The 57671-nt window shown below is 44.6% G+C and carries 54 protein-coding genes and 7 tRNA genes (2 of these 61 running past the window's edge); 45 read left to right on the forward strand and 16 right to left on the reverse strand.

The window, feature by feature from the left end; all coding sequences use genetic code 11:
- Positions 1-300: the 3' portion of an OmpP1/FadL family transporter gene (locus tag Nant_RS03300; RefSeq protein ID WP_054340218.1), read on the forward strand. It extends 153 nt beyond the left edge of the window; 300 of the gene's 453 nt are visible here — the last part of the coding sequence; the start codon falls outside the window, past its left edge; its stop codon occupies positions 298-300.
- 20 nt (positions 301-320) lie between these two features.
- On the opposite strand, the gene Nant_RS03305 is transcribed toward Nant_RS03300, so the two are convergent.
- Positions 321-1451, reverse strand: coding sequence for a hypothetical protein (locus Nant_RS03305; RefSeq protein ID WP_054340219.1), 1131 nt, complete (start codon positions 1449-1451; stop codon positions 321-323).
- A 14-nt stretch (positions 1452-1465) separates the two neighbouring features.
- Positions 1466-3076 carry a diguanylate cyclase domain-containing protein gene (locus tag Nant_RS03310; protein WP_054340220.1) on the reverse strand — a complete coding sequence of 537 codons (1611 nt, stop codon included), beginning with the start codon at positions 3074-3076 and terminating at the stop codon, positions 1466-1468.
- A 537-nt stretch (positions 3077-3613) separates the two neighbouring features.
- Between Nant_RS03310 and atpD the strand changes: the two genes are divergently transcribed.
- The 9 genes from atpD to Nant_RS03355 are packed head-to-tail and all read left to right on the forward strand — an operon-like array spanning position 3614 to position 10627.
- A complete protein-coding gene (gene atpD, locus Nant_RS03315; protein ID WP_054340221.1) occupies positions 3614-5065 on the forward strand; it encodes a F0F1 ATP synthase subunit beta in 1452 nt (483 codons plus the stop codon).
- A complete protein-coding gene (locus Nant_RS03320) occupies positions 5040-5444 on the forward strand; it encodes a F0F1 ATP synthase subunit epsilon (protein WP_054340222.1) in 405 nt (134 codons plus the stop codon). Before atpD ends, Nant_RS03320 begins: the two co-directional genes overlap by 26 nt.
- Positions 5445-5486: 42 nt before the next feature.
- A complete protein-coding gene (locus Nant_RS03325) occupies positions 5487-5834 on the forward strand; it encodes an AtpZ/AtpI family protein (protein ID WP_054340223.1) in 348 nt (115 codons plus the stop codon).
- A gap of 31 nt (positions 5835-5865) precedes the next feature.
- A complete protein-coding gene (locus Nant_RS21870; protein ID WP_420798923.1) occupies positions 5866-6216 on the forward strand; it encodes an N-ATPase subunit AtpR in 351 nt (116 codons plus the stop codon).
- Complete coding sequence (locus Nant_RS03335) at positions 6207-6899, forward strand: F0F1 ATP synthase subunit A (protein WP_054340224.1); 693 nt, start codon at positions 6207-6209, stop codon at positions 6897-6899. Before Nant_RS21870 ends, Nant_RS03335 begins: the two co-directional genes overlap by 10 nt.
- Before the next feature lie 14 nt (positions 6900-6913).
- Positions 6914-7195: a F0F1 ATP synthase subunit C gene (locus tag Nant_RS03340; protein ID WP_054340225.1), complete on the forward strand. Its 282-nt coding sequence runs from the start codon at positions 6914-6916 to the stop codon at positions 7193-7195.
- A gap of 1 nt (position 7196) precedes the next feature.
- Positions 7197-8114, forward strand: coding sequence for a F0F1 ATP synthase subunit B family protein (locus Nant_RS03345; RefSeq protein ID WP_076496033.1), 918 nt, complete (start codon positions 7197-7199; stop codon positions 8112-8114).
- Positions 8111-9712 (forward strand): alternate F1F0 ATPase, F1 subunit alpha, encoded by a 1602-nt coding sequence (locus Nant_RS03350; RefSeq protein WP_054340226.1) that lies wholly within the window; start codon positions 8111-8113, stop codon positions 9710-9712. Before Nant_RS03345 ends, Nant_RS03350 begins: the two co-directional genes overlap by 4 nt.
- A 12-nt stretch (positions 9713-9724) precedes the next feature.
- Entirely contained in the window at positions 9725-10627 is a 903-nt protein-coding gene (locus Nant_RS03355; RefSeq protein ID WP_054340227.1) for a F0F1 ATP synthase subunit gamma, read from the forward strand.
- A 31-nt stretch (positions 10628-10658) separates the two neighbouring features.
- Here the strand turns inward: Nant_RS03355 and Nant_RS03360 are convergent, their stop codons facing one another.
- The 3 genes from Nant_RS03360 to speD form a co-directional block, all read right to left on the reverse strand.
- On the reverse strand, positions 10659-12827 hold the full coding sequence (locus Nant_RS03360) for a 4Fe-4S binding protein (protein WP_082400042.1): 2169 nt from the start codon (positions 12825-12827) through the stop codon (positions 10659-10661).
- Positions 12828-13007: 180 nt separating this feature from the next.
- On the reverse strand, positions 13008-14717 hold the full coding sequence (locus Nant_RS03365; RefSeq protein ID WP_054340228.1) for a SulP family inorganic anion transporter: 1710 nt from the start codon (positions 14715-14717) through the stop codon (positions 13008-13010).
- 262 nt (positions 14718-14979) lie between these two features.
- Positions 14980-15795, reverse strand: coding sequence for an adenosylmethionine decarboxylase (gene speD / locus Nant_RS03370; protein WP_054340229.1), 816 nt, complete (start codon positions 15793-15795; stop codon positions 14980-14982).
- Positions 15796-16270: 475 nt separating this feature from the next.
- Here speD and Nant_RS03375 point away from each other — a divergent pair, with 475 nt between their 5' ends.
- From Nant_RS03375 to Nant_RS03430, 12 genes are all read left to right on the forward strand, one after another.
- Positions 16271-17263 carry a permease gene (locus tag Nant_RS03375; RefSeq protein ID WP_054340230.1) on the forward strand — a complete coding sequence of 331 codons (993 nt, stop codon included), beginning with the start codon at positions 16271-16273 and terminating at the stop codon, positions 17261-17263.
- Positions 17264-17296: 33 nt separating this feature from the next.
- Positions 17297-17536, forward strand: coding sequence for a thioredoxin family protein (locus Nant_RS03380; protein WP_054340231.1), 240 nt, complete (start codon positions 17297-17299; stop codon positions 17534-17536).
- 46 nt (positions 17537-17582) lie between these two features.
- On the forward strand, positions 17583-18593 hold the full coding sequence (locus Nant_RS03385; protein ID WP_054340232.1) for an ArsJ-associated glyceraldehyde-3-phosphate dehydrogenase: 1011 nt from the start codon (positions 17583-17585) through the stop codon (positions 18591-18593).
- Entirely contained in the window at positions 18580-19872 is a 1293-nt protein-coding gene (arsJ, locus tag Nant_RS03390; RefSeq protein WP_238377060.1) for an organoarsenical effux MFS transporter ArsJ, read from the forward strand. Before Nant_RS03385 ends, arsJ begins: the two co-directional genes overlap by 14 nt.
- Positions 19873-20146: 274 nt before the next feature.
- On the forward strand, positions 20147-21109 hold the full coding sequence (gene arsS, locus Nant_RS03395; protein WP_054340233.1) for an arsenosugar biosynthesis radical SAM (seleno)protein ArsS: 963 nt from the start codon (positions 20147-20149) through the stop codon (positions 21107-21109).
- A 112-nt stretch (positions 21110-21221) separates the two neighbouring features.
- Positions 21222-23366: an FAD-dependent oxidoreductase gene (locus Nant_RS03400; protein ID WP_054340234.1), complete on the forward strand. Its 2145-nt coding sequence runs from the start codon at positions 21222-21224 to the stop codon at positions 23364-23366.
- Between the two features lie 282 nt (positions 23367-23648).
- Positions 23649-24389 (forward strand): TIGR04283 family arsenosugar biosynthesis glycosyltransferase, encoded by a 741-nt coding sequence (locus Nant_RS03405; RefSeq protein ID WP_054340235.1) that lies wholly within the window; start codon positions 23649-23651, stop codon positions 24387-24389.
- Between the two features lie 10 nt (positions 24390-24399).
- On the forward strand, positions 24400-25044 hold the full coding sequence (locus Nant_RS03410; protein WP_054340345.1) for a TIGR04282 family arsenosugar biosynthesis glycosyltransferase: 645 nt from the start codon (positions 24400-24402) through the stop codon (positions 25042-25044).
- A 275-nt stretch (positions 25045-25319) separates the two neighbouring features.
- Positions 25320-26405, forward strand: a complete 1086-nt coding sequence (locus Nant_RS03415) for an autoinducer 2-binding periplasmic protein LuxP (RefSeq protein ID WP_054340236.1) — start codon at positions 25320-25322, stop codon at positions 26403-26405.
- Positions 26402-28111, forward strand: coding sequence for an ATP-binding protein (locus Nant_RS03420; protein ID WP_054340237.1), 1710 nt, complete (start codon positions 26402-26404; stop codon positions 28109-28111). Before Nant_RS03415 ends, Nant_RS03420 begins: the two co-directional genes overlap by 4 nt.
- Before the next feature lie 177 nt (positions 28112-28288).
- Entirely contained in the window at positions 28289-29365 is a 1077-nt protein-coding gene (locus tag Nant_RS03425; protein ID WP_054340238.1) for a YeeE/YedE family protein, read from the forward strand.
- A gap of 81 nt (positions 29366-29446) precedes the next feature.
- A complete protein-coding gene (locus tag Nant_RS03430; protein WP_054340239.1) occupies positions 29447-29719 on the forward strand; it encodes a hypothetical protein in 273 nt (90 codons plus the stop codon).
- Positions 29720-29728: 9 nt separating this feature from the next.
- Here the strand turns inward: Nant_RS03430 and Nant_RS03435 are convergent, their stop codons facing one another.
- The gene (locus Nant_RS03435) at positions 29729-30382 is read right to left on the reverse strand and encodes a glutathione S-transferase family protein (RefSeq protein WP_054340240.1); all 654 of its coding nucleotides are present in this window, start codon (positions 30380-30382) and stop codon (positions 29729-29731) included.
- A 427-nt stretch (positions 30383-30809) separates the two neighbouring features.
- Between Nant_RS03435 and Nant_RS03440 the strand changes: the two genes are divergently transcribed.
- From Nant_RS03440 to Nant_RS03475, 8 genes are all read left to right on the forward strand, one after another.
- Positions 30810-30885 (forward strand) — tRNA-Glu (locus Nant_RS03440).
- A 53-nt stretch (positions 30886-30938) separates the two neighbouring features.
- Positions 30939-31014, forward strand: a tRNA-Gly gene (locus tag Nant_RS03445).
- A 52-nt stretch (positions 31015-31066) separates the two neighbouring features.
- Positions 31067-31142, forward strand: a tRNA-Glu gene (locus Nant_RS03450).
- A gap of 23 nt (positions 31143-31165) precedes the next feature.
- Positions 31166-31241: transfer RNA gene (locus tag Nant_RS03455), tRNA-Gly, on the forward strand.
- A 106-nt stretch (positions 31242-31347) separates the two neighbouring features.
- Positions 31348-35262 (forward strand): DUF6701 domain-containing protein, encoded by a 3915-nt coding sequence (locus tag Nant_RS03460; RefSeq protein WP_054340241.1) that lies wholly within the window; start codon positions 31348-31350, stop codon positions 35260-35262.
- Between the two features lie 98 nt (positions 35263-35360).
- A tRNA-Glu gene (locus Nant_RS03465) sits at positions 35361-35436 on the forward strand.
- 53 nt (positions 35437-35489) lie between these two features.
- Positions 35490-35565: transfer RNA gene (locus Nant_RS03470), tRNA-Gly, on the forward strand.
- A gap of 52 nt (positions 35566-35617) precedes the next feature.
- Positions 35618-35693, forward strand: a tRNA-Glu gene (locus Nant_RS03475).
- 333 nt (positions 35694-36026) lie between these two features.
- Here Nant_RS03475 and Nant_RS03480 read toward each other — a convergent pair.
- Positions 36027-36428: a PA2817 family protein gene (locus Nant_RS03480; RefSeq protein WP_054340242.1), complete on the reverse strand. Its 402-nt coding sequence runs from the start codon at positions 36426-36428 to the stop codon at positions 36027-36029.
- A gap of 134 nt (positions 36429-36562) precedes the next feature.
- Between Nant_RS03480 and Nant_RS03485 the strand changes: the two genes are divergently transcribed.
- From Nant_RS03485 to Nant_RS03505, 5 genes are read left to right on the forward strand one after another with little or no spacing between them, the layout of a single operon-like run.
- On the forward strand, positions 36563-37495 hold the full coding sequence (locus Nant_RS03485) for an ABC transporter ATP-binding protein (protein ID WP_054340243.1): 933 nt from the start codon (positions 36563-36565) through the stop codon (positions 37493-37495).
- Entirely contained in the window at positions 37492-38265 is a 774-nt protein-coding gene (locus Nant_RS03490; RefSeq protein ID WP_054340244.1) for an ABC transporter permease, read from the forward strand. The genes Nant_RS03485 and Nant_RS03490 overlap by 4 nt, the downstream gene beginning before the upstream one ends.
- Complete coding sequence (queF, locus tag Nant_RS03495) at positions 38265-39089, forward strand: NADPH-dependent 7-cyano-7-deazaguanine reductase QueF (RefSeq protein ID WP_054340245.1); 825 nt, start codon at positions 38265-38267, stop codon at positions 39087-39089. The genes Nant_RS03490 and queF overlap by 1 nt, the downstream gene beginning before the upstream one ends.
- 12 nt (positions 39090-39101) lie before the next feature.
- Positions 39102-39713 carry a nitroreductase family protein gene (locus Nant_RS03500; protein ID WP_054340246.1) on the forward strand — a complete coding sequence of 204 codons (612 nt, stop codon included), beginning with the start codon at positions 39102-39104 and terminating at the stop codon, positions 39711-39713.
- A 4-nt stretch (positions 39714-39717) separates the two neighbouring features.
- Entirely contained in the window at positions 39718-40185 is a 468-nt protein-coding gene (locus Nant_RS03505) for a YiiD C-terminal domain-containing protein (RefSeq protein ID WP_054340247.1), read from the forward strand.
- A 64-nt stretch (positions 40186-40249) separates the two neighbouring features.
- Here the strand turns inward: Nant_RS03505 and Nant_RS03510 are convergent, their stop codons facing one another.
- On the reverse strand, positions 40250-40810 hold the full coding sequence (locus Nant_RS03510) for a peptidylprolyl isomerase (protein ID WP_054340248.1): 561 nt from the start codon (positions 40808-40810) through the stop codon (positions 40250-40252).
- Between the two features lie 375 nt (positions 40811-41185).
- Between Nant_RS03510 and Nant_RS03515 the strand changes: the two genes are divergently transcribed.
- The 4 genes from Nant_RS03515 to Nant_RS03530 all read left to right on the forward strand — a co-directional run bounded on the left by Nant_RS03515 (position 41186) and on the right by Nant_RS03530 (position 45469).
- Positions 41186-42877: a methyl-accepting chemotaxis protein gene (locus tag Nant_RS03515; RefSeq protein WP_054340249.1), complete on the forward strand. Its 1692-nt coding sequence runs from the start codon at positions 41186-41188 to the stop codon at positions 42875-42877.
- A 120-nt stretch (positions 42878-42997) separates the two neighbouring features.
- Complete coding sequence (locus Nant_RS03520; RefSeq protein WP_054340250.1) at positions 42998-44329, forward strand: deoxyguanosinetriphosphate triphosphohydrolase; 1332 nt, start codon at positions 42998-43000, stop codon at positions 44327-44329.
- A 10-nt stretch (positions 44330-44339) separates the two neighbouring features.
- Positions 44340-44714 (forward strand): translation initiation factor Sui1, encoded by a 375-nt coding sequence (locus Nant_RS03525; protein WP_054340251.1) that lies wholly within the window; start codon positions 44340-44342, stop codon positions 44712-44714.
- Positions 44715-44719: 5 nt separating this feature from the next.
- A complete protein-coding gene (locus Nant_RS03530; protein WP_054340252.1) occupies positions 44720-45469 on the forward strand; it encodes a retropepsin-like aspartic protease in 750 nt (249 codons plus the stop codon).
- A gap of 34 nt (positions 45470-45503) precedes the next feature.
- Here Nant_RS03530 and Nant_RS03535 read toward each other — a convergent pair whose 3' ends face one another.
- The gene (locus Nant_RS03535; RefSeq protein ID WP_054340253.1) at positions 45504-46469 is read right to left on the reverse strand and encodes a methylenetetrahydrofolate reductase; all 966 of its coding nucleotides are present in this window, start codon (positions 46467-46469) and stop codon (positions 45504-45506) included.
- A gap of 171 nt (positions 46470-46640) precedes the next feature.
- On the opposite strand from Nant_RS03535, the gene Nant_RS03540 reads away from it, so the two are divergent.
- Complete coding sequence (locus Nant_RS03540) at positions 46641-47216, forward strand: DUF1285 domain-containing protein (RefSeq protein ID WP_054340254.1); 576 nt, start codon at positions 46641-46643, stop codon at positions 47214-47216.
- Between the two features lie 67 nt (positions 47217-47283).
- Here Nant_RS03540 and Nant_RS03545 read toward each other — a convergent pair whose 3' ends face one another.
- From Nant_RS03545 to Nant_RS03555, 3 genes are read right to left on the reverse strand one after another with little or no spacing between them, the layout of a single operon-like run.
- Positions 47284-47757 carry a YaiI/YqxD family protein gene (locus Nant_RS03545; protein WP_054340255.1) on the reverse strand — a complete coding sequence of 158 codons (474 nt, stop codon included), beginning with the start codon at positions 47755-47757 and terminating at the stop codon, positions 47284-47286.
- Positions 47758-47811: 54 nt separating this feature from the next.
- Positions 47812-48429 (reverse strand): glutathione S-transferase N-terminal domain-containing protein, encoded by a 618-nt coding sequence (locus Nant_RS03550; protein ID WP_054340256.1) that lies wholly within the window; start codon positions 48427-48429, stop codon positions 47812-47814.
- Positions 48426-49277, reverse strand: a complete 852-nt coding sequence (locus Nant_RS03555; protein WP_054340257.1) for a hypothetical protein — start codon at positions 49275-49277, stop codon at positions 48426-48428. Before Nant_RS03555 ends, Nant_RS03550 begins: the two co-directional genes overlap by 4 nt.
- A gap of 196 nt (positions 49278-49473) precedes the next feature.
- Here Nant_RS03555 and Nant_RS03560 point away from each other — a divergent pair, with 196 nt between their 5' ends.
- The 3 genes from Nant_RS03560 to Nant_RS03570 all read left to right on the forward strand — a co-directional run bounded on the left by Nant_RS03560 (position 49474) and on the right by Nant_RS03570 (position 53199).
- Complete coding sequence (locus Nant_RS03560) at positions 49474-50079, forward strand: DUF924 family protein (protein WP_054340258.1); 606 nt, start codon at positions 49474-49476, stop codon at positions 50077-50079.
- 154 nt (positions 50080-50233) lie between these two features.
- On the forward strand, positions 50234-50938 hold the full coding sequence (locus Nant_RS03565) for a GGDEF domain-containing protein (RefSeq protein ID WP_054340259.1): 705 nt from the start codon (positions 50234-50236) through the stop codon (positions 50936-50938).
- Positions 50939-50943: 5 nt separating this feature from the next.
- Positions 50944-53199: a tRNA(Met) cytidine acetyltransferase TmcA gene (locus Nant_RS03570; RefSeq protein WP_143773541.1), complete on the forward strand. Its 2256-nt coding sequence runs from the start codon at positions 50944-50946 to the stop codon at positions 53197-53199.
- 17 nt (positions 53200-53216) lie between these two features.
- On the opposite strand, the gene Nant_RS03575 is transcribed toward Nant_RS03570, so the two are convergent.
- On the reverse strand, positions 53217-54620 hold the full coding sequence (locus Nant_RS03575; protein WP_143773542.1) for a methyltransferase: 1404 nt from the start codon (positions 54618-54620) through the stop codon (positions 53217-53219).
- 71 nt (positions 54621-54691) lie between these two features.
- On the opposite strand from Nant_RS03575, the gene Nant_RS03580 reads away from it, so the two are divergent.
- Together Nant_RS03580 and ybaK are read left to right on the forward strand one after the other, a co-directional pair.
- Positions 54692-54967: a DUF3820 family protein gene (locus tag Nant_RS03580; protein WP_054340262.1), complete on the forward strand. Its 276-nt coding sequence runs from the start codon at positions 54692-54694 to the stop codon at positions 54965-54967.
- Positions 54964-55437, forward strand: coding sequence for a Cys-tRNA(Pro) deacylase (ybaK, locus tag Nant_RS03585; protein WP_054340263.1), 474 nt, complete (start codon positions 54964-54966; stop codon positions 55435-55437). Before Nant_RS03580 ends, ybaK begins: the two co-directional genes overlap by 4 nt.
- A 2-nt stretch (positions 55438-55439) precedes the next feature.
- On the opposite strand, the gene Nant_RS03590 is transcribed toward ybaK, so the two are convergent.
- The 3 genes in view from Nant_RS03590 to Nant_RS03600 are tightly spaced (at most 46 nt apart) and all read right to left on the reverse strand, a layout consistent with a single transcriptional unit that may run on beyond the window.
- Positions 55440-56822: a sigma 54-interacting transcriptional regulator gene (locus Nant_RS03590; protein ID WP_054340264.1), complete on the reverse strand. Its 1383-nt coding sequence runs from the start codon at positions 56820-56822 to the stop codon at positions 55440-55442.
- 3 nt (positions 56823-56825) lie between these two features.
- Positions 56826-57329, reverse strand: coding sequence for a hypothetical protein (locus Nant_RS03595; protein ID WP_143773543.1), 504 nt, complete (start codon positions 57327-57329; stop codon positions 56826-56828).
- 46 nt (positions 57330-57375) lie between these two features.
- Positions 57376-57671: the end of a sensor histidine kinase gene (locus tag Nant_RS03600; protein WP_054340266.1), read on the reverse strand. Its footprint extends 1096 nt past the window's final position; only the last 296 of its 1392 coding nucleotides appear in the window; its start codon lies off the right edge, out of view; its stop codon occupies positions 57376-57378.

The raw sequence follows: 57671 nt of genomic DNA on the forward strand, positions 1-57671 counted from the left end.
CTCGCTACGGGCATAGCCTACAGCTATTCAGATAAGACCACGATTTATGCTGGTTACAATTATGGTAAAAACCCAATACCTGCCCAGAATAATAATCCTACTCTTGCCGGTATCTTTGAGCATCAACTCACTTTTGGTGCTGGCTATCAATTTAGTCCACTATGGACCGTGTTCGCAGGTATTGAATATGACGTTCGTAAGAAAGTCGATTACACCAATTATGAATTACCTTTTGGTGAAAATTCCCAGCTACGAAATGAGGCAATCTGGTTACATATGATGGTGAGCCGACAGTGGTAGGTTTACCATATCTATAGCTTTTATTTACTCAAAAGGTGAGTATCAAATTTAAATACCTTGCCTGCCCAGATAAATATCACCCAAGCAAGTATGCCAAATGGCATATAGCCCATATAGCCAAGTAATGGCATCTCGGAAAAAAGGTGAATCACGTTGATGTAGGGGATATCGTAAACCCAGTAATTAGGGTTCGTAACTGGCGTTACAGGATGAGCACTGCCATAGTTCCAAAACTCCCAAAAGAATCCATTTACCATGGCAGATAACGCCATGAGTAAAGCAGGTGACCAGTTGCCTTGAGCTATTTCACTGAAGGGTGACCAGATAGATAAACGAATTAATATTCCAGCGAACACCAGCAATGGACCAATCCATAATACCCAAAATAAGGGGTAAGGCCAGAACACCATGAGGGTGATCAATATCAAGCCAAGTGCAATTAATAGATTACCACTCAAAAAGATCTTAATGCCTTGAGCGTAACGACTTACCAAGCTTTGGCAGGTATTAAGTAATGAATACCATTCGAAAATAGCTGGCCAGACAGTGGTGTAAGCCAGTAAGAAAATGATCACAATGGTTTCGTGAGACAGCTCGGGCATAGTGCTATTTGGGTAATACCAATTACCTAAAGCAAAATAGTTAAAATATTCAAACAGATACCAGCCAGCAAGAGATACTAAGGCAGTGATAATAAAGGTTTTGCGTTTAGTAGCGAATAAAGATTGCTTATGTGAGTAGCGATAGACTAAACCATCCAGTACAAAGATAAATCCCCACCACATGGGCGTAAAAGCATAATAGACTAAATTGCCAAATGGCGTTTCTCGTGTCCACATTAGCCACCAAAAAAATAAGGTAACCACAAGACCTATCCAGAACCAGATAGGTAAAGCGACAGGGATGGATGTCGGTTCTGGCGTGACTTTTTTAAAGCCGAACTTGTCTGGGAACAGATATATAGCCGCGATGAGTAGTTCAGCAAAGGCAATAATACAAAAAATGATTAGATTAAAGCCGGGGGCATCTGCGACATATACGGGTGGGAAGGCGCCAAATTCAGGAGGAAGATGTGTTAGCGGATAGGCAAACCAGCTAGTAATAAGCGGCAATATTAAAGCAAGTAATACTGGGAATATAAGTTTTGACATAACTCCATGAGCCGTTAGTGAATATGTTCACGTCGTTTGTGTTGATACATTCTGTTATCGGCAAGTGAAAGTAGTTCATCAGCATCGCGAGCCTCATTCATAAAAGATAAGCCAAAACTTATCCCTGCTTTTTCAAACCCATTCAGTTGCATGTGCTGCATTGTTTCTGAAATTGATTTTTTTATGTTATCGGCAAAGTTAGCGTCTGCACTTGTTACAACAAATTCATCCCCCCCCATTCGGTGTAACACGCCATAATCACCCAGTTTTTTAGACATGACTTTGGCAAACATTTGTAGCAATTCATCACCCTTTTGGTGACCGAATAAGTCGTTACACATTTTTAAGTTATCCATATCCAAGAGCATCAGCATGGCATTCTTATCGAGTTTTGTGAGTGCAAGATCCAAGGCGTAACGGTTAGGTAAGCCTGTGAGTGAGTCGTGGTGAGCAATTTGTAAACTATGCTCAATCATACGCAGGTTATGCTCTTTTTCACGGTAAATTTGAGCAAATTGATAACCTAATACCAAACCGATTAACAATACTTCAGTTGTTACCGCCAATAAGCCAATATGCTCGACATATATCGTATAGATACCATCTAGATCACTGCTCGATATGGCAATCGATCCGATGATAAAAAAAGCAAAGACGGCAATTAGGTAGAAATAGGCGATTTTGTAGCCTTCATAAGCTCTGTATAGGGCGGCAATTAATCCGTAGCTCATCATCAATCCAACCCCCAACCTAGCACATTCTAAAATCCAATTCTTGTTCAATAAGGCAATCAGTAACAACACGCCAAGTGCTATCAGAATGAGCAGTGCCAAACGATCTAATTTGGGATGCGTATGCTGACGTATTTGTAATAAACTTTTAGCAAATAACACGTAAGCCATATTACTAAGTAACAATGGTGCGCCAGCCAAGTAAAACCAGTGTAAGCCGAATAGGTCTGGCGTAATCAACATGCTTGTACAACTGAAAATAACATTCATCCAGATAAAAGTGGTGTACATGATTTCCGCGGTACGTTTTCTAACATATGCCAAAATGGCATAGTAAACACCTAAGCTTAACAATATGCCAATGCTGACGAGCCCGATGAAATTACCCCATTTAATCGCTTGTCGATAATGACTTAAGGTGTCCCAGTAAGGTTGTGGCTCAGCAATAAAATAGGGTGAGCTTAATAACGTAGTTAGCTGATAATTACCTGGAGGCAATGTAAATTCACGACCATGGCGCATAAAAAAGAGGGACACAGTTTTTGATTGAATTCCGCCATCAAACTCAGCAACAAGCTTGCCTGAACTGTCTGTAATATAGTGATGAAAATAACCAAGAACACTGGCATTTTTGAAATCAATTACCCGTGCTTGATTAGCGTCTAAAACATCAAAACTGGCTTGAAAAACAAAATTCCCGCCAGTGAGAACGGGAGTCTCAATTTGATGTGTAACAGCTTCAGAAAAACCCCATGAGGCATTGACTTGATACCATTCACCTTCAAATTGTTGCTGAGAAAAAGCAGTTAAAGGTAGTAATAGAAGGCAAAGACAGAACAAGATATATTTTAGGTGATGTCTTTTTCCAGCAGGTATTGATGTTAATAAACGCATGATCAGCGCCACATTACATGAGGATATAATGACATTATATTAGGATGACCTTGCTATTAGTGTAATAATTTAAACAAAAAATACCATAATTCCCGGCTATGTTCCCGCTAAATGTTGAAAACGTTCTGCCATCATAAAATCCGCCATAAAATCATAAGGTTGATTGTTTTTTGATAGATAATGATCGAACCATCGAAACCAGCCAAGATAGTGAGGTAGATAATTGGTGGAAACACCGTGAAAACGTTGGATCCAGTCCTTAAGTCGTTGGTGGTATCTTGAATCCATTATTGGTAAAGAGTCGCCTCCCATAAAAACCGTCTTGTTCAGGCCGCCTCTTGTTGCCTCATATTACCCCGCGGCAATGCTCACGCTAAAGTGTTTAAGTGAAAGCACTCAAGATGATTAAAAAATTTTGATGTTTTTTAAGCTATTTATGAGTGATGCGGCGCGTTGCCGATCATGTTTTGTTTTGCTGACTATGTAATAGTAAATAAACAGAATAATCATTAAGTTGAGCGTAGATTAGTAAGGCATATGGACATTCCGGCAGGCGTAATGAATACAGGCAGGATTATTGCCGTTCGCGGTAGTGTTGTGGATATTCGTTTTGACAAAAAGTTACCCCCCATTCATTCATTATTACGTGCCGGAGATCAGCATCAGATCGTTATCGAGGTGTTGGATCAGCACGATGTGAATAGTGTAAGGGGTATAGCATTAACTCCAACACAAGGACTTGCCAGAGGAATGCTGGTGCAGGATACCGGTGGGCCATTGCAAGCGCCGGTAGGTAAAGGGATTCGATCACGGATGTTCGACGTGTTCGGTAACACGATTGATAACCAAGGTGCGCTTAATAATGTGCAGTGGCGCTCTGTTAATCAGGCTCCTCCGTCCTTGGCAATACGCTCGACCCAGTCCGAGATATTTGAAACGGGTATTAAAATTATTGATGTGCTTATGCCGCTTGAGCGAGGTGGAAAGTCCGGGCTCTTCGGAGGGGCCGGTGTCGGTAAAACAGTGTTGCTGACTGAAATGATTCACAACATGATAGGGCACCACGAAGGTGTGAGTATATTTTGCGGTATTGGCGAGCGCTCCCGTGAAGGAGAGGAGCTATACCGTGAAATGAAGGCCGCCGGTGTGCTACCTAATATGGTCATGGTTTTTGGCCAGATGAATGAACCGCCCGGTAGTCGTTTTCGTGTAGGCCATGTTGCGTTGACCATGGCTGAGTATTTTCGTGACGATGAGCATCGTGATGTATTGTTGCTCATCGATAATATATTCCGGTTTATTCAGGCCGGATCAGAAATATCGGGATTAATGGGGCAAATGCCCTCGCGCATGGGTTATCAACCGACCATGGGAACCGAGTTATCTGAATTAGAAGAGCGCATCGCTAATACCGACACGGGGGCAATCACCTCGATTCAGGCAGTATATGTTCCTGCCGATGATTTTACTGACCCCGCTGCGGTACACACGTTTTCTCATCTCTCTGCCTCTATTGTTCTGTCGCGTCAGCGTGCCAGTGAGGGGTTTTATCCCGCTATCGATCCGCTGCAATCGAGTTCGCGTATGACAACACCCGGTATTGTGGGCGAGCGCCATTATGCGTTGGCACAAGAGATAAGACGCACGCTCGCTCAATATGCAGAGCTTAAAGATATTATTGCGATGCTTGGCTTGGAGCAGTTATCGCTGCTAGATCGTAACCTGGTAGCGCGGGCCCGCCGTCTGGAGCGCTTTATGACACAACCTTTTTTTACTACTGAGCAATTTAGTGGCAACAAAGGAAAGCTGGTCACACTTAAAGACTCGTTGGACGGCTGTGAACGGATTTTGCGGGATGAATTTAAAGATTATCCAGAGAGTGCGCTGTATATGATAGGTTCGATTAATGAAGCTAAAAAACCGGTTCAACATGCGACTATGATGCAGTCATCGGAGGCCGAACATGGCAGTAGCAAGCATCAATCTTAAGGTACTTCTTCCCTCTCAGCTTTTTATAGAGCAAACCGGCATATTGCACATGGTTGTTGAGACCTGCGACGGTGCCTTTGGATTCTTGCCGCATCGTCTCGACTGCGTGGCGGCGCTTGTACCTGGCATTCTGAGTTATGAAACAGCCGCGGGTGGAGAAGTATTTATCGCGGTGGATGAGGGTGTGTTGGTCAAAACTGGATTTGATGTGATTGTCTCTGTGCATCGTGCGGTGATCGGAAAAGAGTTAAGCGCATTGCATGATCTGATACAGCAGGAGTTTTTGACGTTAGATGAAGAGGAGAAAAGTCTACGCTCGACGATGGTAAAACTGGAAACGGGTTTTTTACGTCGCGTCGCGGGTGTTGACCATGAATAGGCCGCACTTAAAACGTCTGTTGCTGAATAGCCTGTTAAAGATATGAATGATGATTCCGGCAAGCGTGAAAAAAACAGTGAGGAGTTTGCCAGACGAGTAGGTGTAAAGGCCGCACGTAAAGTAAAAGCACGGCGTAACGCAAGGGCTGGGGTATGGTTTGGTTTAGGTATGTTTGGGCTGATTGGTTGGTCGATAGTGATACCGACGTTACTGGGAACAGGGCTGGGTCTGTGGTTAGACAGCCATCAGGTGGGTAAGCATTCCTGGACGTTGGCACTTCTGATGGCTGGATTAACGCTCGGCTGTTTCAACGCATGGCACTGGATTTCCAAAGAAGATCAGGCGATGCGGGATGACTCGGAGGTAGATGATGAACACCATAATGAATGAAATAGTTAACATGTCGATCTCCCAGGTAATTATGTTTTTTGTGGTTCTGTTAATGGGAGGTTTACTCGGTAGTATTTTTTTTGGAGGCTTATGGTGGACTGTACATAAGGGCGTTATATCTAAGCACCCTGTATGGTGGTTTTTGGGTAGCCTTATACTGAGGATGGGTATTGTGCTACCAGGTATTTATTGGGTGGCAAATGCTGATTTGCTGCGGTTATTCATATGCCTGCTGGGTTTTATCATGGCGCGCTTTATGGTGATAAGACTGACGCGTCTTTCCTCACATGCATCCTCACATGCATCCTCACACTCATCCTCGCAAGCACCATCACAATCATTGTCACAAGAATCGTCAGAAGGCTCCCCTCCATGCATATGAGCCCTGATGAAATTATTTTTTGGCAGCTTGGCTTTATAAAGCTGAATGCTACGATTGTATATACTTGGGGATTGATGCTGCTACTCAGTGTCAGCTCAATATGGATCACTCGAAAACTGTCAGGCGAAATTGAGCGTTCACGTTGGCAAAATCTTTTGGAGATCATTGTTACAGCCATTACGCAGCAAATCGAAGACGTAGGTTTGCATCATCCTAAGAAATATATCGGCTTTTTGGGAACACTTTTTCTTTTTGTTGCGATAGCGAGTTTATGTACGATTTTGCCCGGTTATGAAGCGCCGACAGGCTCGTTATCAACAACCGCTGCTCTGGCGTTATGTGTGTTTGTCGCTGTTCCTTTATTTGGCATTCAGGAGCAAGGTCTTGCTGGCTATCTGAAATCCTATTTGTCTCCGACCATTATTATGTTGCCGTTTAATCTTATTAGTGAAGTATCAAGAACCCTGGCATTGGCGGTTCGATTATTCGGCAACATGATGAGTGGCGCAATGATTATGGGTATCTTGTTGGCGATTACTCCCTTCGTGTTTCCGGTTGTTATGACGGCTCTGGGGTTACTAACCGGAATGGTGCAAGCGTATATATTTTTTATTCTGGCTACTGTTTATATCGCGGCAGCTACCCGTACAGGGAAGGCTCAGCCCCTTCAATCACAGCATTAAGATAAGGAAATACGATGGACAGCATGACTTATATAGCAATGATCTCCATTATCATTGCGGGCATTACCACCGGCTTCGGCACTATGGCCCCCGCTTTGGCAGAAGGGCGATCTGTTTCTGCTGCATTGGCTGCGTTGGCGCAGCAGCCGGACGCCTCTGCCACTATCACCCGGACACTGTTTGTTGGCTTGGCGATGATCGAATCAACCGCTATTTATTGTTTTGTGGTCTCTATGATTCTGTTGTTTGCCAACCCTTTCTGGAACTACTATCTGGCGCAAGCCGCAGGACAGTAATATGCTGGTTGACTGGTTTACTGTCGGTGCGCAAACGCTGAATTTTCTGATTCTGGTGTGGTTGCTTAAACGTTTTCTCTATCGCCCCATCCTCGATGCTATTGATTCCAGAGAGAAGAAAATTGCAGCAACACTCGCCGGTGCCGATATGAAAAAGGCGGAAGCGCTTGAAGAACGCGACGATTATGTTCGGAAAAATGCGGAATTTGAACAGCAGCGCGCCGTATTGATGCAAGACTCTATTGAGGAGGCAAAGAAGCAAGGTCAGACGCTTATGGATGAGGCCCGGAAGCTAGCAGATGCGCTGTCTGAAAAACGGCGTAGCGCGTTGCAACAAGAGCAACAGGCTATTCGTGCTGATATTAGCCGTATGACGCGCGAAGAGGTGTTCGCTATCTCACGAAAAGTATTGAGTGATTTGGCGGGAATAGAGCTGGAAGCGCGCATGGTTGAGGTATTTACGAAAAAATTAGCATCCTTGGATGAGCCTCTTAAAACATTTACCGATGCGTTTACTCATAACCATACCCTGAAAATCTCGCACGATAGCGTTCTTGTACGCAGCACCTTTGAGCTTACGGCGGAGCAGAAAGGCGCAATACAGGAAATTCTGCATAAACTAGTATCTGATGCAAATAAGCCAAGTGACTTTTCCATCCGTTTTGAAACAACGCAGGCGCTGATAAGTGGCATTGAAATGATCGCTAACGGACGAAAAATTGTCTGGAGTATCAATGATTATGTCGACACTTTGGAAAAGAGTGTGAGTGCTCTATGGACTGATGCGCCAGATGCAAAGATGAGTACTCACACGATGGACGCCGTTTCAGGCTCTCAAGTACCAGGCTCTCAATTATCAGGTTCTCAAATATCAGAGAAGTCCGTAGCTGATAACCCTATAGCTGGAAAATCAGAATGAGCACGCCGCCTGACACGTTGCATGATGCTTTTGAAAACGCCTTTGTGCGGATAGGGCAAGGGTGCGCACAGGTTGACGCTCAACTGATCTTGCAGGAAATCGGTACCATTATTAGCGTATCAACAGGGATAGCCATGGTCTCTGGATTACCGGGTGTGGGTGCTGATGAATTGTTGGAATTCAAGGATGGAGTTTATGGTATCGCCTTCAATGTGGATGAGGATGATATCGGCGTGGTATTGCTGGGAGAATACTGGCGGCTACACGCGGGCGATGACGTTATGCGCACAGGGCGGGTAATGGATGTAGCGGTTGGCGAGGCGTTACTGGGTCGGGTTATTGATCCGTTGGGCCGTCCTCTTGATGACAAAGGCGCTATTCTGGCCAGCCAGCGGTTACCCATTGAGCGTCGCGCTGCGCCCATTATGGACCGTGCGCCCGTCACAGTACCCTTACAAACAGGTATCAAAGTTATTGATGCACTGATTCCTATCGGGCGAGGTCAGCGTGAGCTTATTTTGGGCGATAGGCAAACCGGTAAAACAGCCATCGCTATCGATACCATCCTTAATCAACGCGGGCAGGGTGTTATCTGCATTTACTGTGCAATAGGTCAGCGTGCTTCCTCAGTCGCAAAAACCTTAGCTGTTTTGAAACAAAAGGGTGCGATGGAATACACGCTTGTGATGGTGGCTGAGGGTAATGATCCCCCAGGGTTGGCTTACATAGCGCCTTACGCAGCGACCAGTATTGGTGAATATTTTATGCAAGCGGGGCGTGATGTGCTGATCGTATACGACGATCTCACCCATCATGCCCGTGCTTATCGAGAGCTCTCCTTATTGTTACGCAGACCTCCTGGTCGTGAAGCGTTTCCGGGTGATATTTTTTATATTCATTCACGCCTGCTGGAACGTGCTACGCATCTGAATAAACACCAGGGTGGCGGTTCACTAACGGCTTTGCCGATTATCGAGACAGAGGCGCAGAATATATCGGCTTATATTCCGACTAACCTGATCTCAATTACGGATGGGCAGATTTACTTGTCGCCATCTTTGTTTGAATTAGGAGTGCTTCCGGCCGTTGATGTTGGGAAATCTGTGTCACGTGTGGGTGGTAAGGCACAACGTTCTGCTTATCGTATTGTGGCTGGCGACCTTAAGCTCGCGTACGTGCAATTTGAAGAGTTAGAGACGTTTGCCCGATTTGGCGCCCGATTGGATGATAGCTCGCGTAAGGTTATCGAGCATGGCCAGCGTATTCGTGCCTGTTTAAAGCAAGCCGCGTTTTCACCTGTTTCGGTAGCGGCGCAAATATCAGTGTTAATAGCATTAGCGGAAAAGTTATTTGATAGCGTTCCGCTTAACCAAATGCAGGCGGCTGAACAGGCCGTTCGGGATGCCGCAATGGATATACCTGAGCAGGTATGTGCTCGCTTTGATACGACCGAACAGTTAAGTGATGACGATAGAGAGGTGATTATGCTGATTGCACAGCATGCACTCGCCGCTTTTCAGTCTGAATCATCATTTGAATCCGAACCTGCCAGTGCCAATGACAGTTCCCGGGACGACGTGTCAGATGAGCAATCCTAATGAGTAATGCTCATGAGTAATACGATAGCCAGTCTGAATCGTAAGCTAAATAATGCCGCCGACCTTAAGGCCGTAGTACGAACAATGAAGGCAATGGCGGCATCTAACATTAACCAGTATGAACAGGCAGTGAGTGCCTCCGATAACTATTTCAGAACGGTGCAGTTAGGCTTGGCGGCGTGCTTTCATCAGCGCGAATTTATTTCCGTTTCAGCTCAGCCTCAACACAAAGGTAGCGGGGTGATTGCTGCTGTTGTATTTGGCTCAGATCAGGGGTTAGTGGGCCAATTTAATGATGTAATAGCTGAGTTTGCTATCAATACTCTGGAGGCATTGCCCGGGCGGAAAATTATTTGGCCAGTAGGGGAGCGTATTCAATCACGCGTAACAGGGAGCGATGTAGAGGAAGGATCACGATTTTTGTTACCCAATTCAACGGGGGCTATTACTCCTTTGATTGGGCGAATCCTGGTGGAGATAGAAACGCAGCGTGAGAAAGGTAACATTTCACAGGTGTATCTGTTTTATAACTGCCCTAAAACGAACGCCAATTATACGCCAATGTACCAACGACTATTGCCGCTCGACGCTAGCTGGCAGGAGAGTCTGGCGGCTATTCCCTGGCCAACACACAGCCTGCCAGAAATTTTGAATCATACAGAAGAGATGTTAAGTGCATTAGTTCGCGAGTATCTATTCGTGTCTCTTTTCAGAGCCTGTACCGAATCATTAGCCAGCGAAAACGCCAGTCGTTTAACGGCGATGCAGCGTGCGGAGAAAAACATTGAAGAGTTACTGCAAAGCCTGAATCAGTCCTACCATCGTTTACGTCAGAGCAGCATTGATGAAGAGTTATTCGACGTCGTGTCCGGCTTTGAAGCGCTTGGCGGTGTTTCTCACGGCAAGCCTTTCTAGGTATTTATTCTAGGTACTCAATGTCGGCACCTTAGGTATTTAATGCAGCTATCTTATTGTCTTTTTTACGTTTTAATAATGTATCAGCGCATTGGTCTTCGCTGTTTAAAATCACGATACATTCCAAGCATTGAACGCACTCATTATAGTCGATATCACCATCGCGTTTTATCGCTTTGATTTCACAGCGGTGATGGCAGGTTTGGCAGGGAGAGCCACAAAAAGGGATGCGTTTGAGCCACTCGAAACGTCGTAAAGCGCCAATAATGGCGAGCCCTGCACCTAAAGGGCACGCATAACGGCAGTAAAATTTGTGAATAAACATACCGCCCGCTAATAATGCGATGGCATACAATACAAACGGCCAGTGCCTATCGAAGACCAGTGTAATACTGGTTTTAAACGGTTCGACTTCTGCCAGCCTTTCCGCCAGCGTCAGTTCGTAAAAAGAAACGCCGATCAGTCCCAGGAGTAGTGGATATTTTAGATAAATGAGTTTTCGATGCAGCGGATCAGGAATACGCACTTGTTTTATTCCAAGCTTTTTACCACACCATGAAGCCATCTCCTGAAGAGCCCCAAAGGGACATAACCAGCCGCAGAATAAGCCTCTTCCCCAGATGAACAGGCTGACAAAGGTGAAGACCCAAAGAATGAAAATAACGGGGTCGAGTAAGAAAATACTGATATTAAAGCCATCACGTATCGAATGCAGTAGCGTGAAAATATTAACGACGGACAGCTGCCCCTGAGCGTAATAGCCGGTAAACAGCAGCGTGAACCAAAGGTAGCCCCAGCGGAACTGATGGAACCGTACCGCATATCGGCTGAACTCTTCTTGCTTGATGAAAACGACCGTCAGAATAACCAGAGATGTCAGTAATATAAGAATCTGAGGAATGCGATCTTGCCAGATTCTGATCCAAAGCGGCGTGTTGGCCTGTTGTTCTACGATCACAGCAATCCATTCAGAATCGGGTAGCTGGTAGTGATCCGTTAGCGATAACGAGTCAGTCGAGAGGTGGTTACGTGGCAGGTTGATATTCAGCCCTATGTCGACAACACCGCCTAAGTTGAAATTTGATATCCCTTTGATACGAAAAATAGAACTCTCGGCAATGGCTGGTGCGTTGGCGATTGTTAATGTTTTTTCGTCGTCGGAGGCATTGGTGTCTTTGATTTCTGTATTGAGCCCTCCCTGATGCAATGATATGCGGCTGGGTACTGTGCCTGGCATGAAATCATCTGGAATATGCGGATAAAGTCCATTTGAGCCAATCCATAGAAGATGATCGCCAGGGGGAAGATTGGCCATCAGTTTTTTATAGGTTTCCTCACCCAGTAAATTCTGGCCGATATCCGGGGCGTTTAAATACGCGTAATACAGGTCTATAAAGGTGTCTTTGTTGTCGGCTAAATTGCCGTCTGAATTGAATAAGTGACTATAGTCAGCGTACTTACGCCCGAGTTTAGTGAAAACCACCTCACTGGAAACGTGCCATTTGTGAACCAGTCCGGTGGATAACAGCGTTGACCAGTCCATGGTTTCAGTACTTTTATTGCGCAATGCTGATTGCGCCGGCAGAGTGAATCCATCCAGTTTGTCGCGTGCTACCTGAAGGGCTGTAGCGAGTACTACATCATTGACAATCATGACGGAGATGGTCGCTTTAGTTACGCCATCAAAGAAAACAGCGCCTGCCGAATTGGTGGACGATTTACTCTTTTGCGCGCTGGATATAATGACCTGTTCTGTAATCGAGTGCCCTGTATATTGATCGACAAACTGGTCCAGTGCTTCGTTACCAAGGCCATGTAAAAAGACAGGTTCATGATGTTCAATGACAATAACCTTGCTAAAAACTCCATCGGCTTTCAGTCCAATCAACAGCGAAATAGGGCGGCCCGAAAAACCCGGCAGATTATTTATCTCATTAGAGAGCCAGGCGTAGCCGAGAAGTTGATCTAGTTGATAGACAGGGTAAACAGGCAGGCCATTTTGTTTGTTATCGATGCGTGTGGCTTTTGGAAACAAGGTTTTAATCGGCAGTGTAGTTTTATCGTATATCGTTGTCGCATGAGCAACGTGAGCCGTAAACAGCAGCTGAGTACAGAGTATTACCTGCGCCACTAGTATGCACAGTGCTGTTAGTGAAATGGGTAAATTGCAATAGGTTTGCAGTTGCTTGAAAAACCTCATTCGTCTCTTATTCCGTCACTTATTCCACGTGCTAATGATTCTCGATATCTACAGAATAATTTGAACTGGAATGGCGTCTGGAACAATGACCCGAAGGATGGGATTTTATACGTCTAAAGGTCTGGTTTTATCAGGTGTAGTTTATATGAGGTAGCTTATAAGATATGGGGTTATGAGTCTTTATGGTGCCTTACGTAATGCCTCCCACGCCGCGTATTGACTGAGAAACACCTCGCCTGTCAGATCGGTCAGCAGATGACTGCGTTTTAGTTTATCCATAACAGGGCCTTTTACCTCTGAAAGGTGGAAAGTGACACCGCTGTCTTTGAGTCGGGCGTTGATCGCCTCGAGACTTTCTAGTGCGGAGGCGTCAATAAGGTTGACGGCGGGGCACATTAATATCAGGTGCTTAACATCAGAATTATGCGAAATAAGCGCGTAAATCCTATCTTCCAGATAACGTGCGTTGGCAAAATAGAGACTTTCATCGATACGTAGCGTGAGGATATGTTTTTCTGTATTGACTGAGTGGCGATCAATATTACGGAAGTGTTCGGTACCGGGTACCAAGCCAACCAATGCACTGTGAGGTGTGCTGGTGCGGTGCAGGTGGAGAACAATCGAGAGGCTGATACCGGCAATAATACCCAGTTCTACGCCTTGTACCAAGGTCACGATAATGGTTGTCAGCATGGCGGCAAAATCGTTACGCGAGTATATCCATGTACGTTTTAGGGCCCCCAAATCGACAAGTGATAATACAGCGACAATAATGGTCGCGGCGAGGGTTGCTTTCGGCAGAAAATATATCAGCGGCGTTAACAATAGTGTTGCCATTGCGATGCCTACCGCCGTGAATGCGCCAGCAGCTGGCGTTTCGGCCCCCGCATCGAAATTGACAACAGAGCGTGAAAAGCCACCCGTTACGGGAAAGCCTCCGGAAACAGCGGCGGCAATATTTGAAGCGCCTAATCCCACTAATTCCTGATCGGGAGAGATTCTCTGGCGTCGTTTGGCGGCCAGTGTTTGGGCAACGGATACGGATTCAACAAAACCGACAAGGCTAATTAACAGAGCGGACACGAACAGCTGCTGCCAGAGATCTGTATCGAAGGCAGGCATTGCCAGTGAGGGTAACCCTTGCGGAATATCACCGATAATTTTCACGCCCAGGCTTTGTAATTCACCAGACCAGGTTGCCAATGTGGTAATAACGACAACGAATACCGGCCCTGTTTTTGCTAATAGGTCTGCCAGGCGCTGATTAATCCCTATGCTTAGTAGCAGCGTTTTCAGATGTTTACGTGACCAGTAAAGAAACACAATGGCACTGATGCCTATTACCAGTGTGGGATAATTAACCTCACTTATTTGATGTTCAATAGAGATAAGAATGTCGAGTAAATTGTGGCCGCTGGCATCGATGCCGAGTATATGTTTAAGCTGGCTGGCGGCGATAATGATACCGGAAGCGGTAATGAAGCCTGATATGACGGGGTGGCTTAAAAAATTTGCCAGCAAGCCTAGCCGGAAAATTCCCATCAGGATCAATATCACACCAGAGATAAATGCCAACGCAATGGCTGCAGTTAAGTAAGCCTCTGTGCCCTGTATAGCCAGGTTGCCGACGGCAGCGGCGGTCATCAGTGAGACAACAGCGACCGGCCCTACTGCTAAGGTGCGGCTGGTGCCGAATATTGTATAGGCGACTAAAGGCAGAATACTGGCGTAAAGCCCCACCTCTGCAGGCAGGCCTGCCAGCAGAGCATAAGCGAGAGATTGCGGGATCAGCATAATGGTAACGATAATCGCTGCTATAAGATCGCCGCTCAGCATCTGGCGATTATAGTTTTTTGACCATTGCAGGATGGGAAAATAATGTTTAAACATCCATTCAAATCCTCCAATCTGTTCCGTTTAGCGACGACGTTTTCTTGCTTTTCAGGTTTGGATTTTATGCTTCATTCTGATTTTAGATATTAAGTTATAATAATATAATAAAAAAGAATATGTCAGCATTTAATGAAGAGAATTTTTGAATAAATAGCTGAATAAAACAAATAAGGCCAGTCAGAGTAGCTGACTGGCCTTATTTTTAGAGCGGTAATAAAAGATGCTGACATCGTATCAAACGAAAACACATCACCGTTTATTAATGGTTTTGCATATCCGGCATGTTACGTCCGTAGAAAATTTCGTTCATCTCTTTGAAAAGACGTTCAGAAATTTCTTCAGCGTCATCACTATCTAAGTCCGCAATATCGGTTCCGAATAAATACTGGTTCAAATCGCAATCAGCCAGCATCATTTTAGTATGGAAAATATTTTCCTGTAAAACGTTTACATCCAGCATCCTGTATTGGTCCCGGATATCATGACTGATAAAATTCTGAATCGAATTTATATCGTGATCAATGTAGTGCTTCACACCTTTAATGTCGCGGGTGAAACCACGTACTCGATAGTCGATAGTGACGATATCTGATTCAAGTTTGTGAATCAGATAATTCAGTGCTTTCAGCGGGGATATGATACCGCAAGTAGACACTTCAATATCAGCACGAAAAGTACAGATACCATCATCTGGATGGCTTTCCGGATACGTATGCACGCAGATATGGCTTTTATCCAAATGTGCGACAACCGAATCAGGTAAAGGACCAGGCTGTTCAGTCTGGTCGACATCTTCTGCATCTTTAACGGGCTCTTCGGATACCAGAATCGTAACGCTGGCGCCTTGAGGTTCATAATCCTGACGGGCAATGTTGAGAATATTTGCACCAATAATATCGCAGACTTCAGAAAGAATTTCTGTTAGACGGTCAGCATTATATTGCTCGTCAATATACTCAATGTATTCTGCTTTTTGCTTTGCGGTTTGTGCATAGCAAACATCATAAATACAGAAGCTCAGGCTTTTTGTAAGGTTGTTAAAACCTTGTAATTTAATTCTACCGTTCGATGACAACGTCGTAATTCTCCAACCGTTGCAGACCGCGTAAATAACGCACTTAATAAAGTTCAACCTGGTTTAGGTTGAACGCGATCTGTATTTTATTCGAGCGTAGCACAAAGACAAAGAACAATTTTGTTAAAACTAATATCTTGCTGATAAATGAGAAATAAAAAATAGTTTTTATATTATGATTTATTTGTTAAGTTGTTGTATTTTATGATAAAAATAATATTATTTTTGATGAGCCCTAAGTTTTTAATAAAATAAAGACTAATAATTTTAGTCCGTTGTCACTCACATCAATGTGTGATTAAAAAAATAGCGATAATATTAAAAAGCAAGTAATTCTTACAGAAGAAGTTGATACTAATTATCTGAAGTTCTGGTTTTCCATTGATAGAATAATAGAAGTATTAACAAGGTTTAGCAGAGAGCTATGACGATGTTATTACAAAAAAATTACAGTCGTGTTGCAGGGAGGTGTTGAATGCTGGAAATTTTCACGTTATTCGCTGATTGGTTGGTTTATGATCTGCTGGGGTTGAGTGCGGCCACTAAACTTGGCGATGCATTACATTTTTTTGTGGAAGACACGACCAAGATCTTTGCTCTGCTGGTGGTCATGATTTACCTGATAGCACTGCTGCGGGCTTCGATGAACATTGAATCGGTACGTGCTTGGCTTGTGGGTAAGAATCGAATTCTGGGTTATTTTATGGGTGCTGGATTTGGCGCGGTAACGCCGTTTTGTTCCTGCTCGAGCATTCCTCTGTTTCTTGGCTTTACATCCGCCGGTATTCCAGTGGGCATTACGATGTCATTTTTACTGACATCTCCCTTGATTAACGAAGTTGCCATTGTCTTGTTAGGTAGCTTATTAGGCTGGAAATTCACGCTTATTTATGTGGGTGTAGGGATCGGCGTTGGTGTTCTTGGTGGTCTGTTTCTGGATCTTATTCGTGCTGAAAAAATGCTGCAACCTTTTGCAGCTAAGGCTTATGCTGAAGCGAAGCAGGCTGATGTGAAAGCTGAAGTGAGACGCTTGAACATGGCAGAGCGCCATCAGTTTGCAAAAGATGAATTGATCGATATTTTTAGTAGAGTCTGGAAGTGGGTCATTGTCGGTGTGGGTTTGGGGGCTGCATTACATGGATTTGTTCCAGAAGGGTGGTTTGAACAGCATTTGGGGCAAGGACAGTGGTGGTCTGTGCCTGCCGCTGTGTTATTGGGTATCCCTCTGTATTCGAATGCAACCGGTGTTATACCTGTGATGGAAAGTTTGATTACTAAAGGCTTGCCGGTAGGGACCACGCTGGCTTTTTGTATGAGCACTGTGGCCGCTAGTTTTCCCGAATTTATTTTGTTGAAGCAAGTGATGCAGTGGAAGTTGTTAGTTATTTTGTTCTGTTTGTTATTGTTTGCTTTCACGTTGGTTGGCTGGATATTTAATGGTATCGGGCTGCTGTTTCTTGCTACGTAAACAGCAACCATCAATTGAGATGAGGAGTATCGTATGAAAACAATTAAAGTGTTGGGCTCAGGGTGCACTAAGTGCCAGAAGACCGCAGAAATGATCAGTCGTATTGCCGCTGAATCAGCCATAGAAGTCTCTGTCATAAAAGTGACAGATCCTGCTGTTATGATGGAGTATGGGGTGATGAGCACGCCAGCGGTTGTCGTAGACGAACAGCTTATGCATTCGGGTTCCATTCCGCACCGGGCAGATGTTGAAGCGTGGCTTGTTAAAGCCTAGGAGTTAACGCTCAGCAGCTAAAGAATAAAAGGATAAGGATTCAGAAATGGCGATTAAAGTAGGTATCAATGGTTTCGGTCGAATCGGCCGGTTGGTCTTGCGTTCGGCGTGGACATGGCCAGATATCGAGTTTGTACATATTAACGATCCTGGCGGTGATGCAGCGACGTTGGCACATCTGTTGAATTTTGATTCAGTTCACGGACGATGGGCACAAGAAGCGTGCGGCAAAGGGGATCGGATCGTTGTTGATGGACACGCACTTACTGTGAGCCATAACAACACGATTGCCGATACAGATTGGTCAGGCTGCGATGTTGTTATCGAAGCTTCAGGGAAAATGAAAACTACAGCACAGCTGCAAGCTTATCTGGATCAGGGCGTGAAGCGTGTAGTGGTGAGTGCGCCGGTCAAAGAAGACGGTATATTGAATGTTGTGATGGGTGTCAATGATGATCTTTATGATCCTGCCTGGCACCGGATAGTCACCGCCGCGTCATGCACCACTAATTGCTTGGCACCAGTGGTAAAAGTGATTCATGAAAATTTGAAAATCAGGCATGGATCAATGACGACTATTCATGATGTCACTAATACCCAGACAATTTTGGATGCGCCGCATAAAGATCTGCGTCGAGCCCGTGCCTGCGGCATGAGTTTGATTCCGACGACGACCGGTTCAGCGACAGCAATTACGCATATTTTTCCTGAATTGAAAGGGCGTTTAAATGGTCATGCCATACGTGTACCGCTGGCGAACGCCTCACTGACAGACTGCGTATTTGAAGTGGAGCAAGTAACCACAGAAGCGCAGGTAAATCTGTTATTTAAAGAAGCAGCACAAGGCCCTTTAAAAGGAATTCTTGGCTATGAAGAACGCCCGCTAGTCTCTATCGACTACAAGACTGATCCGCGTTCGGGCATTATCGATGCATTGTCCACCATGGTGGTGAATGGCACACAGGTAAAAGTGTATATCTGGTATGACAATGAATGGGGCTACGCGAACCGTACGGCAGAGTTAGTCCGAAAGGTAGGGTTGCTTGATCAGAAGTAATATAGGCAAGCTTGCAACGCTTTCTACTGATGTCCGACAGTACTTGCTGATAACGGCTAACTACTGGGCCTTTACACTAACCGATGGTGCGCTGCGCATGTTGGTGGTACTCCACTTTCATGCGCTTGGGTACTCGCCGTTAGATATTGCCCTGCTGTTTATCTTTTATGAGATTTTTGGTGTTGTTACCAATTTACTGGGTGGTTGGCTGGGCGCACGTCTTGGGCTGAACCGCACTATGAATATAGGCTTAGTGCTACAAGTGGTGGCATTAGGCATGCTGGCCGTGCCTACAGTCTGGTTGACGGTTCCCTGGGTAATGGGCGCGCAAGCACTCTCTGGCATAGCCAAAGACCTGAATAAGATGAGCGCCAAAAGTGCCATTAAATTGTTGGTTCCAGGCGATGCTCAGGGCAAACTCTACCAATGGATAGCCTTGCTGACAGGATCGAAAAACACACTCAAGGGTGTTGGTTTCTTTCTGGGCGGTATTTTGCTGACGGTGTTCGGATTTTCACAATCCGTGCTGATCATGGCGGCTGGTTTGTTACTTGTCTGGATCGTTTCGGTTTTCACGCTCAAGAAAGCCTTGGGGAAAACCACCAGCAAGCCAAAATTCAGAGAAATCTTCTCAAAAAGTAGCGCGGTTAACATCCTATCGGCGGCGCGTCTGTTTCTGTTTGCTGCTCGGGATGTCTGGTTTGTGGTGGCTATTCCGGTTTTTCTCGGTGACCAGCTGGGATGGGATCACTGGACGGTGGCTAGCTTTATGGCCAGTTGGGTGATGGGTTACGGTGTTATTCAGACATTAGCTCCTTATGTGACTGGTAAGCGGGCAGGTGTGGTGCCTGATGGCAGGGCGGCGGTTATCTGGTCGGTTCCTTTGTTCTTGATACCGGCCGTGATGGCTGTGCTCCTCAGCGCAAGCATGAATACAGATATGAGTACAAGCATAAACACTGGCTTAGAAGTATCGTTTGCCAATGAATGGTTAGCCCCCTTATTAATTGGCGGATTGATGCTATTCGGCGCCTTTTTTGCCGTAAACTCCTCACTGCATAGTTATCTTATTGTGAGTTATGCCAAAGAAAACGGCGTCTCGTTAGACGTGGGTTTTTATTACATGGCTAATGCCATAGGCCGCCTGATAGGCACATTGCTGTCAGGCGGGGTATACCAACTGTATGGATTAGAAGCCTGTTTATGGATCTCGTCACTGTTTCTACTGATAGCCTGTATTATTTCGTTGAAATTACCTCGGAAAAAATCGAGCTACTAAAGTAAACTGAGATTTAAAACAATCGATTATTGCTGTTTTATGATGAAAATAGCGATGATTGAATTGAGGTGTAAGGTAATTTCCCGCAAGTGGAACCACAGCTACTATGAGCATAGATACCTATGTATCTATGCGTTGCTATCTGATTCCTGTCTCAGTTGAAGTGAATAGTTGTTATTCATGGTCGAAATCTATTTTTTAAAAAAAGTGTAAGGTTTTGATGTTTTATTCGACTATAACTAATAATAGCTAATGAATAACGAAGGAATTGTCGATGCACGAAATGCTGCCACACCTGATTCAGACGGATTTTCCCTCTATACAACGTAAGCAATTGGATACGTTGCAGGCCAATTTGGGTTATCGCTGTAATCAGTCTTGTCTCCATTGCCATGTGGCGGCTAGCCCAAAGCGCACCGAAGAGATGGACTGGGATACGATGCAGTTGATGCTCGACTTTATTGAAAAATTTGGTGTGACTACGCTCGATTTGACGGGCGGCGCACCCGAAATGAATCCGCATTTTAAACGTCTTGTGATTGAGGCCCGAAAACTAAACGTGAAGGTTATCGATCGCTGTAATCTGACGATTCTCTGTGAACCCGGTTACGAGGATTTTGCTGAATTTTTAGCAGAACATGAAGTGGAAGTGGTCGCTTCATTACCTTGTTACCTCGAAGATAATGTCGATGCTCAACGAGGCGATGGTGTTTTTCTGGCGAGCATCGAAGGGTTGAAACAGCTGAATAAGCTGGGGTATGCGCAGGGTGCTTCCGGCAAGGTGCTTAACCTGGTTTATAACCCGCCAGGTGCTATGTTGCCGCCTGATCAGCAAGTCTTAGAAGCTGATTACAAACACCAGTTGAATGCGCGTTATGGCATCCAGTTTTCGAATTTGTTTACCTTAGCTAATCTGCCGATCCAACGTTTTGGTAGTACGCTTATTTCTAAAAACACCTTTATCCCTTATATGGAGCTGCTGCGTAGCTCATTTAATGCTGCAACGCTGGATAATCTGATGTGCCGTTCACTTCTCTCGGTCGGTTGGCAGGGATATGTGCATGATTGCGATTTTAATCAGCAGTTGAAAATGCCATTAGGCAGCAGCCGTGAACCAGTCCATCTAAGTGCGTTATTAGAAAACGGTTTACAGGAAAAGAGAGTCAGTATTGGTGATCACTGTTACGGTTGCACCGCAGGTCAGGGCTCAAGTTGCGGTGGCGCGTTGAGTGCTTAATTTATAAAACTAGCTCAGAAAAGAGTACAGAGTCGCTCATACCGCAAGTCTCAAAATGTTTGTGAATAGTGATTTTAAAATAGATTCAAATAATTACTATCGGGAGTAACCGATGAAGCGCTTGGTCGTTATATTTTTAATTCTTATTGTTTTGCTGATTGTCTGGCAGACCGGTGGTTTCGCGCTATTAACATTGGAAAACCTGAAATCACAGCAGGCGGCGTTAACCTCATGGCGTGATTTGCATCCTGTGGGCGCCAGCGTTGCTTTTTTCTTTTTCTATGTGCTGGTGACGGCGTTGTCGATTCCCGGTGCGGTTATTATGACATTAGCCGGGGGCGCGCTTTTTGGCTTATTATGGGGCGGTATTCTCATCTCATTTGCCTCTGCATTAGGCGCTACTCTGGCGATGTTGGCATCGCGTTATCTGATTAGTGATTGGGTTCGGCGTCGATTTGCATCGTCAATTGCACCTATCGATGCAGGTGTGGAGAAAGATGGGTCGTTCTTTCTGTTTACGTTACGTTTAATTCCGATATTTCCCTTCTTCATGATTAATCTGTTGATGGGCCTGACGCGCATGCCGGCTAAAACATTTTGGTGGGTCAGTCAGCTAGGCATGCTGGCCGGAACATTGGTGTTTGTTAATGCAGGAACCCAGTTGGCTAAAATTGATTCGTTGTCAGGAATTCTGACCTTCGAGATATTCAGTGCGTTTGCTTTACTGGGAATATTTCCTTTTATCGCCCGAAAAATTGTGGAGATAGTGCAGGCCAGAAAAGTGTATGACGGCTGGAAAAAACCGAAAAAATTCGACACTAATCTGGTTGTTATCGGTGCTGGCAGCGGTGGTTTGGTCAGTGCGTATATTGCCGCAGCAGTGAAAGCAAAGGTTACACTGATCGAAAAAAACCAGATGGGTGGCGATTGCCTGAATACGGGGTGTGTACCGTCTAAAGCATTAATTCGCTCAGCCCGGCAAGCCTATGAGATGCGACAGGCAGAGCAGTTCGGTATTCAGGCAGTTGAGCCTCAAGTCGATTTTCCTGCGGTGATGGCGCGTATCAAAAACGTGATTCAACAGATTGAGCCACATGACTCAATCGAGCGTTATACCAGTCTGGGTGTGGATGTTATTCAGGGAACTGCCAGCATTGTTTCTCCGTGGGAAGTGTCAGTTACCAAAGAAAATGGTGAACAGCACACCTTATCAGCGAAGTCCGTCATCATTGCGACCGGTGCCCGGCCTCGCATTCCCAATATTCCGGGGCTGGATCAGGTGGATTATCTAACCTCTGACAGCTTGTGGGAACTGAACGAACTACCGAAACGTTTTGTCGTATTAGGCGGCGGACCGATAGGCTGTGAGTTGTCGCAGGCGTTTGCACGGCTGGGAAGTGAGGTGAGCATTGTGCAGCGAGCACCTCACTTGATGCCACGCGAAGATCAGGAGGCTCAAGAACTGGTAGAGCAGCAATTTTCAGAGGAAGGCATCGTTCTTCATCTGTCGAGTACCGCAAAAGAAGTGATAGTACGAGAAGGACAGGCTTATCTGCTGGTAGAGCAGGCAGGGGAAGTAGTCGAACTGCCCTTTGATAAATTGCTTTTAGCGTTAGGCCGGGAAGCTAATACCAGCGGCTTCGGGCTTGAAACGTTAGGCATTGAAGCAAGAAAAGATGGAACGCTGGATTGTAATGGCTTTATGCAGACCCGTTTCCCTAATGTGTATGTATGTGGTGATGTGACAGGGCCATTCCAGTTTACACATGTGGCTGCTCACCAAGCATGGTTCGCCGCGGTTAATGCGCTGTTTAGTGGCGTAAAGCGCTTCAAAGTCGATTATCGAGTTATCCCGTGGGTGACATTTACCGACCCGGAGGTTGCCCGGGTGGGCTTAAGCGAAAGTGAAGCTGTCGCACAGAATCTAGCCTATGAAGTGACGCGATACGGCCTTGATGATCTTGATCGCGCCATTGCTGATGGTGATGATCACGGCTTTGTGAAAGTGCTGACAGTGGCAGGAAAAGATAAAATATTAGGGGTGACGATTGTCGGAAAACACAGTGCTGAATTATTAGCTGAATTTGTACTGGCCATGAAATATGGCTTGGGTATGAACAAGTTGCTGGGCACGATCCATACCTATCCTACTTTTTCGGAAGCCAACAAGTATGCCGCCGGAGAGTGGAAAAGGGCACATGTGTCACCCAAAATTATGCGGTGGCTGGAACGCTTTCATACATGGCGCAGAAGCTAGTCATGAAGGTTCAGGAGCAGGCTCAGACGCTAACATGCAGAACGCATTGATGCAGAGCGAGGTATGATTCAGGCTGGCTTTTTTCTTTGGCACTTTCTTTATTTGTGCTGGGTTTGAACGGCTACGCCCGAATCGTGACTGGCGTGATTCTATAAGATTGAGTCACGGTATGATCACCAGAAGATGCAACTTGGCTTAGCTGAACCCCGATACCTATCGGCGTTAGATTTTTTAAATTGCTTAAATTACCGATGATGCCTCTGACGCACGCCGAGAATTTTTATGAATAATCCGTTAATTTCCATCGTTATTCCAATGCTCAATGAATCAGAAATTATCGTATCAAAGTTAAAGGCATTGCAGCCTTTAAGGCGTCACTGTGAACTGATCGTGGTGGATGGTGGCAGTCAGGATAATAGTCAATCGCTGGCTTCTCCCTGGGTTGATTATGTACTGGAAGCGCCCGCAGGTCGTGCCCGACAAATGAATGCAGGCGCGGCTATAGCGATAGCTGACTTACTGTTGTTTCTGCATATAGATACTGAGCTGCCCGATAATCTTTTAGAATTATTGCCGGTTGTGGATAACGCTAATGGTAAAAGCACTAATGATAAACGCTCTAATGGTCACAACAGGGAGTACTGGGGGCGCTTTGATGTGGTTATTACCGGTAATCACTGGATGCTGCCCTGCATTGCTTTTTTTATGAATAAGCGTTCGCGTATAACAGGTATTGCTACCGGTGATCAGGCGATGTTTATCAGTCGAAAATTGTTTGCTGGCGTTGGTGGATTTCCCGATCAGCCTCTGATGGAAGATATTGCTCTGTCGACACAGTTGCTAAAATTTTTCCGGCCGCATTGCCTTGCTAGTACTGCCACTACCTCGGGGCGACGCTGGGAGCAGAAGGGCGTATTCAGAACTATCTGTTTAATGTGGTCATTAAGGCTTGCCTATTGGCTGGGAGCGCCGCCGTCAACCTTGGCTAAGCGATATGGTTACCCTGTTGAAGGCGCATCATGAGGGCGAACGTATGAGCATGCCTTTAATTATCTTTGCTAAAGCGCCGAAGCCTGGTGCTGTTAAAACTCGTTTAATTCCAGCGTTGGGCGCAGAGGGTGCCGCGTGCTTATACGAACGTCTTTTAGAGCATACGATTCAGCAGGCGGTTAGCTCTGCGTGTTTTCCTGTGTATCTTTATACCCCTGATGGCCTTGATCATCCCTTTATTCAGAAAATGCTGTCTCAATATTTGTTGATTCATCGACATCAGCAGGGTGCTGATTTGGGCGAGCGAATGTGTAAAGCTCTCTCGGAATGTGAGCATGGCGCTCTTTTGATTGGCAGTGATTGCCCTGCTATTAATATGGATATGCTGGAGCGTTGCAGCTATGCGCTTAATACTCATGAAGCCGTTTTTTTACCGGCGGTAGATGGTGGATATACGCTGGTGGGTCTTAAACAGGCTGATATAGATCTTCGTGATGCAGGCGTTGAGATGCCGTACTACAGGCTATTTGAAGGTATTGAATGGAGTACCGATCAGGTAATGGAGCAGACACGCGAACGCCTGGAGCAGTTATCAATCAGCTGGGTGGAACCTGCAGTATTGTGGGATGTTGATCAGCCTGAAGACCTGAAAAGGCTGGCTCAGCAGTTTCCTGAGCTCTTTCCTTAGATCGTTCCTTAGTTCGTTCCTTCGTTATTTTTTAGCTGTATTTAAAGTCCCTGCCAGTAGCACAGGGATTTTAGGTGTCCTTTATGTATAACCTCATGTTTATCTGATCTCATTTGTTTTTTATAAAGCATTAAATTGTTATCTTATGTAATGAAATTCTGCTAATTTTCAACACTGCGGTATGCTTTGGCTAGGGTTCAGCTAATATTAAGTTATGGTTAATTTGGAAATTAGCTGTGTTTTAATCTTTCTTAGTTAATATGATGAGCTTAAATATGGATATGAAGCCTCTTAAAACAGTGCGCGTTTCTCTTCTGAGATTATTGAATAGTCTCTTTCTTGGCACCTTATTTTTTGTTACCTCCTATACGTGGGCTAGTCGGCATGCTGTTGATGATGAGGGTTTTGCATCGTTGATTGATCAGGTCTCACTATTTTCGCCGGTGAATCAAGAAAAACAGGTCAAAATAGCGATTGTTTACCCTGGGTTACAATCGTCAGACTATTGGCAACGCAGTATCTCTGCACTAAAAGGTCGGCTTGATGATCTCGGTGTGAAGTATGTGCTCGACATTCGTTTTTCAAAACCTCATATCGAGCAAGCTCTACAGGAAGAGCAGATTATAGAAATGCTGGAGCTCGCCCCGGATTATCTTGTATACACCATCGATTCGATTCGCCAGCAACGCATGGTTGAAGCTTTATTACAAAGAGGTAAGCCTAAGTTAATTATTCAAAATTTAACACGCCCAATTGCTGATTGGTACGATATACAGCCCTTGATATATATCGGTTTTGATCATGTGGAGGGGGCGCAAAAGTTAGCAAAGCATTTCATGAAGCGTTTCCCCGAAAATACCCAATATGGGATTATCTTCTGGGGTGAAGGTGTTGTCAGTGATCAGCGAGGTCTGACTTTCGAACGTGAAATAGGTAACTATCATCAATTAAAAACAAGTTATTTTGCAGTCGATCCTTTGCAGGCTAAGCGTGCAGTTTTAGCCATGCTTAATGATTATCCCGATCTTAAATATATTTACGTCTGTGCGACCGGTGCTGCGTTAGGTGCAATTGACGCATTACAAGAGTTAGGTCGATCAGATGTAGATATTAATGGTTGGGGTGGAGGCCAGGCAGAACTGGATGCGTTTCAGAAAGGGCAGTTAGATGTAGTGCTGATGAGGATGAATGACCAAAATGGAATAGCCATGGCTGAAGCAATCAGATTGGATATGCAGGGGTGGTCGATACCAAACGTTTACGCGGGCGATTTTCGTCTGCTAACTCAGGGAATGGAAACTGATATTGTTGAAAAGTTGATCAAAGAAGCTTTTGTTTATTCAGGAGACAGTGCGAAATGATGTTACGGTTTCGCACGCTCACGTTTCTTCTTTTTCTTATTACCTTGTGCGGTTTTCTTTCCGTTTTTGCTTTAAATGCTTATCAGTCCATAGGTCGGATTTTACAAGATGAAACCTTAGCATCGTTATCTCAGAGTTCAGATGCTATTCAACATGAACTTAATACTCATCTTCGATTGATTGATCAGGAGTTAAGAAATCTGACGGCCTTGCCAGCGTTGCAGCAAGAAATGGAAAATGGTTCGGAGGCTGCACTGCGTCAATTGATAATGGAAGTTGATCATTCTAATTCAATGCAGCGATATCAATTTATTATTTTAAGCTCGCTCGATAACAAACAATGTTATGTGTTTAAAAGTCGTTTAAGTAATCTGGGACCAGAAGCCTGTAGTCATATCTATAAAAACTATACTAATGCTATCAGTCAGGAATGGAATGTTTTTCGTAATGGCGCGCAAGTACTGTTGGCTAAAGATTACCTTGTAACTGATAGTCATCAAAAAGTCATAGGACGAATGATAGGTGGGATAAAGCTGTCTGATAATGCGTTTTTATTGAACCAATTAGCGAACCGCGCAGTGGTTAATATTGATGGTATTCGATTGTCATTTACCGGTATTGAAATTAGTGAATACCATCAATTCCCCAAGGTTGTCGAACAGAACTACTCCTGGTTACGAAACAACGTTACTGAAAAGTACATAAAGTCTTTGTATCAATTTGGTCCGGACTTGCAGCTAGAACTCACATCATCTGAACAGAATGTTCACTCACTTGCTATCCAGTTAATGAAATTGCTGCTAGTGGGTGCACTTATTGGTTTGCTGGTCAGTGCGGGGGTTGCTGCATTGTTATCCTGCGCACTTGATAAACAGTTACAAAAATTGATGCATTATATTCGTGATCTCGTCCGGGATGGAAAAGACGTAGGGTGGAAGCAAGGGGCAATCCAGGAATTTAATCTCATAGGTAAAGAAATTTATGTCATTGTCGACGAGTTGTTTAAACGTCGATCTGAGCTTAAAAACACTAATGTGATAATTGAGAGAACGCTGCAGGAAAAACGTGCAATTTTACATCAATTAATTAAAAGTCAGGAGCAAGAAAGGAATCACCTTGCTCAGGAACTTCATGATGAATTAGGCCAGTTATTAACAGCGGTCAGAATCGAAACAGTTCTCCTTGAATACCAGGTTGGTTTAAGTAGTCCGGCATTAGTTCATAGTTCGAAAATTAAACAGTTGGTCTCTGATATGTATGCAACTGTATATGGTCGAATCATGTCTCTGCGGCCTGTGGAACTCGATGATATGGGCTTATGCCGATCTATTCAGCAAATTCCAACGTTAAATAGTTTGCGGCAAACCGGTGTAAAGGTGTCGTTGGATATTGACGACGTAATCATGCCTCAAGGAACGGATATTCATCTTTATCGAATAGTACAGGAAGCATTAACGAATACCATGAAGCATGCGTTGGCAACGGAGGTGGCTGTTTCATTGTATTGTGACGAAGACCAAATAGTGTTGAGTATTACTGATAACGGACAAGGGTTGAATCAGTCAAAGGATCAAACAGTGGAGCAAGGAGGGTTTGGTCTTTTAGGTATTAAAGAGCGTTGTGAGTATATGGGAGCAACGTTAACGATTGAGTCAGAGAATGGGCTGAGTTTACGGATAATATTACCGCGGGGAAGCGCCGTATAAAGCATTAGATTGGTTGTTTTTTGATCTATAGCAACGCGTTTGTATTTAATTTTCCTTATTATTAACGATTGGAATTAGGCTTCTCTTAGGAGAAGTCTTTTTTGTCAGTACATTTTTATATTCTAATTAGTTATATCCTTATTGGTTATATTTTCATTCTTATGTGAGGCTGTCAGTGTGGATTTTGAATTTCTTATCTCTCTGTTTGGTGAGGCAGGTGCGACGGCTTTTGGTGGTTTAGTATTGGGCGTTTTATTTGGCGTCTTTGCTCAAAAAAGCCAGTTTTGTTTACGTGCAGCCGTCGTGGAATTTGCCAGAGGCAATATAGGTAAAAAAGTAGCGATTTGGCTACTCACGTTTTCTGCTGCAGTAGGAGGGACGCAGATACTTATTACGATGGGTGAGTTAGATATTTCCGATTCAAGAATGCTGGCTAGCTACGGCAGTTTGTCGGGAGCGATTGCCGGTGGTTTACTGTTTGGCGTAGGGATGATTTTGGCGCGAGGTTGTGGATCCCGGCTCTTAGTATTGGCCGCGACAGGAAACCTGCGTGCATTGTTTTCGGGGTTGCTGTTTGCAGCAGTGGCACAGGCATCGTTGCGAGGAGTTTTGGCGCCTATCCGTGATAGCGTTGCCGGGGCGTGGCTGCTGCATAATGATGGTGGCTTGGAGCTGATTTCATTTTTGGGTTGGGGTTCTTATACAGGCATTTATCTAGGCGCTGTCTGTATGGTCATTGCCATATTTTATGGTATCAAAAATCGTTTAACGCCGTGGGCTTGGATCGGGTCTATTGGCGTGGGTAGCATGGTTGTCGGCGGGTGGTGGTTTACCTATAGCTTATCCTATCAGACTTTCGAGCTTACGCAGGTTGAAAGTATGACCTTTACAGGGCCCTCCGCTGATACTTTGATGTACCTTTTAATGCCGAGCGGCGCTGCTCTGGATTTTGATGTAGGTCTGGTACCGGGTGTTTTTTTAGGGTCTTTTTTAGCAGCATTGCTTTCTCGCGAGTTGAAGTTACAGGGGTTTCAGGACGGGCAGGGCATGATTCGTTATATCATCGGAGCATCGTTTATGGGAATGGGAGGCATGCTGGCAGGCGGTTGCGCCGTAGGAGCAGGGTTGACCGGTGGTTCTGCGTTTTCTATTACTGCCTGGATCGCATTGGCGTCTATGTGGGCGGGAGCGGCCATTACGGATGCATTGGTAGATAGGGAGTGGAAGGTAAATCAGGATGTCAGCGTAAATTAGATACCGTGAAATGGACGTCAGGTAAGGTTAAGTATTCAAGCATTAGTCTTATTGCTTACATCATGGAAGATGGAGTGAAAAATGCGTCAGTTTTTAGCAGTGTTATTATTACTTATAGCAAATCAGGCGTATGCATTACGCTTACCTAACGGGCAGCTTTTATCATCGGGTGATGAGCTTTCTAAAGTATACGAGAATCTGGGAAAGCCCATTATGAAGTATAAAGCCAAAACCCGATGTGGGTCGGGTGGTATCTGTTCGGTCACACGCATGGTATATCGTTTTGATGGCCGCAAATGGTTTATTGATATGCGTAGCGGCCAGATCATGAATATTGAATGGACCTATCGTTAGTCGTCCGAACTAGCTGCCTAATATTTTCCTGAGAATGGCTTTTTCAGACGTCAGAATTTTTTCAACAGCTAGTTTCTGTTTAAAGTTTTTGTAAAATAGCGAGAGTTTTGGCCATTCCTGTTCAGGAACGGTTTCACCCGCATGTTCATAGGATATTAGCTGGCTGGCGATGGCGATATCAGCGAGGGTTAATCTGTCGGCTACAAAATAATTGCCCTGCAATTGTGACTCAAGATAATCAAAGTGAGGGGGGAGCTTGTCATGAACGGCTTTGTGTATGGCTTCTTCATCGGGTTGTTGTCCCGCTATTCTGGATAAAATTCGTTGGCTAAATGCTGTGAATGTGGTGTGTGGTGCGAGTTCATAATCGGCATATTTTTCAAACCATTCGCAACGAGCTTTGAGAAAGAAATCGTCTGGGATGAGGGCGTGATCAGGGTATGTCGCTTCCAAAAAATGAGCAATCACCGCTGAATCTGCCAGAGTATGCTCACCTAGTGTAAGAGCAGGTATCCGTTTTAATGGGTTAAATTGCTCGTAGCCTTCGGGAGTCGCGTACGGAACAATCATTTTAGAATCATATTCAATCCCTTTTAATGCCAGCAATAATCTGACTTTACGAACAAAGGGAGAGAGTGGTGCGCCGTAGAGTACTGGCTTCATAGTAAGCGACCTTTTTCTGCGTGGGTGAATTAATATTGCTTGTCGATTAAGTAATAATATAGCTTAAGGCGTCTCCTTGTCTTTATGCAGAGATGTTGGTCGGGAATAAAAGCGTGATTGATTACTTTATGTGCCAGAAGAGAGCAAAACTATCGTTGCACAGAGGGGTGTGTACGTCGCTCGCATTTAATCAATAGGCGTTTTTTTGCTGATTTTCTAGACTCTGAATAATAAAGGCGCAGCGGCCAAAATAGCAGTTGTTGCGATGATGATAAAACTTGTTTGTGATGGGGACATGCGAGTGCTATCTCTTGAATAATGAAGTAATTGATTTCATAGGAAAAGTATTCCAAAAAAATGCTTGACGTAAAAGCATGCTAGGAATATTATACGCCCCGCATTTGAAGTAAAGATTGAATGTTTTAGCGTCCCATTCGTCTAGTGGTCTAGGACACCGCCCTTTCACGGCGGTAACAGGGGTTCAAACCCCCTATGGGACGCCAATTATTCTGATAATTGATATTGAAGTTAATATTAATAGTTATCAGGTAATGTTGCGGGAATAGCTCAGTTGGTAGAGCACGACCTTGCCAAGGTCGGGGTCGCGAGTTCGAATCTCGTTTCCCGCTCCATATTTACAAGCACAAGTTATAACAATACTTTTTCTAAAAGTATTTGCGATATGTCCCATTCGTCTAGTGGTCTAGGACACCGCCCTTTCACGGCGGTAACAGGGGTTCAAACCCCCTATGGGACGCCATCACTTTCTAACAGAAAGTATCAGCGGGAATAGCTCAGTTGGTAGAGCACGACCTTGCCAAGGTCGGGGTCGCGAGTTCGAATCTCGTTTCCCGCTCCAATAAACATTAGCAAACATCTATATACTTAATCCATATTTGTGTATCTTGTGACTTAGTCGTTATTGTTGCCCTTGTGGGTGCCATCGATAGGCACGGATGCAGCTCATGAAATATTTTTTATTCGCTTTCCTCAGTTTTGTTATTTTTTTCTCTTTAAGCGCGCATGCTGAAAATATGTGTTCTGACGCCTCGAGTTCCGCTTCGTCGGGTAATCTGTATGATTCTGGTGGTAGTGGGAACAAGTACTCGGAGCATGAAGACTGTACTTTTTTAATTCAGCCTGCTGGCGCATCTAGCATAACGCTTACGTTTTCTGATTTTAAACTCAAGAATAAGAAGGATTTTGTGTACTTGTATAACGGTACAAGTACAGGCTCTCCTCTAATCGCTGCTTTGACAGGTAACAGCGCAGGCGTTTATACGGTTAGTTCAGGTGCTATGCTGGTGCGTTTTACAAGTGAGAAAAAAGATAAGGGTTTTTCCGCAACCTGGGCAGCAAATATCCCGACTCCAAGCACGCCTGTAGTTCAGGCTGCATGGTATTTTGATGAAAATAAATGGGCTGCAGTTTCTGGTGAAGTTCTGGACTCAAGTGGAAATAATTACCACGGGGTAGCAAGTGAGCCGATGACTAACTCTACTGACGGAGTTGTCTGTAATTCAGCAGATTTTCGTGATGACGGTACAAGTGATTATGTGTCTTTAAATAGTAGTGCTCTTAACGGCCTTAATGATTTTTCCGTCTCTGTCTGGGGGAAATTAGATTCTACGCGTAGAGGAGCGCAAACGATTTTCTCTGCGGCCTCTAGTTCGGATAAAAATGGTGTGTTGATGTTTTTTTCCAGCACCAGTTCTTTGAGTTTCTATTTTCGAAATACGGTAGTGGCCTCTTTTTCGTTGACTGCAATTAGTGATGATCTTTGGCATCATTATGTCTGGGCGCGCAAAGAGGGGAAGCACTGTTTATTTCTTGATGGCGAGAGTCAGGGCTGCAAGACGTCATCTGATGCCGGTGCTGTAAGTATTGATCCTGGCGGGTTGATTATTGGCCAGGAGCAAGATTCTGTGGGTGGTAGATTTGATGGTTCACAGGATTGGGAGGGGTTGGTTGACGAGCTTATGGTCTTTGGGAGCGAACTTAGTGCTGCCCAAGTCTCTATTATTTATGATAATCAGGCAGCAGGTAAAAACTATGATGGCACAAGTCGTCGTTGTGATCTTCCCTCGCCCGTAGTCGACTATCGTTTTGATAGTTGTAATTGGACTGATGCACAAAATGTTATAGATAGCAGCCCTAATCATCTGGATGCTTATGCGGTTAATGGTGTGTTGTCGACTGTTGGTGGGCAGGTGTGTGGTCTGGCCCGGTTTGATAGCGCCAATGATTACGTTAGGTTATCGGATTCGGGCTCACAGCAAAGCCCTGTTGATTTGCCGGATACGCTTACGGCGATGGCATGGGTTTATTTAAAAAACACACCCTCTGGATTGAAAAGCATCCTTTCTAAAGATACTAATTACGAGTTTCATATAGACAGTAATCGGCAGGTTAATTGGTGGTGGCGCGATTCCGATAATAGCGCTCACAGTTTTTCTTCTGGTACTCAGATCGCTCTGAATCAATGGCATCACGTGGCTATTGTTTATCAATCGGGTCTTCAGATTATTTATGTCGATGGTGCGGAGGCTGCGCGCCAAACATTTACAGGTGCTCTGCTGACTAATAATAATGATCTGCAAATAGGGCAGGATCAGGGTATCCAATCACGTTTTTTTGATGGCGATATTGACGAGGTTAAAATTTTTAGTATTGCCTTGACGCTTTTTGAAATTGAAGATATTTACGATAATGAGAAGGCTGGCCTGAATTATGACGGTGAGCCGCGGTCATGTGCTTGTGTTGAGCCCGTCGCTGTCGATCACTATGCTATTACTCATGATCTTTTCTTGGTTAGCTGTATGGTCGGAGATGTTACTTTTACTGCACACGATAAAGATCATCGTTCTGTAAATGCCGGCAGTGCGCAGCTCCAAATCTCGACTTCTACCAACAAAGGTGAGTGGTCATTGGTTGATGGTGCGTTTGGTGATTTAAATAACGCAGGGTCTGGGAGGGCGACTTATCAGTTTGGAGAGAATGAAAGCACGGTTACATTACGTTTCTCCTACCCTGATTTGGCTTCTGATCCTGAGCTGGTTAATTTTAACGTCTTTGATGGATTCTCCTCAGATAAACGCGTCTCTTCTGATGTAGAGGATAGAGATTTATCAGTTTCTGACTCGGGTTTGGTTTTCACTATTCCCGACACTGAGTCGTGTCAGTCATCGGCGACTGTGAGCGTACGTGCGGTTAAAAAATCTGACAACTCCTTGGGTTGCAGTAGGGCAGTGGCGGGCGATCGGACGGTTAATTTCTATAGTCAGTATATTGCTCCGGAAACAGGCACCCACGTCCCGGTAATTACTTCTCAAGGTGAGGATTATACTCTGGCAACAAATGCTTCTGGTACCGCTGTTACGATGTCCTTTAGTGATCAGGGCGAAGCAAGCATGAAGGTGAGGTATTCGGATGCAGGTTTGATTGGTTTACATGCTTCGCTAGTCACTGACGCGAAAACATTAACGGGCTTTGGCTCGTTTGTAGCGTACCCGGCGCAGTTAAAAGGGACAGCGGCAGCGAAAAGTCCAGCAGGGGATGTAATGACGTTAGGTAATTCAGACGTATCTGGAGGGGCTGTGTGGGCCTCCGCTAGACCTTTCTCTCTGGGTGTTGCCGGGCAATGCGCGGACGGTTCCGTTACGCCTAATTATCAACCGTCAAATGCAGAGTTGGGTGCTACTTTAAATGCGCCGACGACAGACGCGACAGGTGGTCTGTTATCTATGTCATCAGGAACTAATATTATTGTAAGTGATGCCGTGGGTTGGGTTGGTATATCGGCAGGTTTTAGCGACGGTGTTTTTCAGGATTCTGCAGCAAAATATTCGGAAGTGGGAATTATAAATCTCTATGCCAGAGATGCTGATTTTTATGGGCATAATATTACGCAGTCAATCATGCCTATTGGTCGGTTTATTCCCTGGTTTTTTAAGGTAGCGGCGAATACGCCAGCATGGAGTTCACATTGTCCTTCAGGAGATTTTTCATACTTAGATGAAAAGATTGAATACCAAACCCCGCCTGAGTTGACTGTTTCTGCCTACAACGCTGCAGGAAATAAAGTGAATAATTATGGTAATGATTTCTGGAAGTTATCGCCTCAGCGTGCTTCCCGATTTTATACAGATCAAGCTGCAGCAGGGGTAGCTGCTGTGTTAGTAGTAAGCCCGGTTAATGCGTCGATGGACAAGTGGGGTGGGACAGAGTCTGACTATGATGGTGTTGCTATTAATACACTGTCAGGTGATACCATTATGTACAGTCGAATTGGATTAGAAGCCCCGTTTTATGGATTTACTGATCTGACGTTTACTAGCGCTGATCTTACTGATGAAGATGGCGTGTGTTATCGCGTTGATTCAGATGGTGATGGAGATTGGTTGGATGAAAGCTGCGAAAAATTTACTATCGTTAATATTCCAACAAAGGAGTTGCGCTTTGGGCGTTTGGGTTTAGTGGGTGCTTATGGTCCGGAAACAGAGGCTTTACCTGTTCCCTTGTTAGATGAATATTATAATGGGTCAGGTTTTGTAACGAATACAAGTGATAGCTGTAGTGCTTGGTTAATAACACCTGAAGTGTCGTTGTCGGATATAGATGGCACATTAGTGGCATCTGGTCAGACGGTCGCTTCCTATGCTTATCCTGCTGCTGATTTTAGGGGGGACGTGGGGATGACGATGAGTTCTCCCGGAGTGGGGAATATAGGTGTGGTGAGGGTTGATGTTAATCTGACTCGATTGCCCTATTTTTACTTCGACTGGGACGGTGATGGTAGTTACGATGATGAACCATCGGCTAATATCGTGTTCGGTCAGTATCGTAACCATGATAAAGTGATATTTCAGCGTCAGTGGTGATAATTATTCTTGACATAGGTCCTTGGAATCAATAAGATTTGCGCCTCTTCAGTGAGGTGTGATTTTGCTGAGGAGTTTCAAGTAGTAATTGTAAATTAGTCCCATTCGTCTAGTGGTCTAGGACACCGCCCTTTCACGGCGGTAACAGGGGTTCAAACCCCCTATGGGACGCCAATTATTCTGATGATTGATATTGAAGTTAATATTAATAGTTATCGGGTAATGTTGCGGGAATAGCTCAGTTGGTAGAGCACGACCTTGCCAAGGTCGGGGTCGCGAGTTCGAATCTCGTTTCCCGCTCCAAATTTACAAATAAGGTTATAACAATATTTTTTTCTGAAAATATTGATGATATGTCCCATTCGTCTAGTGGTCTAGGACACCGCCCTTTCACGGCGGTAACAGGGGTTCAAACCCCCTATGGGACGCCACCACATGTGTATACTGTTCAGGTATATTGCTAATGCAATCATCTGTCGTCTGGATAATCAGTTTATTCATGTGTACTTTCTAGCCGATAAGCATTCAGCGCACCATCCTTTCGTTAAATCATTTTTAGCAATATGTCCTTGCCCATTACGTATAATCGTTCTGTTTGCGGCGCAGTGTCTGAGAAAGCTTAAGCTTTCCATTCAAAAAAGACTGCTGCGTGTATAAAATATACCAAGTACCATTGGTTATATGGGTGACGATACTTGTCTCTTATCGAGAGGCTAATGTCCCCGAATGTTAACGGTTGAAAATGGGTCGATTAGCCTGTTGATTTAATGAAGCAATCCTAATGCCATTGCTCTTTCACGAGAATATTCAAAAGCGTCGCCTTTGGCTTCAGCCGCATAGCGTTTTTCATCAAGTTCCTGAAACGTCTGAAGCTCATCATCGGGCATGAAATGTAAACACTCTCCTCCGAAGAAAAACAGTAAATCTCTGGGCATGAGAGGAGCAAGTTCTGGGTAGGCACGAATCCACCCTGTCATTAGCGCCTGCCCGCTTTCTATATAACTTGCCTGAACGTCTGTCGTTTCAGAAATGAGTTCGTTAAAGCGTTGTAAAAATTCACTGTCCTGCGCCGACATTTCATCCTGGCAAAAAGGTGAAAATTGCAAAATGTGGTTATAAGTTTGCTTGAGTAACTCTATATGAAATTGATGGTAACTATTATGCATCGGGGATAACTCTCATCGGGGATAACTCTGTTGCTTTTATCAGGCGGGTAATTTTACCTGATACAATAGCACATAGGTTGAAAATATCTCATCTACCACATAGCGATTGGTTTCAATTAACAGGATACAGAATAATGGCAACGGCGTTATCGATCAAAGATTTGAGTAAAGTCTATGGAAATGATTTCGAGGCTCTCAAGGGTGTTTCGTTTGATGTTCAGCAAGGTGATTTTTTTGCTCTACTCGGACCTAATGGTGCCGGTAAATCGACGACTTTGGGTATTGTGTCCTCTTTGATTAATAAAACCAGTGGATCTGTTGAGATTTTTGGTTTTGATCTTGAAAAGGATAAGGCTGCCGCAAAGCGTAGCTTGGGTGTTGTACCCCAAGAATTTAATTTCAATATGTTTGAAAAAGTCGGAGATATTTTACGTACCCAAGCAGGTTATTATGGTATCCCGGCAGGCATCGCAAAGCAGCGTTCGGAGTATTATTTAAAAAAACTGGGGCTGTGGGATAAGCGGAATGATAGTGCGCGGATGCTGTCCGGCGGTATGAAAAGACGTTTAATGATTGCGCGGGCTCTGGTTCACGAACCTAAACTACTGATTCTTGATGAGCCGACAGCGGGTGTCGATATTGAGTTGCGACGCTCAATGTGGGCTTTCCTGCAAGAGATCAATAAAGCCGGTACCACCATTATTCTAACCACTCACTATCTGGAAGAAGCCGAAAGTTTGTGCCGCAATATTGCGATCATTGATCATGGATCGATCATTCATAACACCTCGATGAAATCTTTATTACAGCAGATGAATACCGAAACGTTTATTTTCGATGTGCAGCCTGCTCAAACGGCAGATATCGTGTTTGAAGGCTACACGGCACATCTTGAAGATCCGAATACATTGGTTGTCGATGTCGAAAAAAACAAGGGGATTAACGAACTGTTCATTCAGCTGGAAGCGAAGCAGATTAAAGTAACCAGTATGCGTAATAAATCCAATCGACTGGAGGAGCTTTTTGTTGCCATGGTTGAAAAGAATTTGGGGAATAAAGAAGTATGAGTCATCGTGAATTATGGGTTGCATTCGTTACTATTGTTACTAAAGAAATACGTCGTTTTACGCGGATATGGGCTCAAACCTTATTGCCACCAGCGATCACTATGACCCTGTATTTCATCATTTTTGGTAATTTGATTGGTAGTAGAATTGGTGAAATGGGTGGCTTCAACTATATGGAGTTTATCGTTCCTGGCCTTATAATGATGTCGGTCATCACTAATTCTTATGGAAACGTGGTGTCGTCCTTTTTCAGCACAAAATACCAGCACAGTATTGAAGAGCTACTGGTATCACCTACGCCTAATTGGATCATTTTATCGGGGTATGTGTTGGGCGGTGTTGCCCGTGGTTTGGCGGTAGGTTTTGTCGTCACCTTGTTGTCATTGTTCTTTACCAAGTTGCAGGTGCACAGTGTTGGAGTAACGGTTGCGACTGTTGTTATGACTTCCGTGTTGTTCGCCCTGGGTGGTTTTATCAATGCGATCTATGCCAATTCGTTTGATGATATATCAATAATCCCTACCTTTATTCTGACACCCTTGACCTATTTGGGCGGAGTCTTTTACTCGATTCAGCTTTTGCCTGAATTCTGGCAGAGTGTTTCTCATCTGAACCCCGTGCTCTATATGGTTAATACTTTCCGATTTGGCATTCTGGGTGTGAGTGATATCAACGTCGGTTTCGCGTTTGGGGTCATCATACTGTTTACGGTAGCCTTATTCTCATTCGCATTAAGATTATTGAATACAGGCAAGGGGATTCGGCAATAATGAGTGAGCAGAAGGTACTTGATCAATCACCCTTAGGCAGTGATACCGCCTATGTAAACCAGTATGATCCGGGTTTGCTTTTTCCCATACAGCGTGATCTTAATTGGCAAAAACGTGGCGTGGAGCGAGAGGATTTACCGTTTCAGGGAACAGACATCTGGAATGGCTATGAAGTTTCCTGGATCAACCTTAAAGGTAAGCCTGTTGTCCGCATCGCTGCTTTTTTTATACCCGCCAGTTCCAAAAATATTATCGAGTCAAAGTCGTTTAAGTTATATCTTAATTCGTTCAATTTAAGCCAGTTTGAAAGCGAAGACAGCGTTAAACAGTTAATGCAAAAAGACCTGTCTGATATTGCGGGAGGGGAGGTCAGAGTCGAGTTTTATCACCCAGACCGGATGCCGGACCTAAGCCGATTTGATGGTGAGTGTCTGGATGAACTGGATATCAGCGTAGAGCACTACCAGCCAGAGCCTGGGTTATTACAAGTAGGCGAGCGGCAAGTAGAGCAGGCGCTGTACAGTCATCTACTAAAATCAAACTGTCCTGTGACAGGCCAACCTGACTGGGCATCGATTCAGATTACTTATTCCGGTCTGGAAATTAATCAGGAAGGTTTACTAAAATACCTGATTTCTTATCGTGAACATGGTGATTTCCACGAACAATGCGTTGAAAATATATTTATGGATATTTGGCAGCGTTGCCATCCTGAATCACTCACCGTCTATGCGAGATATGTGCGACGCGGTGGTTTGGATATCAACCCAATACGTAGTAGTGAGCCTGTTACCGCTATTAATTTTCGCCTTAGCCGCCAGTAGGAAGAAATATTGATGAATGCCATTGAAATGTTGCATAACCGTGTATCTGCCCCCGTGCTTATGGCTCCCGCGCCTAGCCCCGAGCAATTAGATGTTATGTTCCGGGCCGCCTTAAGAGCGCCGGATCATGCCGGACTTCGGCCTTGGCGGTTTTTGGTTATTGAGGGTGAAGCGCGTGAACATCTGGGTGATCTGTTTGTTAAAGCTATGCGTGCAAAAGAGTTGGAACTAACAGATGAAAGCGCGGGTAAGCTACGAAAAAAACCGTTGCGTGCGCCGATGATTATTGTTGCTGTTGCTAAAATACAGCAGCATCCAAAAGTACCCGAAATTGAGCAGGTCATTACAGCAGGCTGCGCTACACAGGCTTTGTTGCAGGGTGCTTATGCTCAGGGGCTTGGCGCTATGTGGAGAACCGGTGAAATGACATTTGATCCTGTCGTAAAAGCAGGATTAGGATTACAGGCGCATGAGCAGGTGGTTGGATTTATTTATCTGGGAACGACCAAACGCATGCGGCAGATCTCTGATAGTAAGCTAGAGAGTGATCTTGAGAGTATCGTTTCTGATTGGCAGGGCGTAGCGTCGAATAACGTAGAGACGAATCAGGTAAGTAGTGAGTAACCTAATGACAACCTCCCAAGATCCCGTTGCTTTTCTATGCTGGCTTAAGACTCAGATTCCATTACTTAATCATATGGGGTTGGGCGATCTTAAGTTTGATGGCCATAAACTTATGCTGCCGGCGGTATTAGCCCCCAATATCAATGATAAGGGAACAGGATTTGGTGGGTCATTAGCGACCCTGGCTACTATTTCAGGTTGGTGTCTGACCACGCTTCTTCTGAAAGACCAAATGCTCGATTGTGATGTGATGATCAGGGATTGTGAAATTCGCTATCTTGCGCCAGTAACGGGTGATTTTCATGCTGAGGTTGTAGTGCCATCCTCTAATGATGTAGAAGGTTTTGTTTCGCGTTTAAGAGATAAGGGGCGTGCACGTCTTACCTTAGAGGTTGTTGTTATTCAGAACGGTAACAAAGCGTTGGTGATGCAGGGTAATTATGTGGCGATAGAGCGTAAAGTACAGGGTTAGACGAAACTGCTCACTTTGCAATAATTAATCAAAGTGAGCAGTTAAAAAATAAGGGTATGTTAGTTTAAAGGCGTTTGGCACTCAGTATAAGAATAGGCTCGATAGGTACGTCTCTATGGCCTGAACTCATGCCCGTCTTTGTTTTTGCCATTGAGTCCACAATATCCATACCTTCCGTCACCTCACCAAAAACGGTATAGCCCGCGCGGTTGCCAACTTGATTCAAGCTCAGATTATCAACGAGATTGATGAAAAACTGACTCGTAGCACTGTCAGGTGCCTGTGTTCTTGCCATGGCGATAGTCCCGCGCTTATTACTTAATCCGTTAGCTGATTCGTTTATGATAGGTTCATGATTTTGTTTTTTTGACATTTGCTTCGTAAACCCTCCGCCCTGAACCATGAATCCACTAATGACGCGGTGAAATTGCGTATCAATGTAAAAATCTTCATCGATATATTGTAGGAAGTTTTTTACAGTCACTGGAGATTCTTCTGCAAATAACTCAAGCGTGATGTTGCCCATTGAAGTTTCAAAAGATACTTTCGGATTGTCGGCTAAGCACATAGAGCTAAAAAAAATCACAGTGCTAATTAATAAGAGTTTTTTGATTTGAGCGAACATAATGTCATCTATCCATTCTGATTCGAGAAAGGGTATCAGTTTAAGGTAAATAAGCTCTGTAGAGTAGACGTGATAAAGCTGCTCCCACAAAATTGCATGTTAATGCATGTGTTTTCAATTTTATTGACTAGACTCTTGTTAGAAATACATTTTATATGCTTCGTATCAAGGCGTTTGCCGCCTATTAAGCTTTCGTTTAGAGGCAATCTTTTGGTTTATAGAGTAAGCCTAAGTGTTTATTATTATAACTATTATGGAAAAGTCAGTACGTATGCTGCTTTTATCTTGGAGTGGGCAGGTGTTTATGCGCTAAACAATGGAGTTGGTTTTAACATAGCTATAAAAAATAACCATGTAAGTTGAGGTTTTCAACATATGAGTAAATTAACGCTTAAACATAAAATGCTATTGCTAACAATCATTCCCTTAATTGTGGCTATTTTGGTTGTCATGCTGGTCGTAAAAATAAAATTGGTAGAAATGGGTGAGCAGGAAGTTACTCATATTCGTACCAGCATGATGCTGTCCAAGCAAGAAACAGCAAAAAATTATATAGATCTTGCGTTAACTGCAGTGCAGCCGATTGTTGATCGTGCGTCAGGCGCTGATGATAAGGACGCAAAGGAAAAAGCGGCAGAAATTTTACGATCATTGGCCTATGGCGAGAAAAATGATGGTTATGTTTTTGTCTACGACTATTCAGGCACTGGTGTTGCTATGAGAGTCAAAGTTTCAATGGAAGGTGAAAACTATATTGCTCTGAAAGATGTTAATGGCGTCAGTATTATTAAAGAGCTAATCGGTCAAGCACAGCAAGGCGGTGGTTATCTGACTTATACATGGAATAAACCGTCTAAGAATGCGGATGTTAAAAAATTAAGTTACGCCGCCGGCATTTCTAAGTTTGGTTGGATGGTAGGCACCGGTTTTTATATTGATGATATTGATGATGCTATTGCGGCAGCTCAGCTGCGTGTCCAGTCTGAGCTTGCTAAAACTCAGCTTATCATTGCAGGAGTAGGCTTGGTATTACTCCTTCTTGTTATCATGATTTCATTGTATATTGCGGGAAAAGTGACCCAGCCATTACGTGATACAGCGGCAGCCCTAATCGATATTAGCCGGGGTAAAGGTGATTTGACCCGTCGTTTGAGTGTGATGTCACAGGATGAGGTGGGGCAGGTTTCGCAAGGTTTTAACGATTTTGTGGATAAGATCCAACACTTAGTGATCGATTTAAAAACAGGCATAGAAGACCTATCTAATTCTACCCAGCAAATGAATAGTGTCGTCAATAAAACCCATATGGATGTTCAGAAGCAGCGGGATGAAACTGCTCAGGCGGCAGCAGCCGTTCATGAGATGGCCGCTGCTGCACAAGAAGTTGCGGGTAATGCAGTGGGTGCGGCGACGGCTGCACAGGAAGCGGATAATGAAACGGTCAGTGGACAAAAAGTTGTTGAAGAAACAATTAGCTCCATTAAGGCATTGTCTGATGAAGTGAATCGTGCCTCTGATGTGATTGCTCAGCTGGATCTCGATGCCGATAAAATTGGCACCGTTGTGAACGTTATTAAAGAAATAGCAGGTCAGACTAACTTGCTGGCGCTGAATGCCGCCATTGAGGCGGCACGTGCGGGTGAATATGGCCGTGGTTTCTCTGTGGTTGCGGATGAGGTGCGGACATTAGCCAACCGTACACAGCAGAGTACCCAGGAAATTCAGAGTATGATTGAGCGCTTACAGGTAGGTGCCCGAGAAGCCGTGGGCGTTATGGATACCAGTAAAGCGCAGGGTGTCGCTACGGTAGGGCGAGCAGCCAAAGCCAGTGATTCATTGCGTATCATTACGGGTTCAGTCAGCACCATCACGCAAATGAACACACAAATTGCCAGTGCTGCTGAGGAGCAAACCGCAGTGGCTGATGAAATTAGCCAGAATGTTCAGCAGATAGCCGATATTGCTGAGCATTCAGCAACTAATGCTGATGCTTTGTCACAAACCACACAGGAGATGTCTGCGTTAGAGCAGCGCCTGAAAGTAATCGTTAACCAATTCAAAGTGTAGCTTCTTGTAGATACTTTTTGTAAGAGCCTTTCTATGATTTAGAATGCCGGTGGTGTGCTGACGCGCTACCGGCATTTTTGTGTCACACTGGATAATCAATTGATAAACACAGGACGTATTATGATGATGCAGTGGGATAAACTGCTTACCGTAAAACGATATGGGCATGAGTCAATGGTGTCGCCGGAAGCCGGTAGAAGCCATTTCCATAAAGACCATGATCGTATTGTTTTTTCAAGTGCGTTCAGACGGTTAGGGCGCAAAACACAAGTCCACCCGTTGGTGCTAAATGATCATATACACACACGCCTGACGCATTCCATTGAAGTGGGGAGCGTCGGTCGGACTTTGGGTATTCGAGTCGGAGAATTACTGGCGTCCACGTTGCCTGAATGGGTGAATCCTCATGATATTGGCATGATCGTTCAGTCGGCATGTCTGGCTCATGATATTGGTAATCCCCCGTTTGGTCACGCGGGCGAATATGCGATACGGGACTGGTTTAAACAAGCCCGTGATGCAGAATTTCTGACTTCATTATCTCCGCTCGAACGTTTGGATCTGGAAACGTTTGAAGGTAATGCGCAAGGATTTCGAGTGGTTACCTGTATCGAAAATCATCTTTATGATGGTGGCCTTCGGTTAACATATCCTACCTTGGGAACATTACTTAAATACCCCTGGACCGCTGAGCATGCGACTGAAAAAGGTAAATTCAGTTGTTATTTGACAGAAATAGAAACATTGGAGAAGTTAGGTCAGGAGTTAGGTTTGGTTTCACAGGGCGAGGGTGGCAATCATTGGAGCCGCCATCCATTAGCTTATCTGATGGAAGCCGCCGATGATATTTGCTATGCCATCCTTGATCTGGAAGATGCCATTGAACTGAATATCCTTACATTTGAAGCCATCAAGCCGATTTTGTTACAACTCTGTGGAAATTTGGATTTTGAAGATGATATTTTCTATAGTCAGGCTTCTGCACGCCGCAAAATATCAGCGTTACGCGGCAAGGCGATGGAAAATATGGTTAATTCAGCGGTCGCTGCTTTTATGAAGCACTACGAAGATATTATGACAGGTCAGTATCAGGGCGAACTACTGCGGGATGGAGATATAGGCGTAAAGGAAGGCTTGCACGCCGCTAAAACTCTGGCTAAAACAAAAATATTTCCTGATACCCGTAAAACTGAATTGGAAGTGGGTGCCTATAGTTGTCTGGGAATTTTGTTAGACGCATTCTGTCATGCCGTCTATGAGCAATATCAGAAACAAAGCTGTGAAGGTTTAAGTTATCGTAGTGAGAAAATTATTAGTTTAATGGGTATTCATGCGCCAGATCCACGTTGGCCGTTGTATCATGCTTATATGCGCGCCTTGGACTTTATCAGTGGCATGACAGACAACTACGCTGCCTATCTGGCCAGACAGATTGGTGGTTTATCACGTTAGGATCCAACACATGGCTTCACTAAACGATCAATTAAGTCGGCTGGTCTATTCAACGCAAGCGGGGGATATCTGTCCTGCATGCCGACAAGCTAAAAACGAATGCTGCTGTCAGGAAAATTCTGATCAAGAGCGTATTGCTTCTTTAGATGGAATTATACGAATTCGTCGGGAAACATCCGGGAGAAAAGGTAAAGGTGTCACGACCGTTTCAGGTGTGCCACTTGCTGAAGCGGAATTGAAAAAATTGTTGAAACAATTAAAACAGCATTGTGGTACGGGTGGTGCGCTGAAGGATGGCGTCATCGAGATTCAGGGAGATCATAGGGACACCATTAAGGGGCTACTTGAGAAATTGAAGTATAAGGTTAAATTGGCAGGAGGCTAAGCCAAGTGGCGAAGAAAAAATGTGTACGCTGTCAGCAGATCAGAATGGTGGCGATTTTTGTCAGTATGATCGCCATTTTACTGTTGTTAATGATGGCTAAGTCGCACGCTGAAATTTATAAATATACGGATGATAGCGGCAAGCAAATATTTGTTGGCAGTATGAGCCAGGTGCCTCAGAAGTATCAGCTCCAGATTGAGCTTCAGGCCCCTTCTGACGAAGTAAGTAACTCCAGTCATTTCTCCGAGAAAAACAAAAAAGCATCCGCATCTTTAAAGGCTCATTCAACACTAAAACGTTTAGAACGCGCGCTAGTACAGATGGAAACGCCGGTCACTATTCTAAAAAATCAGGTTTTAGTCCCCGTCAGCCTGACTTATCATGGAAAAAATGCACATGTGAACATGCTGATGGATACCGGCGCCACCAATACGGTGTTTCATCGGGATGCATTGGCGCGGCTTGATACGACGAGTCAGGCCGCCGGCTATGCACGAGTCGCTGGCGGCAGTGTGATCAAGGTTAGTAGTATTGAGTTTGACCGAATCAAGGTTGGCCCTTTTCAGGTCAAAAACATACGTTCTTTTGTGATCGATAATAAAGCAGGCGATACAGCTTTTGATGGTCTGTTGGGTATGGATTTTCTGATGAACGTTAAGTACGAATTGAATCCAGAGCGAAAAGTAATTATCTGGAATCCGGCGCGTTATAAGGCGATGGAAGCTCTATTGAAAGAGATGCAATCCACGCCCTGAGTTGTCAGTGAATTAATAAGTCTAGCAGCGCATATTAGCTGATGGTTTGAATTGACTGTTCTGCCAGCTTCAAATCCAGTGTGGCTTTCAGTAATTTGAACAAACGAATGGCCGCATCAATTTCGTCTTTACGGTTGGTCAGACTCTCAATATTCAAGCCTAAAGGAATACCGAGAGGCAGACAGGCTTCAATGATTTGCTCTAAGTTGCCACGACAGATACGAATAGACTCAGCTAATGGGCTATGTGCGTCAAGGATACGGTAACGCGTTGCTTCAGGAACGGATATACCGAGCCATTCCATAAAGTCTAATGTTTTAGAACTTCCGCAGGGTGTAAAGGTGAGAATGACGCGTTGTGGTGTAATACCCTGTACTTTGCATTCACGCGCATAACGACTCAGCATATCAATGGTTGCTTGAGCATTGTAAACCGCCTGCGATACAAAGAAAGAACAGCCTTGCGTACTTTTCTTCAGCAACCGTTGGTGCTCATCCCCTTTTTTAGCATGCCTCTCAGCGATAGTGACACCGCCAAGATTATAATCGTGTTGATGTTCAGCTAAGGCTCGATAAGCATCATTTAACGATAAACGTACATCACCTTCCGATGATGGGCTGCCTACCATCACAATATCGCGAATGCCATATTGGCTCCAGGCTTCTTCAAGCCACTGTTCAAAAGCCGGTCGGTCTTTTTGTGACACGCTTTTATAGGTAATGACAGGATGGTGTGATTTTTCACGAATCAGGCGTGAATAATCACGAGGGTCGTGTGTCTGCATGAAGGGAAAAGGACGAGGTTTATCAATTCGACTGCTTTCATCCTGAATGTCGTACACAATCACACCATCAAAATCGATAGAGGAAAGACGCCCCAGCAACTTATCAGCGATTTCACTGACCTGCTCCGCAGAAGTGTTTTCTCTGGGCGGCGTGGTACCTATAAAGTACACACCGCGCTGCGGATCGGAGAAGCGGTCTTTCAGTGATGATTTCATAAGTGCCTAATGTCTTGGGGTCATTAATATCGTGCTATTCTAACAGTGAATATGATTCATATGATTAGATGTAAAGATGAAATTTTTTCGATACAAGTTGAGATAATTTAATGAAGGATAGAAAGTCATGATAACTATCTTGAAAAACACCGATACGAGGAAGAGCAAATAATGAAAGTAGATAAGCCCACTTTTGACTTTGCAGAGATTAGCCGGCAGATAGATAAAGCGGAGGGAAAAGACAAGCCCGCGGTGGATAAATGGAATCCCGAATTTTGTGGTGATATTGATATGCATATATTGCGGGATGGAACCTGGATGTATAACGGTACCCCGATTGGGCGTCCTGCTATGGTAAACATGTTTGCAACCGTCTTATGGAAAGAAGATGACAAATATTTCCTGAAAACACCGGTTGAAAAGGTAGGTATCAAGGTCGATGATGTGCCTTTTCATTTTATTCATGTTGAGTCAATTGAGGATGGCGCAGGGCCGTCACTGTGCTTTATCAGCCTGACAGGTGACCGTGTTATTGCCAGCGCAGAAAACCCAATCCGTGTCGTTACTGATGTGGTCAGCGGAGAGCCTTCTCCTTATCTGACTGTCCGGTTTGGTATGGAAGGCCTTATCAATCGTTCAGTGTTTTATGAATTAGTTGAAAAGGCCAATGAGGTGCTAATTGAGGGTGTGCCACATCTGGTTATCCAAAGTGCGGGTGAGCAATTTGTGCTAGGTCGCGTCGATTGATTCAGGTTGTGGGTGTGCTTTTGCCAGTCACTTCTTGGTTATCCAAAGTGCGGGTGAGCAATTTGTGCTAGGCCGCGCCGATTGATTCAGGTTGTGGGTGTGCTTTTGCCAGTAAACTATCCAGTTGATTGGCAAAATTTCTGCGGTCTTGTTCACTGAATGTTTTAGGGCCGCCAGTTTGTACACCGCTGCTCCTTAGCGTGTCCATAAAATCCCGCATAGAAAGAAGCTGGCGAATATTTTCCTTAGTATAAAGCTCTCCGCGAGGGTTTAACGCCATGGCTCGTTTTGCTACCACCTCGGCGGCTAGTGGAATATCTGCCGTGATGACAAGATCATCAGCTGTGAGTTTTTGGACAATATAATTGTCAGCAACATCAAATCCTGCGGGCACTTGCACTGCCTTAATTAGCGAGGTGGGCGGGGTAGCAATCAGTTGGTTAGCGACCAGCGTCATTGAGGTATTAGTGCGCTCGGCGGCTCTGAAAAGAATCTCTTTAATGACACGGGGGCATGCGTCTGCGTCGACCCAAATATGCATTTTATTTCCTGATTAATCAGTTCTAATGGTTAAATGTGAGTCTTGGTGTCACGCTTATACAGGAATTGCCATTCCTTTTTGTACAGCGGCGAGTGCTTCCATCCTGACCATCCAGTTTTTCACATGGGGGAAGTCCACTGGATCAATGTTTTGCCATTCACAGCGTGCGGCCCAAGGGTAAATAGCAAAATCAGCGATACTTAGTTCGTCTACTATATATTCTCTATCGGCTAAACGCTTATCCAGCACGCCCCATAATCGTAGCGCTTCGCTGTTGTAGCGTTGAACAGCATAAGGGATTTTTTCCGGCGCAAAGCGATTAAAATGATGAGCCTGTCCCAGAAAAGGTCCAAAACCACCCATTTGCCACATAAGCCATTCCATCATTTGATATCTTTTTATTGGTTCAGCAGGTATAAATTTCCCGGCTTTTTCCGCTAAATAAAGCAGGATGGCGCCTGACTCAAAAACAGATATAGGCTGATTATCAGGTCCGTTTGAATCAACAATCGCGGGGATTTTATTATTCGGACTGATATTCAAGAAGTCGGGCGTAAACTGTTCATCTTTTAAGATGTTTATCGGATGTACGGCGTACTCAAAACCAGTAGCTTCAAGCATAATTGATATTTTTCTTCCATTCGGCGTTGCCCAGGTATAAAGATCAATCATTCTGTTTGTCCTTGTTGTGCGAAGTTGCGGTAAACATCTAGTAATTCTTCCTCTGTGAACGTAACAATAATGAGTTGTTGGCCGGGTTTTATCAGATTGGGATTTTGTCCTAATAAGCCTTCCTGAAAATTATAGATATGTGTTGTTTCCACTTTGTTATGTAATAGCTTGCCTAAAAAAGAACTTTTGCTATTGACCAGTGTTTCATCTGCGAAATGCGGAATGGTCGCTTTAACGAGGGTCTTCTTCGTGGATATTGTTATACCTTTAGCAAAGGTATCTGTTAAGCCGCTTTGTAAAATGCCCCATATGCCTTGCGCGTCATTCTGATTAACCGCATGAATATAAAAGATGCGTTTACCCTGAGTGTCAGACTGGTCTAGTAATTCTTTCAATCGGATCTGAGTACCTATGGACGGCCTTCCTATATTCTTAATCTGTTGTAGCGAGGTATTGTTTTCTGATGGTTGATTACTGTGAGGCGTAAAGGAGGGTGGAGTGACACTAAATGTTTGCACCGAGGTGTCGTTCTCTACATCATTAGTTTGCAGAATAGATACACGTGCATCTGAGGTAGCGGGCAGCCGAATGAGTTGGTCACCTGTTACAAAATGATGCGCTGTTGATGCATCGATAGCTATCTCTGAAGGGGCTATCATTTTTTCGATTTTGGAGATGGCCTGCGCCCGCTCTTTGTCGTTCAGGGTCGTCAGATTAGGTGTTTTTGGTTGGAGAGATGTTTTGTCGGTGGTCTTGTTATTAACATCGTTTACGCCTGTGGGTGGTAAAAATAAATAACCTGTTATGACAATAACGATAATCAGTAAAACCAATAGTGACCGATACATGTACTCAACTCCTTATGAATCCTGAACGCGCATTAATATACGACTCTAATTCAGTTTCAATATTGAATAAAGAGTGGAAATGAGGAATAGTTATTTTACCCATGTTTGTGAGACGAATCCTTAGGTGTGACACCATTAATATTGGTCGGAAGGAGCGTGTCAGGGTCTTAAGCGTTTTTAAGGTGGGGGATTTGTCATGAGAATAGAAATTGATGAAATTTTACAGTTTTGGTTTGGTAGCTTAAAGAACGGTTTTCCCGTGACTGACCGGCGTCATCTCTGGTGGCAAGGTGGCACTGAAATAGACCGTGAAATTGATAAACTGTTTGGTTGTAAAGTACACGCCGCACTACGTGGAGATTTGACGGCGTGGAAACAAACCCCTCGTGGTCGGCTAGCGCTGGTCATTCTGCTTGATCAATTCACACGGCATATATTTCGCGGTATGACAGAGGCGTTTAGTGGCGATGAAATGGCACGAAGTATTGTTATGGAAAGCATTGAACAGGGGCATGATGATGCGCTTGAGTTTGCTGAACGTCTTTTTTTCTACATGCCTCTGGAGCACAGTGAATCGTTGGCGGCTCAGGATTTATGTATTAGCCACCTTGAAAACATGTTGTGTGAGGTGTCGATGAAAGATCGACATATCATCGACGCTGCCATTGATTTTGCGACACAGCACCGAGATATGATCGTAGGCTTCGGTCGCTTTCCACACCGTAACCAAGTGCTGGGGCGAGAGTCAACAGAAGAAGAACTTGCCTTTTTGAATCAATCACATAATCGTTGGGGGCAGTAATTATCTGAATGCCCCGAGCGCTTTATGTCGATATGTGTAACAAGGTGTAATAAGCGCGAAAAAATGCCTTATAAGTATGTAATGTGTAATCAATAAAGCCTTGAAGAATCTGGGTTATACTTTAACAATAATTTCTAAAAAGAAGCCTCATTACATGAAGTCTCAAAAAGCGATAAGAAATCTGCTCATACTGGCAGCTGGGGTAATGATTGCTCTGTTATGTTCAGTACTGCTGTTACTGCAAATGGCGTGGGTATCCTCGATTCTGTTCTGGGTTCTATTGATGACTTTGTCTGCATCGGCAGGGTTGGTTTATTTCCTGGTAGCGTTTACTCAGTCATTTAAACAACTGGAAATGCGTCTTGATATAATCAATACCGGTAAAGATAGCGTCACTGGGCTGCCTGATCCGCATAAATTTGAGGCAAGAGTGGATGTAGAATGTCGGCGCTGCGTCAGGGAATTCATGCCATTGACGCTTATGTATGTTGGCTTTGATACTGAACAATTAGAAGATTCGGTTGCTATTGATGTGGCAGAAAATTTAATGCATGAGGTGTATCGTCCGGGAGATATGGTAGCAAAAGTCGATAGCACTACTTTTGGCTTTATTTTGCCTTCTACCAATGAACTGGTGCGTCAGTTAGCTGACCGCTGTCTGGATCACATCCGGTTACTTGAAATCAATCATACGGTTAGTATAGGCATCTGTACGTTTCAGCCGACCTCAGAACTTAACGTTACGGTTGCAATGAAACATGTTGATGCACTGTTAAAGCAAGCTAAAACAGAAGGGGGTAATCGGGTTGTCGCGGATGCTCAGGAAACGCTTAATCCGCCTGTTACTTATTCTTATTGATAGGCATGTCAGCTTTAGTGTCAGATGATTTTGGTATGCTTGTTGATCGTCTGAGGCAGTTGGCCCAGCAAGAAAATATTAGATTTCCCTGTTGGCTTACTGGCTCAGCAGAGTGGACTGCCGCTAAAGTTCAGCAGTATATAGAAGCTGATAACACGCTTACCTATTCTATTATTTCATCGCGTATGTGGCCCGGACTGCTCACCTGTTCTACTCACCAAGCGCATCGTTTGCTCGGCCAGGAAATGAGCATGATCGTCTATGATGGCTTTAGTGGCATCAACCCTGATGCATTAGGCCAGATATCCGGTTTGATTAAAGGCGGCGGTCTCTTCGTGTTGCTAACGCCCCCGCCTGAATCCAGCGCTTTTTATAATGACCCTGAGAAACAGCGATTACGGGTTGAACCCTATGAAGCCACGGATGTTGGTAATAATTTTCTTAATCATCTTAAATATCGTTTTGCAGAAGATCAGGTATTGGTGCGTTTTGATCAACAGCAAGGATTAATGTCGGTACTGCCTGAGCTGGCATCAGCAGCAGGATCAGAGCGAGAATCATACTCACATTCACACTCAGTAATAGCGCCAGAATCGGTCGAAAGGCGTTCAATTGACATGGCGTTAGCGGATCAAAACACGCTGACTAACAACATTATCAGACAGTTTAAAATACCTGGGGCGCAATGTTGTGTGCTCACCGCTGCGCGAGGCCGGGGTAAATCCGCAGCGTTAGGGATCATTGCCCGGCAGTTGCTGAGCGAAGGTGAAAACGTTGTCGTTACGGCTCCGCGTTCTGATGCGCTAGAGAGTTTATTTCGACACGCCGCAGGTGAGCCCGGGTTTCAGCGATCGCGTTATCAAGTAGTAGGCCCGCAGTCCATGCTGACTTTTCATTTACCAGTGGACGTCTGCCGAGCAAATGTCGATGCAGATATTTTATTAGTAGATGAGGCGGCCGGAATTCCGGTAAATCTTCTTTCCAAATATCTGCATTATTACTCCAGGATTATTTTCGCGACAACCACGCAGGGGTATGAAGGCACAGGGCAGGGGTTTACTTTGAGGTTTGTATCTGAGTTGAAAAAACAGGGTTCTGCGCTGCATTGTTACACACTGGAAAAGCCTATTCGGTGGTCAGATCAGGACCCTTTGGAAGCGTTCTTTAATCGCGTACTGTTGTTGGATGCCGCCTCAGATCAGCCTGATAGGGAGGCGGTTGAGTCCCTAGACGAGAAGACGTTTTCTGTTGGCTTGCCTTGCGTTGAATACCGACTCGTTTCCCCTGAATGGCTGGTCGCGCATCCCGATAAACTAAGAGCATTGTTTGGTCTGATGATTGAAGCTCATTATCGGACCACGCCAGGTGATCTGCGTATTATGCTGGACAGTCCCAATCTTAAAATTTGGATTGCGGAATTGGCGGGCTGCATTGTAGGCGCATGTCTGGTAGCACAAGAAGGCGGGCTTGATGATGAATTGGTCAAGCATATCTGGGAAGGGCGGCGGCGTCCCCGGGGGCATTTGATTCCTCAGTTGCTGATTGCTCAGGAGGGATATATTGAAGCCGCCTCCCTTACCGCGTTACGCATAGTGCGCATTGCTGTGAGTGATCAGCATCGTCGTCAAGGGATAGCGCTTGGTCTATTGCAGGCGATCGAAAAATGGAGTGAATCGCAGACCATTGATTTAATGGGTGCATCGTTTGCAGTAACGCCTGCGCTGCTTGATTTTTGGCAAACGGCTGGGTATCAGGTAATCAGAATAGGGTCGCAACTTGACCCTGTAAGTGGCTCTTATGCAGTATTGGTACTGAAAGGCTTATCGGTAATCGCTAAGTATGAGTTATGTTTATGGCAAGCTGAGTTTCAAAAACGCCTGATCTATTTACAGGGTGAATGGCTGAAGGATCTTGATTCTGAGGTTCTTCAGCGGGTACAGCTGCATGTGCCAGAACATCAAGCGCGATCTGAAATAGACGACTGGCGTGATTTAGCAGGATTTGCTTTTCATTTTCGTGCTTATGAAAGCAGTGCGTGTATTTTTTCTCGCTTGGCTATTACATACCGTTCTTTGTGGGATCAGCCCTCAGCTGATTTTCATATTAAATATTTGATTGAGGCGCGGGTTATCCAGCAGAAAAATGAGAGTGAAGTTCTGGACAAATGTCACCTGCCTGGCAGTAAAGCTTTGGTTCACTCATTGCGTTTAGCCGCCGCTTACTTCTATGAGCAAGCGCAGCGGGCAGATGTTCTTATTTAATGCTTTGCACATTTATCTCATGCCTTTTGAAGAATCACTATTTCACCGACAACCGGCAGATTTTTTTCCAGACGCAGCTGACATGCTGATGAGTGAAGCATGACGAAACCACAATCGCGTGCCAGAGATTGGATAAAGCCATGGCTATGTTGATAACGCCCCGAGGATGATAATTGCCATTGTGAATCGCAGGACTCTATGCTGAAAGCAAATAATCCATCTTGTTTCAGCGCTTGATATGTTTTTTTAAATAGCGCAGTTAAATCTCCGATATAAATCAGCACATCAGTTGCCGTGATTAAGTTTGCGCCATCTGTCGAATTAAGGTTTTCGAGTAAATCCCCATGAATAAGACGCTGGTAGCGCTGGGTTTTAGCGGTTTCTTTGAGCATTTGGCTAGATAGGTCAATGCCTGTCAGTGATGTGATTTTTACATGGGGCGGCAGTGCTTTACCCAGCAAGCCGGTGCCACAGCCCAGATCTATAATAGTCATTGGCGTGGTTGGCATAAATGGGAGTAACTTATCGACCAATTGTGCCGGGAGTTGATAGTGCAGTTGACTGACTAAGCGCTGTTCGAACTGCGTCGCACAACTATCGTACAGCGATTCAATATACTCACGTGGCGCTTGCGCCGAGGCTATGCCTTGTAACGCATTGAGCTGATGCATAATGACCGGATGCTCGGGTAAAACCTGTTGTGCTATTAAATAAAGAGAACGAGCAAGGTCCGCGTAATTTTGCTCCACGGCATAATCACCCAGTGCGATGAGTGAGTCTTCAGAAATATTCGCAAAGGCAGGGGTGGACGCAGAGGCCGGTATAAAGTGTTGCTCTACTTTTTTCAGTTGCTGATTAAGACCACATAATAGCGCCCATTCATTCAGCCAGTCTTGATCAGTTGCATCGGGGTGTTGTTCTAACAGTGTGAGTGCGTGTCCCTCGTCATCCAGATGCCTCATGGCAATGGCCAGGCTTATATAGGCATCGGGTATCTCATTTGATGATAAAGAAAGCGCTGTCAGTAAGTCATGTTTCATGTCAGACCAGCGAGACAGCTGTTCATAGATGTTAGCTCGGTTGCAATAAAACAGAGGTTGTTGCTGTTTCAGCTCGATAGCCTTATCAATGCTTGATAGGGCTTCTATTAAGCGTTGCTGGTAGGTAAGCGCTAGTGATAGATTATTGAGCGCTTGAGCTTTGTCATGTACGGTTTTGGCAGCGAGATTGGCTGTGCTTAAATGCTTTTCTGCTAAAGAATAATCCTGCGTGTTCAGGGCCATGACGCCGGCTAACAAATTTGCCTGATAATGGAGAGGCGTTAGCGACATGATCTTTTTGCAGATTAATTTTGCCTGTCCAATTTTACCTTGGTTCAGTAAAGTGATTGCTTTACTGATAAATTGCTCGGTATGCTTCATAGCTGTATTTGGATCATAAATATGGGCTGCAATTTTGTACGCTAACCTGATGAAAGGCAACGGCACATTTCATGACATCTCTACAGCCTCAGCAGCTTAAAAAGCTGGCTACGATGAAAATGCCTTTTGGAAAATATGCAGGCAGGGTTCTGGTTGACCTTCCCGAGCCTTATGTTTGTTGGTTTGAGCGTAAAGGCTTCCCTAAAGGCGAGCTGGGCGCACTGCTTCAGACACTGTATGAGATTAAAGTGAACGGCCTTGAATACCTGCTACAGCCCTTAAGGGAGGGTTCATATGTACCTAAATATGCATCTCATTCTCATATTAACTACGAGAAAAAACGATGACGCCGGCTGTTAATGCGGCTAAGCGCGCGAAGTTGGCATATACCTTACATGAATATGCACATAATCCAGACAGCGCCTCATACGGTGAAGAGGCCGCGGCACTATTGGGACAGGATCCAATTAGAGTATTCAAAACTCTGTTAGTCGCTATTGAAGGAGATCAGAAAAAATTAGCGGTAGCCATTGTCCCTGTAATCGGACAGCTGAACCTTAAAGCGATGGCAAGCGCACTTAACGTTAAAAAAGTAATAATGGCAGAAGCGCATGCTGCAGAGCGAAGTACGGGATATATCGTCGGAGGCATCAGCCCCTTAGGGCAGAAGAAAAAATTGCCGACCGTGATTGATGTAACGGCTAAGGAGTTTTCGACTATCTTCTTCAGTGCTGGCCGCCGCGGATTAGAACTGGAAATGTCAGCGGGTGATCTGGCCACACTGACATTGGCTTGCTTTGTGGAAATAGGCCGTTAATATTAGTTCGCCTTGCGCTGCATAATATTTACGCTGTGAGAAATTTCTGCTGCGGAGGGTTTGAATGCAGCGGCTTCAATTGAATGCCGGTTCAGTAATTTATAAAAATCTGTTCGATTTCTTTGAGCAATACGTGAAGCATGCGTTACATTGCCTTCAGTTACCTGCATTAGCTTAATTAAATAGCGCTTTTCAAAATTAGCGCGCGCTTCATTAAAGGACGGAATAATTAAGTCCTGATTGGATAGCGCGTTAGCGACTAAGCCTTCTGAAATAACAGGACTTGCACTCAGTGCTACCACTTTCTCCATCACATTCTGCAATTGGCGTACGTTACCAGGCCATGCCGCCTGGGCGAGCAGATGTAATGCTCCCGGAGAGATGTTGCGTACTTTACGATTGTGTTGTTTTGTCGCTTTAGCCAGGAAATGCCTGGCGAGTACGGGTATGTCTTCTGGACGGTCACGTAATGGCGGAAGTTCAATGTTGACGACGTTTAATCGATAATAGAGATCTTCACGAAAATTTTCACTCTGCATTGCCTGATCCAAATTGCGATGAGTCGCTGAAATAATGCGCACGTTAATGGCAATGTTTTCAACGGACCCTACCGGACGAATCACTCTTTCCTGTAATACTCTTAGAAGCTTAACCTGCAGAGGTTGTGGCATATCACCAATTTCATCTAAAAACAGAGTGCCTCCATCGGCGGCCTGGAAAAGGCCTATATGATTAGAAATAGCACCGGTAAACGATCCTTTTGCATGTCCGAAAAGTTCTGATTCGAGTAATTGTTCGGGTAATGCTCCGCAGTTTATAGCAATAAACGGATGCTTTGAACGTGGGCTTGCCTGATGAATAGAGAGTGCCATTAGTTCTTTACCACTGCCGCTAGGGCCGGTAATTAAAACACTGACATCTGATTCTGCAACACGATGTGCCTGATCCAGTAATTGTAGCATTACAGGACTTTTCGTTATTATTTCATCGCGCCAGTGGGTATCTCTGCGACGTTCAGCAGAGACCAGTGCGGCTCTGACAGTATCCAGTAATTGGATTTTATCAATGGGTTTGGTTAAAAAGCCAAAAACACCTTGTTGTGTGGCAGAAACAGCCTCTGGAATTGAGCCGTGGGCGGTAATGATAATAACGGGCAGAGCCGGCCAACTTTGCTGGATATGCTTAAACAGGGTCAGCCCGTTCATTTGGTCCATACAAAGATCAGTTAATACCAAGTCTACACGCTCTGTGGGCAGCACACGCAAAGCCTCTTCGGCACTTATTGCGGTCAACACTTCATACCCTGAAGCCTCCAGGCGCATGGATAGTAATGAGAGTATGCCATCATCATCGTCAACCAGAAGAATTCGGGAATGTAGAGTCATGGCTTAGTGTTCCTCTCTTTGGCGAGTAATGGCTGGTTCAATTTGCGTGAGGGCATTAATTTGCTGCTGCTGTTTTTCTATCGTTTGTTCGGCTGAATTTAATTGGGATGAAATCGTTTTTAGCTCCTCTATTATACTTAAGTGTGCCTGAGTTTGCCTGAACCTTAAATAAAGATAACGATCAGCAGTGCATACTTTCTTGGGTAATAGGGGGAGTTGCTTGAACAGAAGCAGTGATTTTTCAAGTGATACTTTATTATTGCCCGTGCTGCTGAGTAAATTAGCTAGTCGTGCGGAAGAACCGCTAATATCGATTAGCATTTTTTTTTGTTGTGTTGCATCAGACATAATGTATAGATGTTCATCTTCCAAAAATTGGCTCAATGCATTGTCCGATACGAAACAATTAGGATTAAATGGTACGGCCAGTTTATCTCGTATAGGGAATTGCTGACAGCCGCTTAAAAAAATCAGTGGAGCGATAAATAGAATAGTAATCAGTCTCATACCAGATAACCGATTCATAAAGATAACTTACATAAAGATAACGTATTCATAGTTGTTCCAGTGGTAGTGTCAGGCGAAAAACGATTTTATCAGCTTTATTCGTTATCAGTACAAGTTTACCATGCATAGCCTTGCTGGCTTCCATTGCAATACTTAAACCGATGCCTGTACCTTTTAAGGGGCCACTGCGTCTTTTTTTACCTTGATAAAAAGGCTCAAAAATTCGTCCTGCATCATCAGGGAGAATAGCTGAACCACTATTTTCTACATCAATCACTAAGCAGTTTTTGATAACTCGGGTAGCAATAATGACATGCCCATCTCGCTCAGTATAGTAAATGG

The organism is Neptunomonas antarctica (assembly GCF_001305295.1).
Lineage (GTDB): Bacteria > Pseudomonadota > Gammaproteobacteria > Pseudomonadales > Balneatricaceae > Neptunomonas > Neptunomonas antarctica.

Excerpts from the sequence above, each read along its gene's own strand:
- Nant_RS03490 (WP_054340244.1), top strand. The coding sequence starts at position 37,492 with ATGAGTCATCGTGAATTATGGGTTGCATTCGTTACTATTGTTACTAAA.
- Nant_RS03350 (WP_054340226.1), top strand. The coding sequence starts at position 8,111 with ATGAGCACGCCGCCTGACACGTTGCATGATGCTTTTGAAAACGCCTTT.
- arsS (WP_054340233.1), top strand. The coding sequence starts at position 20,147 with ATGCACGAAATGCTGCCACACCTGATTCAGACGGATTTTCCCTCTATA.
- atpD (WP_054340221.1), top strand. The coding sequence starts at position 3,614 with ATGGACATTCCGGCAGGCGTAATGAATACAGGCAGGATTATTGCCGTT.
- Nant_RS03355 (WP_054340227.1), top strand. The coding sequence starts at position 9,725 with ATGAGTAATACGATAGCCAGTCTGAATCGTAAGCTAAATAATGCCGCC.
- Nant_RS03550 (WP_054340256.1), bottom strand. The coding sequence starts at position 48,429 with ATGATTGATCTTTATACCTGGGCAACGCCGAATGGAAGAAAAATATCA.
- Nant_RS03415 (WP_054340236.1), top strand. The coding sequence starts at position 25,320 with ATGGATATGAAGCCTCTTAAAACAGTGCGCGTTTCTCTTCTGAGATTA.
- Nant_RS03575 (WP_143773542.1), bottom strand. The coding sequence starts at position 54,620 with ATGAAGCATACCGAGCAATTTATCAGTAAAGCAATCACTTTACTGAAC.
- Nant_RS03515 (WP_054340249.1), top strand. The coding sequence starts at position 41,186 with ATGAGTAAATTAACGCTTAAACATAAAATGCTATTGCTAACAATCATT.
- Nant_RS03365 (WP_054340228.1), bottom strand. The coding sequence starts at position 14,717 with ATGTTTAAACATTATTTTCCCATCCTGCAATGGTCAAAAAACTATAAT.
- Nant_RS03430 (WP_054340239.1), top strand. The coding sequence starts at position 29,447 with ATGCGTCAGTTTTTAGCAGTGTTATTATTACTTATAGCAAATCAGGCG.
- Nant_RS03510 (WP_054340248.1), bottom strand. The coding sequence starts at position 40,810 with ATGTTCGCTCAAATCAAAAAACTCTTATTAATTAGCACTGTGATTTTT.
- Nant_RS21870 (WP_420798923.1), top strand. The coding sequence starts at position 5,866 with ATGTTTTTTGTGGTTCTGTTAATGGGAGGTTTACTCGGTAGTATTTTT.
- Nant_RS03400 (WP_054340234.1), top strand. The coding sequence starts at position 21,222 with ATGAAGCGCTTGGTCGTTATATTTTTAATTCTTATTGTTTTGCTGATT.
- Nant_RS03335 (WP_054340224.1), top strand. The coding sequence starts at position 6,207 with ATGCATATGAGCCCTGATGAAATTATTTTTTGGCAGCTTGGCTTTATA.
- Nant_RS03520 (WP_054340250.1), top strand. The coding sequence starts at position 42,998 with ATGATGATGCAGTGGGATAAACTGCTTACCGTAAAACGATATGGGCAT.
- Nant_RS03580 (WP_054340262.1), top strand. The coding sequence starts at position 54,692 with ATGACATCTCTACAGCCTCAGCAGCTTAAAAAGCTGGCTACGATGAAA.
- Nant_RS03460 (WP_054340241.1), top strand. The coding sequence starts at position 31,348 with ATGAAATATTTTTTATTCGCTTTCCTCAGTTTTGTTATTTTTTTCTCT.
- Nant_RS03485 (WP_054340243.1), top strand. The coding sequence starts at position 36,563 with ATGGCAACGGCGTTATCGATCAAAGATTTGAGTAAAGTCTATGGAAAT.
- Nant_RS03310 (WP_054340220.1), bottom strand. The coding sequence starts at position 3,076 with ATGCGTTTATTAACATCAATACCTGCTGGAAAAAGACATCACCTAAAA.
- Nant_RS03420 (WP_054340237.1), top strand. The coding sequence starts at position 26,402 with ATGATGTTACGGTTTCGCACGCTCACGTTTCTTCTTTTTCTTATTACC.
- Nant_RS03595 (WP_143773543.1), bottom strand. The coding sequence starts at position 57,329 with ATGAGACTGATTACTATTCTATTTATCGCTCCACTGATTTTTTTAAGC.
- Nant_RS03380 (WP_054340231.1), top strand. The coding sequence starts at position 17,297 with ATGAAAACAATTAAAGTGTTGGGCTCAGGGTGCACTAAGTGCCAGAAG.
- Nant_RS03385 (WP_054340232.1), top strand. The coding sequence starts at position 17,583 with ATGGCGATTAAAGTAGGTATCAATGGTTTCGGTCGAATCGGCCGGTTG.
- Nant_RS03360 (WP_082400042.1), bottom strand. The coding sequence starts at position 12,827 with ATGAGGTTTTTCAAGCAACTGCAAACCTATTGCAATTTACCCATTTCA.
- Nant_RS03570 (WP_143773541.1), top strand. The coding sequence starts at position 50,944 with ATGTCAGCTTTAGTGTCAGATGATTTTGGTATGCTTGTTGATCGTCTG.
- ybaK (WP_054340263.1), top strand. The coding sequence starts at position 54,964 with ATGACGCCGGCTGTTAATGCGGCTAAGCGCGCGAAGTTGGCATATACC.
- Nant_RS03555 (WP_054340257.1), bottom strand. The coding sequence starts at position 49,277 with ATGTATCGGTCACTATTGGTTTTACTGATTATCGTTATTGTCATAACA.
- Nant_RS03480 (WP_054340242.1), bottom strand. The coding sequence starts at position 36,428 with ATGCATAATAGTTACCATCAATTTCATATAGAGTTACTCAAGCAAACT.
- Nant_RS03375 (WP_054340230.1), top strand. The coding sequence starts at position 16,271 with ATGCTGGAAATTTTCACGTTATTCGCTGATTGGTTGGTTTATGATCTG.
- Nant_RS03560 (WP_054340258.1), top strand. The coding sequence starts at position 49,474 with ATGAGAATAGAAATTGATGAAATTTTACAGTTTTGGTTTGGTAGCTTA.
- Nant_RS03410 (WP_054340345.1), top strand. The coding sequence starts at position 24,400 with ATGAGCATGCCTTTAATTATCTTTGCTAAAGCGCCGAAGCCTGGTGCT.
- Nant_RS03340 (WP_054340225.1), top strand. The coding sequence starts at position 6,914 with ATGGACAGCATGACTTATATAGCAATGATCTCCATTATCATTGCGGGC.
- Nant_RS03565 (WP_054340259.1), top strand. The coding sequence starts at position 50,234 with ATGAAGTCTCAAAAAGCGATAAGAAATCTGCTCATACTGGCAGCTGGG.
- Nant_RS03405 (WP_054340235.1), top strand. The coding sequence starts at position 23,649 with ATGAATAATCCGTTAATTTCCATCGTTATTCCAATGCTCAATGAATCA.
- queF (WP_054340245.1), top strand. The coding sequence starts at position 38,265 with ATGAGTGAGCAGAAGGTACTTGATCAATCACCCTTAGGCAGTGATACC.
- Nant_RS03305 (WP_054340219.1), bottom strand. The coding sequence starts at position 1,451 with ATGTCAAAACTTATATTCCCAGTATTACTTGCTTTAATATTGCCGCTT.
- Nant_RS03535 (WP_054340253.1), bottom strand. The coding sequence starts at position 46,469 with ATGAAATCATCACTGAAAGACCGCTTCTCCGATCCGCAGCGCGGTGTG.
- Nant_RS03320 (WP_054340222.1), top strand. The coding sequence starts at position 5,040 with ATGGCAGTAGCAAGCATCAATCTTAAGGTACTTCTTCCCTCTCAGCTT.
- Nant_RS03545 (WP_054340255.1), bottom strand. The coding sequence starts at position 47,757 with ATGCATATTTGGGTCGACGCAGACGCATGCCCCCGTGTCATTAAAGAG.
- Nant_RS03500 (WP_054340246.1), top strand. The coding sequence starts at position 39,102 with ATGAATGCCATTGAAATGTTGCATAACCGTGTATCTGCCCCCGTGCTT.
- Nant_RS03325 (WP_054340223.1), top strand. The coding sequence starts at position 5,487 with ATGAATGATGATTCCGGCAAGCGTGAAAAAAACAGTGAGGAGTTTGCC.
- Nant_RS03525 (WP_054340251.1), top strand. The coding sequence starts at position 44,340 with ATGGCTTCACTAAACGATCAATTAAGTCGGCTGGTCTATTCAACGCAA.
- Nant_RS03590 (WP_054340264.1), bottom strand. The coding sequence starts at position 56,822 with ATGACTCTACATTCCCGAATTCTTCTGGTTGACGATGATGATGGCATA.
- Nant_RS03435 (WP_054340240.1), bottom strand. The coding sequence starts at position 30,382 with ATGAAGCCAGTACTCTACGGCGCACCACTCTCTCCCTTTGTTCGTAAA.
- Nant_RS03345 (WP_076496033.1), top strand. The coding sequence starts at position 7,197 with ATGCTGGTTGACTGGTTTACTGTCGGTGCGCAAACGCTGAATTTTCTG.
- Nant_RS03505 (WP_054340247.1), top strand. The coding sequence starts at position 39,718 with ATGACAACCTCCCAAGATCCCGTTGCTTTTCTATGCTGGCTTAAGACT.
- Nant_RS03540 (WP_054340254.1), top strand. The coding sequence starts at position 46,641 with ATGAAAGTAGATAAGCCCACTTTTGACTTTGCAGAGATTAGCCGGCAG.